This window comes from Microbispora sp. H10836, from assembly GCF_012999525.1.
In the GTDB taxonomy this organism is placed as follows: Bacteria; Actinomycetota; Actinomycetes; order Streptosporangiales; family Streptosporangiaceae; genus Microbispora.
This window is the reverse complement of sequence record NZ_JABBWU010000016.1, coordinates 171,271-225,140: the sequence shown is the minus strand read 5'-3', so window position 1 is coordinate 225,140 and position 53,870 is coordinate 171,271. Positions and strand designations below refer to the sequence as shown.

The window sequence follows — 53,870 nt, the reverse complement described above, 5'->3', positions numbered from 1 at the left end:
GCCCGGCTTCACCATGGGCAACGCCTGGCAGTTCTTCATGGGCTACCGATTCGCCGTCTTCAACTACGCCACCCAGTCCCTGGGCGGCGCGGTCACCGTCAACCGATTCGACCTGACCACCCCCTGAGACCGCTCCCGCCGCCCCTCGGGGATGCACATCCCACCCCGAGGGGCGGTGGCCACCCGGCCGCGCGGCACGACGGGTGCGTACGAGGCGGTTCTGAGACCGTTCCATGCGCCAGGAAGAGCCATGTAGAGGTTCGATGTCCTGGCATACCAAAATGCAGGTATGTCGTTGACGGAGCAGGCGATCGAACGCATCAGGCAGCTCATCAAGGATGGGACGCTGCCCCCGGGCGCCCGGCTGCCTCCCGAGCAGGAGCTCGCCGCCGAGCTGGGCCTGTCCCGCAACCTGCTCAGAGAGGCGGTCCGATCCCTCGTCACCACCCGTGTGCTGGAGGTACGCAGAGGCGACGGCACCTACGTCACGAGCCTTTCGCCGGAGCTGCTGCTCGAAGGCGTCGGTCTGGCCGTGGAGATGATGCGGGGCGACGGCCTGCTCGAGATCACCGAGGTGCGACGGCTGTTCGAGCCGGTGGCCACCGCACTTGCCGCCGCCCGGATCACCGCCGGCCAGCTCGCGGAGGTCGAACGGCATCTCAACGCGATGATCGGGGCGCAGGACGACATCGAAGCGCTCAACCACCACGACGACGCCTTCCACCGCGCTGTGTTCGAGGCGACGGGCAACAAGTCGCTGTCGGCGTTGCTCGGCGGCATCGCCAGCCAGACGCTGCGGGCGCGTGTGTGGCGCGGCCTCGTGGAGGAGAACGCGGCGGGCCGCACGATCGCCGAGCACGCCGCCATCTACCGCGCGCTCGCGGCCGGCGACGCCCCCCTCGCCCAGGCCGCGGCGCTCATGCACGTCAGCACCACGGAGACCTGGCTGCGGGACAACCTCGGCCGGTCACGGTCCGGTGCCGACCCGCAACCGACGCCGTGACCGGGGCGCGGATCGCGCCCGACCTGCTCCCACCATGTCACCCCACCTCGCCCCCGTACGGGCTCGAGGTCAGCCGGCCATGAGCGCGGACGGCGCGTCGCCGTCGTCGGGCAGGCGGTTCAGGGACTCCTCGACTCCGATGAGATGGTTGGCCATCCGGATGCGCGCCCGTTCGGGATCGCGTGCCACCAGCGCCGTCCAGATGGCCACGTGCTCGTCGTGGGTGCGCCGGTCGGCGTCCTTCTCGTGCAGGCTGCGCCACAGCCGGCCGTGGACGGTGCGCCTGGCGAACGCCTCGATCAGGCCGACCATGACCGGCCGAGACCCCTTCGCGCAACGCACCGCGCGAGACGCCCAGCGACTCGGCGAGGTCCTTCTCGACGGGCAGGCGGTCATCGGGCCGCAGGACCCCGTCGAGGATCATCCGCTTGATGCTGTCCACTACATCGTCTGTGCGTGACATGGCAGGCAGGTTCCTTGAGTCCGGCCGGAGTGGAGGATCCACCCGTCACCACGGGCAGCCACGGAGCCGATGGGTCCTCCCCGTGCGCCGCCGCCCGTGGGCATAGGGGAAACAGGAAAAGCCGATCCGCCGTCAGGCGGATCGGCGTCCAGGTGGGTTCAGACGGGGCGGTTTTGCTGCTCGATGTACTGGTGCAGGGGGAACGCTTGCCGCATCCGGCGGGAGGATACGCCCTTGAGGCTGCCCGTGAGTCTGGAGCGGGCGACCTTGGGCGGGAAGGTCACCAGCAGGTGCACGTGGGTGGCCTCGCCGTTGAACTCGGCCAGTTCGCACTCGAAGCCGGCGCAGACCTTCCGCATGGTCTGCTCCATGCGCTCCAGGTGGGCGCCGGTGAACACCCGGTGCCGGACGTGGTCACGAAAGCCATGTGGGCGTGCAGGACGAAAACGCACTGCCTGTTCGATATAACGTTCCGTGCTCACCGTTCAACTGATGGTAAAACCCATGGTGTGCAGCTTAGGTACAACTTCCGCCTCTATCCGACGCCGGGTCAGCGTGTCGCGCTGGCAAGTGCGTTCGGGTGTGCGCGGGTGGTGTTCAACGACGCGCTGCGCGCACGACAGGACGCTCGGGAACAGGGCTTGCCGTACATCTCGGATGGGGAGCTGTCCAAGCGGGTCATCACCGAGGCGAAGAAGACCCCGGAACGCTCCTGGCTGGGGGAGGTGTCGGCCGTGGTGTTACATACAGCAGGCGCTCGCCGACCTGAACACCGCCTACCGGAACTTCTTCGCCTCCATCACGGGTAAGCGGAAGGGGCCGAAGGTGGCCCCGCCTCGCTTCCGGTCCAGCGAAGACAACCGGCAGGCGATCCGCTTCACGAAGAACGCCCGGTTCTCCATCACCGCGCGAACCAGGCCAAGGCCAGGGCCGCCACGGCGCACGCCCGAGTGGCCGACGCCCGCCGTGACTGGGCACACAAGCTCTCCACTCGCATCATTCGCGAGAACCAAGCGGTGTATGCGGAGAACCTTGCCGTGTCCGGCCTCGGCCGCACCCGGCTGGCCAAGAGCGTCCATGACGCGGGCTGGTCTCAGTTCGTTGGAATGCTGGAGTACAAAGCGGCCCGGTACGGCCGCGCCTTCGCCAAGATCGACCGGTGGTTCCCCTCCTCGAAGCTGTGCTGTGCGTGCGGGACCGTCGCCGACACGAGGCCGTTGCACGTCCGGGAGTGGACCTGCCCGTGTGGGGCGGTCCACGACCGGGACGTCAACGCGGCCAAGAACATCCTGGCCGCCGGACGGGCGGACAGGATGAACGCCTGTGGAGGGCCGGTAAGACCACCGCTCGCGGTGGCACAGCCCAGTGAAGCAGGAAGCCACAGAGGCGCCGCGTGAACGCGCGGCACGGGCTGAATCCCCGGCCTTCACTTCAGGCCGGGGAGCGCGTCAAGGGCTCGTGCAGGTGACGCCGGTGGGGGCGGTCGAGCCGTTGCCGTTGGCGGTGAAGCCGAAGGTCGTCGAGCCGTTGCCGGTGAGGGTGCCGTTGTAGGGGGCGTTCTTGACGGTGATGGCGCCGCTGGTGCCGGTGTTGGCGCCGTTCCACAGGCTCGTGATGCTCTGGCCGCCGGCCAGGGTCATTTTGACGGTCCAGCCGTTGAGCGGGGTCGGCCCGTTGTTGCTGACGGTGACCTCGCCCTGGAAGCCGCTGCCCCAGTCGTTGATCCGCTTGTAGGTCGCCGTGCAGGTGCCCGGCTGCCCGCCCGGCGTCGGCGACGGGCTGGGGGAGACCGGCGGGCTGGGGGACGGTGTGGGGGACTGCGGCGGTGTGGGGCTGGGGGAGGGGGTCGTGTCGCCGCTGACCCGGTAGACGACGGTGCCGTGTGCGGGCACGCTGGCCGATATGGTGCCGTTGGTGCCGCTGAGGGTGTTGGTCCATGCGTCACGCAGGATGAACGAGCCGCCGGACATCCCGATCGCGGACGCGGTGGTGCTGATCGTGGTGGTGCTGCCGCTCTGGTTGAACAGGGCGACCGCGACGTCGCCGTTGCCGAGCCGCTTGGCCAGCACGCGGCGGGTGCCGTCGTTGCTGATCTGGCGTGCCTGCAGTCCGAGCGAGTCCTGGTTGATGGCGATCAGGTTCGCGTTCTTCAGGATGGTCTGGGTGGGCGCGTCCATGGCGCGGATGTCGTTGCCGAGGATCAGGGGGGAGGCCATCATCGCCCACAGAGCGAAGTGGCTGCGCATCTCGGTGTCGGTCATGCCGCCCCGGCCGACCTCCATCATGTCGGGGTCGTTGAAGGCTCCGGGCCTGGCGTAGGAGGCGAGCGGGACGGTGACGTTGACGATGTTCTGGATGCCCATCGGGTAGCCGTTGGTCTGACCGGTGTCCCACTTGTTGGTGATGTCCTCGGTCGTGCGCCACATGTTGGCGACGTCGCCCCAGTCGCGTTGCGGGCCGGTTTTGGCGTGGATGCTGTTGGAGTTGATGCTGTAGACGATCGGGCGTCCGGTAGCCGCCAGCGCGTCACGCATCTTGGCGAATGTGCGGACCTGGTCGTCGATGGTGCCGCTGGGGGAGCACCAGTCGTATTTGAGGTAGTCCACGCCCCAGGCGGCGAACTGCCGGGCGTCTTGGGCTTCGTGCCCCTGGGCGCCGGTCGCGCCGGGGTAGCTGGAGAAGTACTGCGCGCAGGTCTTGTCCAGCGGCGCCTGGTAGATGCCGAACTTCAGGCCTTTGGCGTGGAGGTAGTCGCCGAGGGCCTTCATGCCGCTGGGGAAGCGTGAGGCGTTGGCCTGCAGGTTGCCCGCGGAGTCGCGGGTGGAGTTCATCCAGCAGTCGTCGACCACGACGTACTGGTAGCCCAGGTCGCGCAGGCCGGAGTTGACGATCGCGTCGGCCATCTGCTTGATGAGCGTCTCGGATATGTTGCAGCCGAAGGTGTTCCAGCTGTTCCAGCCCATGGGGGGTGTGCGGGCCACCCCGTTGTCCAGGGCGGTGGCCTGGCCCTGCAGGGCGATCGGGACAGCGATGAGAACGCCGGCGGCGAGTAGAGCTCCCACCTTGCGCACGGACCCTCCTTCAGGTGAGTCGGATGGGGAGGTATGAAGATCAGGGGCTACTGCAAACAACGGACGGGGTCACCGCGCTGCCGTTGGCGGTGAGACCCGGAGGCGGTGGACGAGCCGGTGATGGGGCTCACCGGTAGGTGATGCCGGAGGTGGAGTAGAGGCAGTTGACGCCGTCGGCGCCGGTGCCGGTCTTGGTGGGTTCGCCGCTGGTCACGCCCTTGTACTTCTCGCAGATGACGACCTTCTTGGTGGGGTCGTTGACGATGGTGATCTGGGAGAAGCGGGCTGTGTCGCCGTAGTTGGTGTTGATGCCGGCCAGGGCTTTGCCGGGTGTGGTGGCGGTGACGTTCTGGATGACGACGTTGCGTTTGTACTGGGTGGAGCAGTTGCCGCAGGAGCGGTAGAGCTTGCCGAAGTTCTGCACCTGGAAGTTCTTGATGGTCATGGTGCCGGGGCCGTTGTGCTGGAAGACCTTGTCGCTGGCGGATCGGGCGCCGCCGCCGTCGATGGTCATCGTCTGGGAGGAGGAGGTGCCTTTGAAGGTGGCGGCGTCTTCGCCGACGTCTTCCCACCAGACGTTCTGCAGGGTGCAGGTGCCGGTGCAGTGGACGCCGTCGGCGGCGGGCGCGCCGATGATCACGTTTTTGAGTACCGCGCCGTTGGCGAGTTTGAAGACGGGGGGCTGGCTTTCGCTTTGGCTGCCGCTGCCCAGGGCGCCGGTGCCGTAGTAGCGCTTCATGCCGCCGTCGAGTGTGCCCGAGACGTTGATCGTGGCGCCGACGGCCTGCTGGCCGCTCGGGGAGGGCCAGGCGGCCAGGCGCGCGAGCGCCGCGACCGTGTGCGGGGCGGTGTCCGGGGCCGTGTGCGGGACGGTGTGCGGGAGGGGGGCCGCGGACGCGCCGCCGGCCGGACCGGCCGCGAGCATCGTCCCGGCCGCCGAGGCGGCCACGAACCCAACGCGAAATCGTGCGAATGTGCTCATACACACTCCAGGGGGAGACACGGCGATGACTTGTCGCGGGGAGTGCCGACTGCGGAGGACACAGGCCGGCTGACGATTCCATCCGTCTTCAGTGAGCAGGAGCCGGGGCCGGTGACGTCGCGGCCCGACGCGTCACCGGCCGCGGCGGCCCCTCCCTCGTCGGAGGGGCCGTCACCTGTCCCATCGCCGGTCGGGCTCCGGGGGTGGGGTCGTGCCGGTCAGACCACGGTGCAAGGGACGCCGTTGAGGGTGAAGGCGGTCGGTTTGGCGGTGTTGCCGGTGTGGGTGGCCTGGAAGCCGATGTCGACGGTGGCCCCGGGGGCGAGCGTGCCGTTGTAGTCGACGTTGCGCGCGCTCACCTGGCCGCTGGAGGGCGAGTAGGTGGCGTTCCAGCCGGAGGTGATGGCCTGGCCGGAAGGCAGGGTGAAAGCCAGCGTCCAGCCGTTGATCGTCGAGTTGCCCGTGTTGGTGATGCTGATGGCGGCGGTGAAGCCGTTACCCCAGGTGTTCATCGTGTAGCTGACCCGGGGTCCGGTCCCGGTGCCGCCACTGGGCGAGGCGCTGGGCGACTGGGTGGGCGATACGACAGGCGAAACGATGGGCGATGGACTGGGCGACTGGCCGCCGCTCAGGCTGGTCACGAAGGTCGTCATGCTGCGAGCGGGAAGCGTGACGGTGAGGGAGCCGTTCGACATGGTGGTCGCCGCCTGGGGTGCGACGTTCCTGCTCCCGTCGGTGACCCAGGACGAGACGCCGGCCGAGGCGGCGTTCGCCACGGTGAACTGCTGGCTCACCGCGGAGGTGTTCTTGTTGATGGCGACGATGACGACGGTGTCGCCGTTCCGGTACGCCGAGACGTAGACGTTCGTCGCCGGGTTCGCCGTCGCGTCGATCCGCACATATCCGGGGCGGACGAACCTGGCGAACTGCGCCATGATGGCGCCGCGCTTGCTGAGCTGGCCGTCCTCCCGCATGGGGCCGTAGCTGCGCCGGATGTACCACCAGACGTACGCCTGGAACTCGGCCTCCACCATGGCGCGGTGCATGTGCTCGCCCACGTCGAGCGCCTGGGGCCAGGTGTCCGCCGAGTCGGTGCTGTTGGGGTAGTACACCTCCGTCATCCAGAGTTCCTTGCCCGCGCCCTTCTGCTTGAAGAGGGGGTAGGGGAAGTTGGAGTACGACGTGCCGTAGAGATGCGCCCCGATGATGTCGGTGTTGGCGAGTGCCGTGGAGTCGTTGAGGATCGGGTCCGACATGTTCTTGAGGTACTGGAAGGACTCGGGCGCCATGACCCTGGTGTTGATCGAGCCGGCGTTCTCCCGCAGGAACTTGACCATCTCGGTGGGGGTCCACCACGTCCAGTCGTGCGCGTAGTCGGGCTCGTTCTGCACGGATATGGCGTACAGGTTCACCCCGTTGTTCTTCATGTACGTGCTGAAGGAGTTCAGATGCTGGGCGTACGCGGCGTACTGGTCGTACCTGAGCCGTTTCGCGTTGGTCTGGCTGCCGCGGGTGAACGTCTCGATCATGCTGGCGGGGGGGTTCCACGGCGACGCGAAAACGGTCACCCCGAGCTCGGCCGCCCGCTTCGCCGTCGCCAGGTCACGGCCGAAGTCCGCCTGGCTCTCGCCGACGGGGATCCGCAGAATGGAGAACCCCAGCCTGCCCTCGCCGGTGCCGAACGCCGTCTCCCGCTGGGCGGCTGTCAGGTCGCCGGCCCAGGCCGCGTGAGTCATGCCGCCGAAGCCCTTGATCGTCTGCCGCTGCGCCGACGGATTGATGGTCGCGGTGGCCGCCGCGGCCTCCGTGGCCCCCAGGACCGACGTCGCGGCCGTGAGAACCGGCAGGGCACCCATCGTCGCCAGGACGGATCTCCGGCTCAGCATCCTTCGCTCGCCGCTGACGGGCTCATTCCGACCCTGCGTCATGACTCCTCCTGTTTAGCTGTTGGTGCCGATCGTGGTGGTGCCGCCGCCCTGATCGAAGAGGACGGCCGCGACATCGCCGTCGCCGAGCCTCCCGGCGGCCGCCGGGGTTCCGTCGTTGCTCGCCGACCCCGTGCGGGAGGAGTACGCGCGAACCGACGCCGGGAGTCCGGCGACGCCAGGCCGGTCACATCGGGCACGGGTCTCGACGTCACTTGCGCGAACGCTATTAGGAAAATTTCGTGAGTCAACCTCCTCAAATTTCGTCGGCAGCCGCTCGGATACCAGGTCCGACGTCGCCGTTCAACCGCTCCCGCGGCTGACGGGGTGGTGACGGAAAGCGCATCCGACCAGCTGAGGAGGGAGAGGCTGCACCCGTCCCGCACCGGTGACAGGGGTGCGAAAGGATAAGAAATCCCGTCAGTGACGAAGTCACAAGCATGGGGTACTAGTGAAATTTTCAGGCGGCGTGCGGCCCGGCCGGGCCGCTGTCCGAGTATGCGAACGGTGTGCCACTGCCTGATAGATATCCCGAAAGTGCCGTCTATCCTTTTTGGCTACTACTTTCTGTGGCGTCGCGCGGCCGGCCACTGTTCGCCGGCGCTGCGGCCGGGGTTGACGTTCGCGGTCGATCGCGCCCGAGTCACGTAGACTCCCCGCATGTTGGGGGGAGGCCGGTTGCAGGGGCGCCGAGGACTGCGGCGCGGTGACCTCACCGTCGCCGCGATCGCCCAGCTCGCCGGGGTCTCACCGCCGACGGTGTCGAAGGTGCTCCACGGCCGGGCAGGGGTGGGGGAGAGCACCCGTAAGCGGGTGGAGGCGCTCCTGCGTGAGCACGGGTACCGCAGGCCGGTCCTTGCCGGGTCGGCACGCGGCCTCGAAGTGGTGTTCAGCAACATGCTGGGCTCCATCGCGATCGAGATCATGCGGGGCGTCGAGCAGGTCGCGGCCACCCGTCAGCTGGGCGTCGGCTTCACCGACGTGCGCTCGCTCGTGACGGCGGGCCTGCCCTGGGTGGAGCCGCTGTTGCTGCGGCAGCCGGTGGGAGTGATCGCCGTCGTCTCCGAAGTCACCACCGAGCACCGCGAGCTGTTCGAGGCGAGCGGTGTGCCTCTCGTGGCGCTGGACCCGACGGGGGACGTGCACCCCACGCCGTCGGTGGGGTCGACCAGCTGGAGTGGTGCTCTCGCGGCCACGCGGCACCTGCTTGAGCTGGGGCACCGGCGCATCGGCCTGATCACGGGGCCGGCCGGATTCCTGGCCACGCGGGCGCGGCTGGACGGGTTCCGGGCCGCTCTGGACACCGCCGGCGTCCCGTTCGACGAACGTCTCATGCGCAGCGGGCCCTTCCTGTTCGAGCACGGCCGGGATCTCGGATCGCAGCTGCTGACCCTGCCCGACCCGCCGACGGCCGTCGTGTGCGGTAACGACCTGCAGGCGTTCGGCGTCTACGAGGCCGCTCGGCTCCTCGGCCTGCGCATTCCCGACGACCTCAGCGTGGTCGGGTTCGACGACATCGAGCACTGCGAGTGGGTCGCACCGGCGTTGACCACCGTACGGCAGCCGTTCCTCGAGATAGGCGCCACCGCCGCGCGCATCGCGCTGGCGCTCGCCGACGGGGACAGGCCGTCCCGGCCACCTGTCGAGCTCGGCGCCGCCCTCGTGGTCCGCGACAGCACGGCCCCGCCGAGATCGGCCTGAGCGCGGTCGTCGCGGGCTCATCCTTGTTCTCCGGGTGGCCGCCCGGAGCGGCGGGGATGAGGGGACGGCGCCTCTCCGCCACCGAGGGCCGGTCGCGGAGAGGCATGGAGAGGCATGGAGAGGCATGGAGAGGCGCGGAGAGGCGCGGTGATGAGCCGGCCTTCTACGGGCTGCCTGCCGTCAGACGTTCGTGATGGTCCACTGGTTGTTGGTGTTGTTGTTCGGCGCCCACATGCCCACGGTGGAGCCGGCGGAGCTGTTGCCCATGCCGTCGAGGGCCGTACCGGTGCCGCGGTTGATGATCTGGTAGCGGCCGTTGCCTACGTTGTTGAGGCGCCACTGCTGATTGTTGCCGCCGTTCCAGGCCGATTGCCTGGCGTTGGCGCCGTTGGCGGTGTTGCCCCAGCTGTCGGCGACCATGCCGTTGGTGCGGTTGACGATGCGGTACCACCCACCGCCCAGGTCGACGAGCTGCCACTGCAGGTTGGTGCTGCCGTCCCAGTTCCACTGCTTGAGGTTCGACCCCGACGCCACGTTGCCGCCGCTGTCCAGCACCAGGCCGGTGGTGACGTTGGTGATCCGCACGTAGGTCGACGGTGTGGAGCCGCCGCCGGACCCGGTCAGGCGGTAGGTGCGCCCTGCCTGGCCGGGCAGCGCGATGACGTCGGCCTCGGGTTTGGTGACGGTGACGGCGCCGCCGGTCTCGGCGTCGACCACCTGGTAGGTGCCGGTGAAGATCCGGCTGCGCACGTTGACCGTGCCGGTGCGGTCGAACTTGACGAGGATCTCCGTGTTCCCGCCGGAGTTCCACGTCGCGTCCACGGTGTAGCCACCACGCCCCCGCAGGCCCTGCACCTTCCCGCTCGGCCAGGCCGACGGCACCGCGGGCAGCACGTGCAGTTCACCGTTGTGGCTCTGCAGCAGCATCTCGGCGATGCCGGACGTCGCGCCGAAGTTGCCGTCGATCTGGAACGGCGGGTGCAGGTCGAACATGTTCGGCGCGAGCCGGTCCGTCCTCACCAGCAGGCCGATGAGGCTACGCGCCTTGTCGCCTTCCTCCATCCGCGCCCAGTAGTTGATCTTCCAGGCAAGGGACCAGCCGGTCCCGTCGTCGCCGCGCAGTTCGAGGGTGCGCCGCGCGGCGTTGTAGAGGGTGGGGGTGCCCCGCTTGGTGATCTGGTTGCTGGGGTGCAGGCCGTACAGGTGTGAGACGTGCCGGTGGTTCGGCTCGGTCTCGACCCAGTCGTACAGCCACTCCTGGATGTTGCCGCGCGAACCGACCTTCATCGGCGGGAGCCGGTCCCGGGCGGCCAGGACCTGCGTCCGGAAGCTCGCGTCGGTGCCGAGGACCTCGCTGGCCTTGGCACAGCCGTTGAACAGGTCACGCAGGATCTGGTTGTCCATCGTCGGGCCGGCGCACACGCTGACACCGGAGTGATGGGTGAGCTCCGGGGAGTTCGACGGGTTCGTGACCAGATAGCCCAGGCTCGGCTCCTGCACGAGGGTCTCCAGGAAGAACTGCGCCGCGCCCTTCATCGCGGGGTAGTACTGCCGGAGGAACTCGACGTCGCCGGTGAACAGGTAGTGTTCCCAGATCATGGTGGCCAGCCACGCGCCGCCGGTCTGCCACATGCCCCAGGTCGCGCCGTCGACGACCGAGCTGCCCCGCCACCCGTCGGTGTTGTGGTGGGTCACCCAGCCGCCGGCGTTGTACTGCACCCGGGCGGTGCGGGCGCCGGTGACCGTGAGGTCGTTGATCATCCGGAACACCGGCTCGTAGCACTCCGACAGGTTCGTGGTGTCGGCCGGCCAGTAGTTCATCGGCAGGTTCGCGTTGAGGGTGTACTTGGAATCCCACGACGGGGACAGGGAGTCGTTCCAGATGCCCTGTAGGTTGGCCGGCTGGGTGCCCGGACGCGAGGACGAGATCAGCAGGTAGCGGCCGAACTGGAACAGCAGCACGGACAACTGCGGGTCGTTGGTGTTGGCGTGCTGCGCGATCCGGACGTCGGTCGGCTGGTCGGCCGCCGCCGTGCGCCCGAGGTCGAGCGTCGTGCGCCCGAACAGCCGCTGGTAGTCGGCGACGTGCCTGGAGCGCAGGTCGTCGTAGGTCCTGTCGTCGGCGGCGTCGAGGTACCGCCGCGCGATGCCCTGGTAGTCGCCGCTGACGTCCTTGTAGTTCACGTAGCTGGAGCCGATGGAGATCAGCACCGTCACGCTGTTGGCGCCCCTCACCTGCAGGGTGCCGCCGGAGCTGCTGACGCTGCCGCCGTCGGCGACGGCCCGGGCCAGCGCGAGGAACCTCACCTTGCCGGACAGGCCCCGCTGGTCCCCGGAGACGCCGTCGAGCGCCACCGTCGTGCCGTCCGGGCTGGAGCGCGTGGTCCGCTGAGGGCTGTCGAACGTCGCGGAGAACGTGATCGAGCCGGCCTTGTCCGCGGTCAGGCGAATGGCGATGACCTGGTCGGGCGCGCTCGCGAGCACCTCGCGCTTGTACCGCACGCCGTTCTGCAGGTACGACACCGTCGTGGTGGCCGTGGTCAGGTCCAGGAACCGGGTGTACTCGGAAACCCCGCTGTTGCTGCCGAAGGCGAGCCGCAGATTGCCGACGGTCTGGTACGCCAGCTGGGCCGAGGGGTTGCCCAGCATGTTCTGGTCGATCAGGGTCTGGGCCTGGCTCCACTGGTTCTGGAAGACCAGCTGCCGGATCTGCCCCAGGGCACCCGCGCCCCTCGTGTTGCTCTGGTCGTACGGCCCGCCGGCCCAGATGGTGTCCTCGTTGAGCTGCAGCCGCTCGGTGTCGACGTTGCCGAACACCATGGCGCCGAGGCGCCCGTTGCCGATGGGAAGCGCACGCAGCCATTCCGTGCCGGCGCTCCCGTCATACCACAGCGCCAGATCGTTCGCGGCGCGTACTTCCGGGGGCGGCGCCGCCGCGGCCCGCGCGGCCGCCGTCCATTGCAGCGGCAGGAGCGCGGCTCCGGTTCCCACCGCGCCGAGCTTGAGCATTTGCCTTCGCGATAACTCAGACAATTCGGTCCTCCAAGTCCGAGGAAGGCGCGGACGTTTCGAATCGTTTCGACCGCAACCTCGGGTGTCGACGAGACACGGCGGGTGTTCGGTGCGGCTGGATCAAGAGGCTCCGCGCAAGGCTACGAACATGTGATCAATCCAGTCAATGGGTGCGCCGGACTTGCCGAAATCCGCGCATACCGGTGCCGAGGCCGGATGAGAGATGGGATCTCTGTAAGCCTGCTCATCCCGTCGTCATCGTCGAATGCTGGCTGGTCCGAGCCTCGGGAAGCGGTGCCGGCCGCGTTCTCGATCAGCCGTCGTGCGACGTGGGCGTCGCCGTGAGCCGCGGGGCCGTCATGAATCTTTCACGGCGACCGCGAGCCGCGCCGCACGAGCGCCGCGGCGGCCCGCCGGGAGACCTGACCGCCGTGCCCGCGCGGGCCCCGTCCGCCCTCGTCCGGTCCGGGTGAGGTGCGGGGTCGGTCATCGGGGTTCTCGTATGTGTGTGGGCTGGTGAGGCTCTCCTCGACGCCGAGGACGTGCAGGGCGGCGTGGAGCCGGGCGCGGTCGGGATCGCGTGCCAGCAGGGCGCGGTAGACGGCGCGGTGTTCGGGGAGGGTCCGGTGGATGGCCTGGGGGTCGCTCATGCCGCGCCAGACGCGGGCGCGTACGGCCTCACGCAGGGTGTTGCGGGCGACGCCGAGCTGTTCGGCGAGGTCCTTTTCCACGGGCAGTTTCTGCCCGGGTCGCAAGCGGCCATCGATGATCATCTGTTTGATCGTGTCGATCGCGGTCTCGATGACGCCCACGTCAGCCTCCCCAATGGTGGCCATCAGGGTAGCGGTGGGTCTGGATCGTGCCAGGGTGCGTCCGGGCGCTGTAGCCGGGCTGGCGGGGCGGCGAGTAGCGGCCGCGGTGGATTGGAGCAGCGGATCCCGGGGGAAACGGCGACGCGGGTCTGCCACCTGGGGTGACAGACCCGCGCCGGTCCCTGCCCCGAGGACGCCCCTGACAGAAGAAGGGCGTGGCCCCGGTGCTTGTGGTCGATGCGTCTCAGACGCGGGTCCACTTCTGGTTGTTGCCGCCGGTGCAGGACCAGATCTGGACCCTGGTGCCGTTGGCGGTGCCGTTCCCGGACACGTCCAGGCACTTGTTCGCCCCGACCGCGGTGATGCTGCCGTCGGAGTTGAAGCGCCACTTCTGGTTGTTCTGGCCGTTGCAGTCCCAGATGATCACCGCGCTGCCGTCGGCGGTGCCGCCGCCGTTCACGTCCAGGCACTTGTTGCCGTACACCCGCAACTCGCCCGCGCTGGTGGAGGTCCACTTCTGGTTGTTCTGGCCGTTGCAGTCCCAGATCAGCACCGTCGCGCCGTTGCTCTGCGACGCGCCGTTGACGTCCAGGCACCGGCCCGACGCCACGCCCCTGAGCGCGCTCGTGCTCCCCGGGGACGACGGAGAGGACGACGGAGAGGCCGAGGGTGACGGGGACGGCGACGGGGTGCCGCCGCTGCCGAACTGCGTGAAGAAGCTCCACACCACGGGCCTGGTCCAGGAGTTCTCGCCGGGTTCGAAGTCGCCGGACTTCCCGTCCACGGGACCGGGGGTGTGGCCCGCGTCGAACGCCGCCCACGCGACCGGATACCCGGCCCTGCAGCCCGAGTAGTAGGTGACGATGTGCGTCAGGCTGCCCTGCGCCGGCTCCGGCGGGTTCTGCGCCGTGCAGCCGTTGTTCCTGACGAACCTGTCACGCAGCGAGCGGCCCGCGGAGATGTTGAGGACCGGGTCCCTGAGGCCGTGCAACCCGATGTAGGCGACGGGCTCGGTGCCGCCGCTGCACCCGCTGAGCTGCCCGCCGGAGTAGACCGCCACCGCGCGGAAGACCGACGCCCGGGCACACGCGAGCGCGTAGCTCATGCCACCGCCGTAGCTGAAGCCCATGGCGAAGCGCTGGGAGGTGTCGACGCAGAGGTCCCCCTCGATCCGCCGGATCATGTCGTCGACGAAGGTGATGTCCTCGCCGCCGGAATTGGCCCAGCCGTTGTTGAAGCCCTGGGGTGCGACGAAGATGGTGCTGTTGTTCGACAATGCCCTGAGCCCGTAGTAGGACCAGGGGTATCCACTGGTTCCGCCCGAGTCGACGTCATTGGCGGTGCCGCCGTTCCAGTGGAATCCGAAGATCAAGCGATAAGGGGTGTTGTTGTTGTAGTTGTCAGGAATTCTCAGGATGTAGCTGCGATTCTTCCCGCTGGTCGTGATCGACTGCGTACCGCTTCTCAGCGTCGGAGTCTTGCCGCATCCCGCGGTGGCCGCGAGGGCGCTCTTCGCGGTGGCGGATTTGACGGCACTGTCGCCCAGCGCGGCCTGCGCCGTGGACAGGAGGAGCAGTGCCGTGGTCGCGATGACGGTGAAGAGGGATCTGTGCCCCGGCATCACGCAAGCTCCTTTCTCGTGGAGACATACGTAAATGAGGTAGCCGTTCGTTCCGGCGTTTTCCTGAGGTGAGAGGGCCCGGCCGGACCGGCGTGTCCGGTCTCTGGCCCGGCGAATTCCGGTCCGCCGTCGCCGGCGTCCCGCGCGCGATCGGATCGCCGGTCCACGCGTGTGCCGGCCGGTCGACGTATCCGGTGTTAGCGCTCACCCAACGCCCCGATCGGATTTCCTTTCTTCCGGATGGCGGGGACGGAGGCGATGGTGCAGCGGAGCAAATATGACCGTGACCGGACCTGTCAAGGCTCGGACTGCCCGGCGTCACGGGATTCCCGCCTCGGACGACCGGCCGCTCCCGCGTCTGGCCAGGGGAAGCGGCCGTGGTCGCCGCCGACGGGCCGCGCTGAAACTTTCACTCCCCCCGGGATCGAATCGTTTGCGAGGACGTGAACTCCGGCGTCAGCGCCGCAGCCGTACGGGATCGGCGGGTCCGCTGCGGCGGACGACCCAGGCCTCGGTGATGTGGTTGAACATCGCCTCGGCGGCGCCGTCGGGATCGTGGGCGGCGATGCGTTCGTAGATGCGGCGGTGACCGAGGTTCGACGCCACGCACAGGGCCCGCTCGGTCCGGCCCGTGTACCGGGCGGTGTGGATGACCTGCTTCTCCAGCGCCCGTACGACGCCGCGGGCGATGCGGTTCCCGGACGCCTGCATGATCGTGTCGTGGAAGGCGCGGTCGCTGTCCGCGTAGGTGACGTGGTCGTCCACGAGCTCGTCCATCCGGTCCACCAGCGCGCGCAACCGCTCGATCGTGTCCGGCCCGGCCAGGCGGGCGGCGACGTTCGCCATGTCGGACTCCAGCACGCGCCGTGTGACGACGACGTCGTCGAGTATCGCCAGGGTCTCGTCCTCGGCGATGGTCGCGGCGAGGACGAGCTCGTCGAGCATGTCCCACATCGCCGGGGGCGTCACCATGGTGCCGGCGCCCTGGCGGACCTGCACGAGCCCCTTCTCCTGCAGGACTTTCACGGCCTCGCGGACGACCGTGCGGCTCACGGAGAACGCCTCGCACAGCGCGGGCTCGGGAGGCAGCGGCGTTCCCGGCGGGTGCACGCCGCGGACGATGCGTTCCACCAGCTCGGCCGTCACCGCCCGGGCGAGGCTGGCCGGGCGCCGTACCCACGCGGGGGATGCCGGGACGCCCCCGGCGGTGTCCTGCGATGCCGTCATATCCCCCTCCGTGTGGCCCAACGAACAGCGCCACCGCGCCAGTATAGGTGACCGCTATTGACGTAATACGTCATACGAGTTACGTTTCGCCAGATCGGCCGGGCAGGTCGGCCGCTCCTGAAAGCGAGCAGCGATGAGACAGCAGCGGTGGTGGGCGGTCCTGATGGTCGCGGGACTGGCCGTGACCGGCTGTGGGAGCGCGGCGAGAACGGAGTCTCCGTCCGGAGAGTCGCCGCAGAAGCAGCAGCAGAAGCTCGTGGTCTGGGACTGGAAGTCCAGTGAACCGGCGGCCGCGACCTATATCGAGAAGGCGAAGGCCGACTTCGCCGCGCGGCATCCCGGCGTCACGGTGGAGTTCGTGGCCCAGCCGTTCGACCAGTACTACACCCTGCTCGGCACGGCGATCCAGTCCGGCAAGGGGCCCGACGTCATGCTCTTCAACGGCGGCGGGCAGATCCGCGACCGGACCGACGCGCTCCTGCCGCTGGACCAGTACGTGGCCGAGGACAAGAGCCGGCTGGCGGGCTGGGAGGCGTTCGGCAAGGACGGCAAGATCTACGCCGCGCCGGTGACCCTGCAGGGACACCCCATCTACTACAACAAGGCGCTCTACGAGAAGGCCGGACTCGACCCGGCGAAACCGCCCGCGACCTGGGACGAGCTCCTCGACTCCTGCGCGGCCATCAAGAAGGCGACCGGGGCCACGTGCTTCGCGCTGGGCAACAAGGAAGGCGCCGGAATCCAGTTCTGGATGTCGGGCCTCGGATCCGGCATCCTGACGCCTCAGGAGTACGACGACTGGATCGCCGGGAAGCGCGACTGGTCCTCTCCGCACGTACGGCGGATCTTCGAGCTGTGGAAGGAGGCCCAGGACAAGGGACTCAACAACGAGGGCGCCAACTCCACGGCGATGTTCACCGACATCTTCACGGTCTTCGAGACCGGCAAGGCCGCGCACATCATCGGGCTGATGTCGGACATCGGACACTGGAAGGACTTCTCCGAGTTCCTGCCGCCCGACAAGCTCGGCGTCATGCAGGCCCCGGTCGCCTCGGAAGGGGCCACCCCGAGCCTGCCGTACGACGGCGGCATCGGCTACGCGGTCGCCAAGTGGACGAAGGACCCGCAACTGGCCGCCGACCTGGTGCGATCCCTGACCTCGACCGAGGCCCTGACCGCGTTCTACGCCAAGGCCGGCGCGATCGCGTCCGACACGACCATCGACGTCTCCCAGGCCGGCCCGGCCGTCGGCGGGATCGTGCAGGAGATCAAGACCGGCAAGCCCGCCCTGCACGTCGCGCTGTCCTCCAAGACCCTGGACCTGATGGGAAGACTGTCCCAGCAGCTCCTGAGCGGGTCGGCCACGGTGGACGAGGTCGTGGAGCAGCTGGCCGCCTCCGACCGGGCGGGCTGATCGCGTGCCGGTCAAAGGTTCGCCGCCGTCGGTGCGCCCGGCCGGCTCCGGGCGCACCGACGCGGCGACGACGGAGCGGCGGGGGCGCCGCGGGAACGCCCGCACGCCCACCCGCGGGGCGCTCGCCGAGCGCCTCGCGCCCTACGTCCTGGTGGCCCCGGCCGTACTGATCATCGTGGTGCTGCGGCTGTGGCCGCTCGTCCTTGGCGTCAACTTCTCCTTCACCGGTGACGGCGAGCTCAACGGGACCCCCGTCGGCCTGGGCAACTACCTGGAGCTGGCCGACGACCCGTTGTTCCGCACCGCGCTGGGCAACGTCGGGCTGCTGGTGCTGCTGCTTCCCGTGGCGGTGGCGATCCCGGGCCTGCTCGCGACCTTCATTTATCTGCGCGTGCCGGGCAACCGGGTCTACCGCAGCGTGTACTTCTTCCCTGCCGTGCTCTCGCCGGTGATCGTCGGGGCGATCTTCAACCTCATGCTGGGGTACGACGGCCCGGTGAACGCCGCTCTCGGGGCGATCGGCCTGGGACCGGTCGATTGGCTCGGCGATCCGGACATCGCCATGTTCACGGTGGTCGGCGTGCACATATGGGCGACCTTCGGGATGTCGCTGGTCGTGTTCCTCGCCGGATTCAGCACTCTTGACGCCTCGCTGCTGGACGCCGCCCGGGTGGACGGCGCGTCGCTCGGCCGCGTCATCTGGCACGTGATCATCCCGAGCCTGACGCGCACCATCCAGTTCGTCTTCGTGACCACGATGATCGGGATGCTGACGTCCATGTTCGGCCTGCTCTTCGTCATGACCAGCGGGGGCCCGGAAGGGTCGACCTACCTGCCGGAGTACTACATCTGGCACGAGCAGGGGCAAATGAACCGGCCGGCGCTCGCCTCGGCCGCGTCGACGGTTCTCTTCGTCGTCATGCTCGTGGTGGGGCTCCTGCAGATCAGCCTGCTCCGCCGCGCGGGGAGGCAGGACTGATGCGCGGCATGCGCCTGGCCAGGTGGGCGGCCGCCGTCCCGATGGCCGCCCTCGCGCTGGCGACGATCTATCCTCTCGTGTTCACCGCCAACGTCGCGATGAAGACCCGCCGCGACTACGTCCTCGACCGGTTCTCCCCGGCGGGCTCTCCGCGCTGGGACAACATCGCCGAGGCGTGGGCCGGCGCCGGGATGGCGCGATACTTCGCCAACTCGTTCGTCGTGGTGACCTTGTCGGTGCTCCTTCTGCTGCTGCTGGGGTCGATGGCGGGCTTCGCGCTGAGCCGGCTGCGGTTCCGCGGCTCGACCGTCATCTTCCTGGGGTGTCTCGCGGGGCTGTTCGTCCCCTTCCAGGTGATCATGGTGCCGCTCACCAGGGTCATGGCGGACAGCGGGCTCGTCGACACCTATCCGGGACTGATCCTGGCCTACGTCGCGCAGTTCCTCCCGTTCACCGTCTTCCTGATGACGAGTCACTACAGGACCGTTCCGGCGGAGATCGTCGACGCGGCCAGGATCGACGGGAACACGGTGTACGGGGTGTACCGGCGGATCATGCTCCCGCTGGGCGTTCCGGCGCTGCTGTCCGTCGGCATCCTCGACACCCTGTTCTGCTGGAACGACGTGCTCATCTCCCTGCTGATGATGCCGTCGCCGGAGCATCGCACCCTCATGATCGGGGTCAACTCGCTGCGTGGACAGTACTCGGACGACATCCCCACCTTCGCCTCGGGAGTCCTGATCGCCGCGGTACCCGTACTGATGATCTATCTGTTTCTGCAGCGGCGGATCGCCGACGGCGTCACCGCAGGTTCCACGAAGGGCTGACATGAGGATCACGGGGTATCGGACCACGACGACGGTCCAGGAATGGGGCCGTCCCGTCGGCGACGCCAACGGCGTCTTCGCCGACGGGGTCGTCTCGGTGCCGATCGTCATGGTGGACACCGACGAGGGGATCACCGGCGTCGGCCTAGGGCCGCACGTGAACATCGACGCCGTGTTCGCCGCGATCGAGGGCGAGGATCCGCGCGGCGTCACGGCGCTCTACGACCGCATGCTGCGGCAGACCTTCAAGGCGGGGCACGCGGGCGCCGTGTTCGGCACGATCGGCGCGCTCGACACCGCCCTGTGGGACATCAAGGCGCAGGCGGCCGGCGAACCGCTCTGGCGTCTGCTGGGCGGACTCGACAGGCGGGTTCCCGCCTACGCCTCCGGCCTGGACATCGGCCTGACCGATGACGAGCTCGTCTCGGCCTACCAGGTCTACGCCCAGCACGGCCTGCGCGCCGCCAAGATCAAGGGCGGCCTCGACATCGAACGCGACCGGCACCGCCTGACCCTGGTACGGGACGTCCTGACCGAGGCCGGGCACGGATCGCGGCCGGGCCTGATGCTCGACGTGAACGAGGCCTGGACGCGCAAGCAGGCGGTCCGGCACGTCTGCGAGCTCGAGCGCACGCTGGATCTCACCTGGATCGAAGAACCGGTCCGGCGGTGGGACGCCGAAGGGCTTTCCGTCGTCGGCCGTGGCGTCCGCGCCTCCGTCGCCACGGGGGAGAACCTCACCGGGCTCGAGCAGTTCCGTCCGCTGCTGGCCGCGGGGGCGGTCGACATCGTCCAGGCGGCCGCCGTCTGGGGGGTGTCCCACTTCCTCCGGGTGGCCGCCCTGGCGCACGCCCACGACCTGCCGGTCAGCCCGATCGGCAACACGCCGGTCGGGCTGCTGCACGCCGCGACGTCGGTGCCCAACCACATGGCCAGCGAGTTGCAGGACCTGCACCCGCCGCTCGGCGTGTCGCTCGACCTGTACGTCGAGGACGGCGCCTTCGTCCTCGGAGACGCGCCGGGTCTCGGTATCACGATCGACGAGCGGGCGATCAGCGCGTTCACCCGCCGGCCGGACGCCAGGGCCGCCGACGGCCCCCACATCCGGCCGGAGCACGCCGGTCGGCGGCTGCTTTCCGTGGCCGACCACGGTCACCCCGCACAGCCACACCAGCTCACCCCTAGCACGCGGCCGGCCGACGAGGTGTCTCACACCGTCCGGCGCTGACCGTCCCTGCGCACGCAGTGCCGGAAGAAAGGAAGAAACATGCGTCCGTCACCTGTGCCGCGAAGACGACCACAAGGAAGAACAACGGCCGCGGCGTCCGCCGCCGTACTCATCACCGCCGGAATGTTCGCCGGGCCGGGCGCCGCCCGGGCGGAAGCGGCCGGGGCCGCCGACAGGATCGTGGTGGCGCCCGCCGGAGCCAAGAACGCCGACGACAACGGCCCGGGCAACAGGGGCCGGCCGCTGGCCACCCTCGGGGAGGCACAACGGCGGGCCCGTGTCGCGGCGGCCGAGGGGAAGCGCGACGTCACGGTCGAACTCCTGGACGGGACCTACCGGCTGACCTCGCCGCTGCGTTTCGACGCCGCCGACTCCGGCCGGAACGGGCACACCGTCACCTGGACGGCCGCGCGCGGGGCCACGCCCGTGCTGAGCGGTGCCACGCCCGTCACCGGTTGGGAGGTCGACGACGCCGCCACCGGTGTCTACAAGGCCCACGTCGGCACCGGGTTCGACACCCGCCAGCTCTACGTGGACGGGAAACCCGCGCAGCGCGCACGGATCAGCGTGGCACGGTCCGACATCACCCTGACTCCCATCGGCTTCACCATCAGGAACCCGGATCTCGCCTATCTCGCCACGCTTCCCGACCAGAAGCGCATCGACTTCCAGGCGATGCTCTCGTTCACCAACCGGTTCGCGCCGGTGGAGAGCATCTCCGGTTCCACCGTCGTCATGCAGCAGCCGGCCTGGGACAACAACACCTACGGGTACGACGCCATCCAGGCTCCGTTCCGGACGCCGAAGTTCTTCCTGCTCAATTCCAGGAAATTCCTGGATGAGCCCGGCGAGTGGTATCTGGATACCACCGCTGGAACGCTGTACTACAAACCGCTCCCCGGGCAGGACATCTCGCAGGTGCGGGCCGAGCTGCCCCGGCTGGAGTCGCTGGTCCAGGTCGGCGGCACCTACGACGAACCGGCCCGCAACCTCCGGTTCGAGGGCCTGACCTTCACCGGCACCACCTGGCTGCACCCCGGCACCTCCGACGGCTACGCGAACCAGCAGACCGGCGCCTTCATAAGCGGCGTCCAGCCCCATCGGCCGCCGGACGCGTTCACCTCGTGCTCCTCCGGCTGCAAGGGATTCGAGGCGGCCCGTAACAACTGGGCGCAGGCGGCCGCGGCGGTGCAGGTGTCGGCCGCGGAGGACATCGCCTTCGTGGACAGCACCTTCGTGAACCTCGGTTCCGTCGGGCTCGGCATCGGCAACGACGCCAACGCCCACGCCACCGGCGTGGGACTCGGCGCGCACAAGGTGTCGGTCGTGGGGAGCACGTTCACCGCGAGCGCCGGAGGCGGCATCGTGGTCGGCGGCATACGCCCGGACGCGCACCACCCGTCCGATCCCCGCATGGTCAACAGCGACATCCTCCTGCGTGACAACCGCGTCTACGCGACCGCCCTCGAATACCTGGACCAGGACGGGATCTTCGCCAGCTACGTCACCCGGCTGGCCATCGAGCACAACTACGTCTCCGACATGCCGTACACCGGCATCGGCATCGGCTACGGCTGGGGTGCCAACGACCCGGGCGGCAGCCCGGAGTACATCAACCGCGGGCTGTACGACTTCCAGCCGCTCTACGACACGCCGACGACTCTTAGCGACGTCCGCGTGGTGGGCAACCACGTGCGCAAGGTCGTGCAGACCATGTTCGACGCCGGCTGCATCTACACGCTCTCGGCAATACCCCGCAGCACGATCGACGAGAACTACTGCGAGAGCAGCGGACAGCTCGGTCTGTACTTCGACGAGGGTTCCCGGTATCTGAGCGCGAGCCACAACGTGTTCGTCGGCACCGCCGCGCAGTGGGCGCACGCCAACAACCAGAACGGCAACCACACCGGTGACCTCACGCTGATCGGCAACTTCTCCACCAACCCCGCGATCACCGGCCTGGTGAACGGCCAGCGCGGGAACGTCGTCAGGGACAACGTGACCATCAGCGCCGGCAACATTCCCGCCGAGGCCGCCCGGATCGTCTACGAGGCTGGTCCCACCGGGAAGTACCGCGGCGAACCCGACCCGCAGCGCCCCCCGCTCGGCGTCTCTCTGACGGCCGACCCGGCCGGTGTGAGCACCGGTGGTTCGGCCACCGTCACCGCCACGATCGCGAACGTGAGTGACGGCCGGGCCGCCGACCTGGCCGTCTCGATCACCGTTCCCGAGGGCTGGCAGGCCGAACGCATCGGCAAGCCGGTGAAGCGCGGGCTCGCCGCCGGCGCCTCGGCCACCGAGACGTGGAAGATCACCGCACCCGGCTCGTTCACGACACCGGTCAGCCGCGCGGCGGTCAAGGCGTCGGTGAGCTTCAGCGCCGGCAAGACCGGCTACACGGTGGACAGGTCGCTGACCCTGACCGCGATCAACCCGCTGACCTCCCTGAAGGCCCACGGCTCCGTGCCGAGCCGGTTCGCGGAGGCCGGATCCGAGTACGCCATCCTCACCGAGGGAACCGACATCTGGCAGGACGCCGCCGGGTCCTTCGACGAGTACGGCGTCGTCTACCGGGACGACGCGGCCGGGAGCACGTCGACCGTGACCGCGCGGGTCACCCAGATGGACAACACCAACGCCTGGGCCAAGGCGGGGGTCGTGCTCCGCAACGACGTCACCGGCACGGGCTCGTCGCCCGGGTACGCCGTCATGGTGGTCACGCCGGGCAACGGGGTCGCCTTCCAGTGGGACTCCGACGGCAACGGCTACCTCGACTCGTTCAGCGGGGTCTCGGGAATCAGGGCGCCCGCCTGGGTCCGCCTCGTCCGCTCCGGCGACCAGGTGAGCGGCTACTACTCCACCAACGGCACCGCCTGGACCAAGGTCGGCCCGACCGCGACCCTGCCCGGCATCGCCGACAGGCAGGACGCGGGACTGATCGCCACGTCCCACGCCGCGGGCGTGACGGGTCAGTTCGGCTTCGCCGACTTCGGCGTGAGCTGATCCGGGCACATCCGAGCCCGGACCATGACCGGGGGCCGGCCGCGGTGGCGGCCGGCCCCTTGGTCATCGGCCGTGCTCCGGGACTGTCCTGCTTCCACCGAGTGGCCGGCGTCCGGGTTCGGTGAGGCTCCTGTCCCGGGAGCGGGTCAGCGGTAGCCGGCGGCCACGATCTCGGCCTGGACGGCGTTCTCGGTGGCGTCGGAGGGATAGCCGGCGACCATGGCGCCTTCGTAGAAGGTGCCGGCGCTGAGGTTGGCGCCGCCGTCGGGCTTGCAGCAGTCGCCGCCGCTGCCGAGGATGATCGCGCCCTGCTTCTTCATCGGGCTGTAGCCGCCGGGCAGCGCGCCGTCGTAGAGGGTGTAGAGGGTGCCGGACTGGGCGTTGCTGCCCTTCATGGCGAAGCGGGAGGTGCCGTTGTTCTTCAGCGTGGCGGTGACGAACTTGCTGGTGAAGGCGCGCTGGTTGGGGTTCCAGGATTGGCTGCCGCCGGGATACAGGCCCCATTCGAGGTCGGCCTGGACCCAGGGGCCGCTTCCGGAGCAGCCGCCGAACCAGCACTGCTTGCTGAAGTTGATGGCGTCCATGGCTCCGGCGGCGTCGGCCTTGCGGGTGGTCTCGCTGTTGCCGTAGTCGAAGCAGCAGCCGCTGTTGACGTGGGTGCCGCTGGTCACCATGTACATGCCCTCGGGCGCGCTGCCCGTGGGCACGCCGGTCAGGTGACCGTCCCGCCAGTAGCTGTTGCCGGGGTTGATGTAGAGGGAGTAGGCCTTGTTGCCGCCGACGGTGAGGGACTCGGTGGTCGCGACCGCGGGTTTGCTCTGGGGGGATCCGGGAACCACGCTGGAGCCCTGGTACCACAGGTCGTTGCCCCGCCCCGACTGGTCGTACACGACCGTGATGACACAGGTGGTGCCGGCACAGAACGAGTCCTGAGCAGCGGCGTCGGCGACACCGCCCGCGGTCAGGACGGCGATGTTGCGGGTCGTGTTGTCGGAGGAGCGCCTGACCTGGTACAGGTTGCCCGTGTAGGAGCCGTAGAGCGCCCGCGTCGTGCTGTGCGCGGCCACGCACGCTGTGCCGCCCGAGGCGTAGATGTCGCACGGGCGCGCGCCGGGCGGCGGCGGGGTCGGTGACGAGGTCGGCGACGTGGTCGGCGTCTGGCTGGGCTGGGCTCCGGTGGTCCACTGCTGGTTGGTGCCGCCGTGGCAGGTCCAGATGTGCACCTTGCTGCCGTTGGCCGTGCCGTAGTTCGACACGTCCAGGCACTTGTTCGCGCCGACGGCCGTGATGGTGCCGTCGGAGTTCAGGCGCCACTTCTGGTTGTTCTGGCCGTTGCAGTCCCAGATGATGACCGCGGTGCCGTCGGCCGTGCCGCCTCCGTAGACGTCCAGGCACTTGTTGCCGTAGACGCGCAGCTCACCGGCGCTGGTCGTGGTCCACTGCTGGTTGGCCTGCCCGTTGCAGTCCCAGATGTTCACCTGCGCGCCGTTGGCCTGGGACGCGCCGCTGACGTCCAGGCACCGCCCCGACCCCACGCCGACCAGCGGCGTGGTGGCCGCGGAGGCAGGCGCCGCCCATGTCAGGGCGGTGGCCACGAGGGTCGCCGGCACCGCGAGGACGGACACGACGACGGCCGCCCGTGAGCGCCGCCCACGCGTCGCGCGGCCCGGTGGGGGAACGGATGGAGGTCGCATTGTCGTACTCCTTGGGGTAGGGCGTCGCGGGGACAGGCTCGCTCGGAAAGGGGCGCGCTGGGGAAGGCGCGCGGCCCGGCGACTGCCTAGGACCGGCGTGAACGGCGGAAAAGCCGATCGAAGCCGGTCGCCGCTGGAGAGGCGAATCGATTCGATACCAAGCGAGCGAGCTGGAGACGGGGAAGACGGCGGTGCACCGTGTAGCACATACGACGGGCGGACTCCCTGTCAAGGCTCTGTGTCACCGGCTGCCTGCCGAAAGCCCTCTCCGATCCGGATGCCCTGCGTTTTCGGTCGGCGCAGTCGATGAAACGTTCATCCGCCGGGCGTGCGGTTCACGTCCCCGGTCGTGCCGCTGACGTCGAACCGGTTCTGGTGCTTCGCGGCCCGGCCGTCACCGGTCGGAGGAGAAGAGGCGCTGCTGGATCTCCCTGCGATAGTCGTCGAGAGTGTTGTCGATGTGCGTGGCGGCGGCCTGGGCGGCCGCTTCCGGGTCGCCAGCGCGGATGGCCTGGGAGATGGCGTCGTGCTCCTCGACGGCCTTGGCGGCGTGCCCGCCCACCGAGCCCCGCAGCCCGATGAGGCTCGACTGGGCCTGCAGGCGCCGGGCCTCCCGCACCGCGATCTGAAGGAACATGTTGTGGGAGGCGGTGGCGATGGCGGTGTGGAAGGTGTCGTCGCCCTCGTTGAACAGGTCCTCGCGTCCGGTCTCGAAGCCGTGCCGGCACATGCCGGCCGCCTCCTCGATGGCCCGCAGCTCGGCAGGGGTGGCGCGCCGGGCGGCCAGCCGGCTGGTCTCCATCTCCTGCGTCCGGCGGAACTCGAACAGCATGTAGACGTGGTCCAGGTCGGTCGGGAGGAAGAAGGCCGCCCGGCGCCCGGTGCCGAGCATCCCCTCGTCGTCGGCCACGTAGAGGCCGCGCCCCTTCTGGGCGCGCACCCGTCCGAGCGCGGAGAGTATCTTCACCGCCTCGCGGACGACGGTGCGGCTGGTGCCCAGCTCCCGGGCCAGGTCGTTCTCGGTCGGCATGCGGTCCCCCGGACGCAGGCCCAGCCGGACGATCAACTCGAGCACCTGCTCCGCGGCCACCTCGTAGCCCGGCCGGTATCCGCTCTCACGGGGGGTGTCGGTCACCGTGCTCCCTCCTCGCCGTTCCCTGCAGAGTATGACTGATCGGAGTTGTCTTTCCGTGGGGCACGTACGTCCGATCAGTACGACACATCTGAACGATTCATTCGGGATGGTCGGCACCGGCGAATACGCCGGCGGACGTAACCACAGGTGAACGAGGAGAAAAGGATAACTGTGGCTCGGGCGCCGATGTGCGCACGATGAAATAAGTGGGCTTAAGGTCTTGACGGGCATCAGCGCTCCGATCGTAATTGGTAGCGAGATCCCGGTGGGAGAGCTCGTTCCGGAATCTCCGCGGCTGGATCACATGGGCGGGGTGTGGGAGGCGCTGCGCGGCCCTCCGCACCCCGGCCGGCCACGTCGACGTCCACAGCCCCGCTTCGCCAGGCGTCCCCTCGTGGTGCCGCCGGTGAGGCAGCCGGCCGCCGTCGTACCCCTCACCGTTCGGCGACGGCCTCCACCTCGGGAGGGAGTGACCTGCCTGAGGAGGGCGTGACCTGACCACCCCCCTACCCCCCAAAGGAACCACCGTGCAGTCACCTTCACCCGTCACGGCGCCGAGACCGGTCCTCACCGGCATCGTCGCCGCGGCGCTGGCCGCGGCGTTCGCCCTCGTCGCCCCGGCCACCCCGGCCCTCGCGGCCACCACGACCCTGTACGCGTCCCCCTCCGGAACCGGCACCGCCTGCACCTCCGCCCAGCCCTGCTCGCTGCCGGCGGCGCAGACGGCGGTGCGGTCGCAGAACAGCGCCATGTCCGGTGACATCGTCGTCGAGCTCGCCGACGGCGTGTACCGGCAGACCTCGCCGTTGAGATTCACCGCCGCGGACTCCGGCACCAACGGCTACAGCGTCAAGTGGCAGGCCGCGCAGGGCGCCCGCCCGGTGATCAGCGGAGCCCGGGCGGTCACCGGGTGGTCGCTGGCCGACTCCGGGAAGAACATCTGGCGCGCCAACGTCGGCACGGGGATCGACACCCGGCAGCTGTACGTCAACGGCGCCCTCGCCACGCGCGCCCGCACCCAGGTGAACCGGAACGACTTCACCGCGACCACCACCGGGATGAGGTTCAGCAGCAGCGCGCTGAGCTACCTGAACAATCTCGCCAACCAGAACCGGGTCGAGATGGAGAGCGTGGGCTCGTTCACCGACCGGTACGTGACGGTGCAGAGCATCAGCGGCAACTTCATCACGATGCAGCAGCCCGGCTGGAACAACAACACTTTCGGGTACGACACCTTCAGTCAGCCGCACCGGGCGGGCGCGCTGTACCTGGAGAACGCGTACGAGTTCCTGGACTCCCCGGGTGAGTGGTACATCAACCCCGGGACCGGCGTCCTGTACTACATCCCGGCGTCGGGGCAGAACATCAACAACGTCGCCGTCGAGCTGCCGGTGCTGCAGTCGCTGGTCGACGTCGGGGGCACCTACGACTCGCCCGCGCACCACATCACCTTCAGCGGCATCACGTTCACCGGCACGACGTGGCTCGGCCCCAGCAGCAACCAGGGCTTCGTGGACCAGCAGACCGGCGCCTACATCGCGGGCAACTACAACTGGCCCGGCGACCGGCTGACCTCCTGCCAGGAGGGCTGCCAGGCGTTCGAGTCCACGCGGCCGAACTGGTACCAGATGCCCGCCGCGGTCCAGGTGTCCGCCGCGAACAACATCACCTTCACCGACTCGCAGTTCGTCAACCTGGGCCAGACGGCCATCGGCATCGGCAACGACGCGAACGCGCACGCCAGCGGCGTGGGCCTGGGCGCGAGCGACATCACGGTCACCCGGTCCGAGATCGCCCGCAACTCGGCCGGCGGGGTCGTGGCCGGCGGGGTGCGCGCCGACGCGCACCACCCGAGCGACCAGCGGATGGTCAACCGGAACATCACGGTCAGCAACAACCGGATCCACGACCTCGGCCTGGACTACCGGGGCATCGTCTCGGTCCTGACCACCTACGTCACCACCTCGAACGTCTCGCACAACGAGGTCTACAACCTGCCGTACACCGGCATGTCGATCGGCTACGGGTGGGGCGCCAACGAGCCCGGCGGCAGCACCAACTACGCCAACCGCGGGCTGTACAACTACCAGCCGCGGTACACCACCGCCACCACCGCGTCCGGCAACAAGCTCGTCGGCAACTACGTGCACGACGTCATGCAGCAGATGACGGACGGCGGGTGCATCTACACGCTGTCCTGGAACCCCGGCGCCGTGATCAGCGACAACTACTGCCTGCGGACCAACGGCTGGTTCGGCGTCTACTTCGACGAGGGCTCGAAGTACTACACCGTCAGGAACAACGTCCTGTCGAACACCGGCACCTGGGCCACGGCCAACTACTGGGGCGGTGAGAACATGGGCAACTTCACCGTCACCGGCAACTGGTCGACCAACAGCAGCACCAACATCACGAACGGCGACCGCGGCAACGTCGTCAACAACAACGTCGTCGTCTCCAACAACAACTGGCCGTCCGGCGCGCAGGCCGTGATGGCGGCCGCCGGGCCCCAGAGCGGCGGCACGTCGTCGCCCTCGGCCTCGCCGTCCGCGTCGCCCACTCCGCCCGCCGGGAGCACGAGCGCGCTCCGGGGTGTGGCGTCGAACCGCTGCCTGGACGTGAACGGCGCCTCGCAGTCGAACGGCGCGACGGTGCTGATCTGGGACTGCAACGGCCAGAACAACCAGCAGTGGACCTCCACCAGCGCGGGCGAGTTGCGGGTGTACGGCAACAAGTGCCTGGACGTCAACGGCGGCGGCACCGCCGACGGCAGCGCGGTGATCATCTGGGACTGCAACGGCCAGAACAACCAGAAGTGGCGCTTCAACTCCGACGGCAGCATCACCGCGGTCGGGGCGAACAAGTGCCTGGACGTCAGCGGCGCCGGCACCGCCAACGGCACCAGGGTCCAGATCTGGTCCTGCACCGGCGGCGCCAACCAGAAGTGGACCCGCATCTGACACAAGGCTCCGCCGGGGCGACCCCTCGCCCCGGCGGAGCACGGTGCGGCGGCCGCCGCCGGATCGGCGGATCCGGCGGCACGCCGCGCCCTTCCGGTTCCGGGCACCTGTAGAGCCGCTCTCGTCCGCGCCGGCCGCCTCGGCCGCACCCCTCGAACGCGAGTCCCCCATCCCGCAGGAGCAGTAGTGTCCTCACCGCAAGTCCCGGAGCCGGCCTCCCGCAGGGCGCTCCCCGAGTACGACATCGGACCGCGGCGCTTCGCAGCCGCCGTCCTCGCCGGGATCGTGACCGTTCTCCTGGCGATGGCCGGCGCGGCGGGATGGCCGTCCGCCGCGTCCGCCGCCGACAACCCCTACCAGCGCGGGCCCGCGCCCACCGCGGCGAGCATCGCCGCGGACCGCGGTCCCTTCGCCACCGCCCAGGTGACCGTTCCCAGGGGCAACGGATTCGGCGGCGGGGTCATCTACTACCCGACCGACACCAGCCAGGGCACCTTCGGCGCGATCGCGATCGCCCCCGGCTTCAACACCGCCTGGAGCTACTACGCCTGGCAGGGCCCGAGGCTCGCCTCGTTCGGGTTCGTCGTGATCGGGATCGAGACCAACACCCTCAACGACTACGCCGACGCCCGGGCCGCGCAGTTGCTCGCCGCGCTGGACTACCTGGTCAACAGCAGTTCCGTACGGGACCGGGTCGACCGCAACCGGCTGGCGGTGGGCGGCCACTCGATGGGCGGCGGCGGGGCCATCCTCGCGGCCGACCAGCGGCCCTCGCTGCTGACCGCGGTCGGGCAGGCGCCGTACGTGCCCGACGGCAGCCTCTCGGGCATCAAGAGCCCCACGATCACCTTCGCCGGCCAGACCGACGGAACGGTGACCCCGCAGTACGCCCAGAACGCGTACAACACGATCCCCGCCGGCGTCGAGCGCGCGTACGTCGAGATCGCGAACGAGGGGCACGGCTTCCCGGCCGGTGGGGGCGGCGGCAACTCGGGCGCCTTCGCGCGCACCATGATGGTCTGGCTGAAGCTGTTCGTCGACAGGGACACGCGTTACGCGCCGTTCCTGTGCCCGGCGCTGACCAACGCGAACGGCATCTCCAAGTACATGGCCAGCTGCCCGCTCGACCCGCCCGGCGGCGGTCCGACGGCCAGTCCGACCTCGACCCCGACCTCCACACCCACCTCGACGCCCACCTCGACTCCGACGGGCACTCCGCCCGCAGGGGGCACGAGCGCGCTCAGGGGCGTGGCGTCGGGCCGGTGCCTGGACGTCAACGGCGCGTCGCAGAGCAACGGCGCGACGGTGCTGATCTGGGACTGCAACGGCCAGAACAACCAGAAGTGGACCTCCACCAGCGCGGGCGAGTTGCGGGTGTACGGCAACAAGTGCCTGGACGTCAACGGCGGCGGCACCGCCGACGGCAGCGCGGTGATCATCTGGGACTGCAACGGCCAGAACAACCAGAAGTGGCGCTTCAACTCCGACGGCAGCATCACCGCGGTCGGGGCGAACAAGTGCCTGGACGTGTCCGGGAACGGCACCGCCAACGGCACCAGGGTCCAGATCTGGTCCTGCACCGGCGGCGCCAACCAGAAGTGGACCCGCGTCTGACCACGAACCGAACCGGAGGCGGCACCCCTCCCGGAACCTCGTCCACCGGCAACAGCGCGGCGGCGCGCGCCTTTGCCCGACTGCATCTCATGTCAGGAAGGAATCTCTCTTATGTCCCGACGTCCGTGGCCGGTGATGCTGGCCACGCTGGCGCTGCTGGCTCCTGTGCCGATGGCGCTGAATGTGCCGGCGGCGAATGCGTTGACGATCCCGGCCTCCGACTACCAGCAGATCGCGCTGGCGACCGGTGGCGGGGAACTGGGTGAGGCGATGTCGCTGGCGGTGTTGCCGAACCGATCGGTGTTGCACACCGCTCGTGACGGCACGGTGCGGATCACCGATGTCAACGGCACCACGAAGGTCGCCGCCAAGCTGAACGTCTACACCCATGACGAGGAGGGGTTGCAGGGGGTCGCGGTCGACCCGAACTTCGCGACCAACCGCTACGTCTGGCTGTACTACTCGCCGCGGCTGAGCACCCCGACTGGGGACGCCCCCTCCAACGGCACACAGTCGCAGTTCGACCAGTGGAAGGGGCACCTGAACCTCTCCCGCTTCACGCTCAAGTCCGACGACACGCTGGACCTGAGCAGTGAGAAGGTCGTGCTGGAGGTGCCGAACGACCGGGGCATGTGCTGCCACGTGGGCGGTGACATCGACTTCGACGCGGCCGGGAACCTCTACCTGACCACGGGCGACGACAGCAACCCGTTCGAGTCGGCGGGGTATTCGCCGCTGGACGAGCGCACGGACCGCAACCCGCAGTACGACGTGCAGCGCACCGCGGCCAACACCAACGACCTGCGGGGCAAGCTGCTGCGGATCAAGCCGCAGCCGGACGGGTCGTACACGATCCCGAGCGGGAACCTGTTCGCGCCGGGGACGGCCAAGACGCGGCCGGAGATCTACGCGATGGGGTTGCGCAACCCGTTCCGGATGAGCGTGGACAAGGCCACCGGGGTGGTCTACCTGGGCGACTACGGACCGGACGCGGGGTCGACCAACTCCAACCGCGGGCCGCAAGGGCAGGTGGAGTTCAACCGCATCACCAGCGCGGGGAACTTCGGGTGGCCGTACTGCACCGGGTCCAACAGCACGAACGAGACCTACAACGAGTGGAACTTCGCCACCAACAGCACCGGCCCCAAGTACAACTGCGCGGGCGGTCCGACCAACAACTCCTTCCGCAACACCGGGCTCACCACGCTCCCGGCGGCCAAGCCGGCCTGGATCCGGTACGGAGGGGACGCCGGTTCGCCGCCGGAGTTCGGCGGCGGGTCCGAGTCGCCGATGGGCGGACCGGTCTACCGGTACGACCCGAACCTGAACTCGTCGGTGAAGTTCCCCCAGGCGCTGGACGGGCGTTTCTTCGCCGGTGAGTACGGCCGCAAGTGGATCAAGGCCATCGAGGTCCGCTCCGACGGCGGGTACGGCGAGATCAGCGCGTTCCCCTGGTCGGGGACGCAGGTGATGGACATGGCCTTCGGCCCGGACGGCGCGCTGTACGTCCTGGACTACGGCACCGGGTCCAACAACCAGGCGCTGTACCGGATCGAGTACATCGGCAAGGCCAACCGCAACCCGATCGCCAAAGCCAGCGCGGACAAGACCTCCGGCGCGGCGCCGCTGACGGTGAACTTCTCCTCCGCGGGCAGCTCCGACCCCGAGGGCGGCACACTGTCGTACTCGTGGAACTTCGGCGACGGGACCACCTCCACGTCGGCCAACCCGGCCAAGACCTACACCACCAACGGCACCTACACCGCGACGCTCACCGTCCGTGACCCGCAGGGGCTGACCGGCACGGCGAGTGTGACCGTGAACGTGGGCAACACCGCGCCGTCGGTGGCGCTCACCTCGCCGGTGGAGGGGCAGTTGTTCTCCTTCGGCGACACGGTGCCCTTCCAGGTCAGCGTGTCCGATCCGGAGGACGGGACGATCGACTGCTCGGCGGTGTCGGTCACCTACTCCCTGGGGCACGACAGCCACGCCCACCAGATCACCTCCAAGTCGGGGTGTTCGGGGTCGATCGCGGTGCCGGTCGACGGTGAGCACGACTCGGCGGCCAACATCTACGGGGTGCTGCAGGCGTCCTACACCGACAAGGGCGGCCTGACCACCACCGTCGTCCGGACGCTGCAGCCGCGGCACCGCCAGGCCGAGCACTTCGGCGCGCAGCAGGGCCTGCAGACGGCCGACCACACCACCGCCGAGGGCGGCAAGACCGTCGGCTACACCGACGACGGCGACTGGATCTCCTTCACCCCCTACAACCTCGCCAACGCCACGCGCATCACCGCGCGGGTGTCGTCCGGCGGCGCGGGCGGCCGGCTGGAGGTGCGGGCGGGCTCGGCGACCGGCACGCTGCTGGGCACGGTGACCGTTGCGGCCACCGGCGGATGGGAGACCTTCGCCGACGTCTCGGCGAACCTCAGCGGAGCGCCGGCGGGGACGGCCACGCTGTATCTGGTGTTCCGCGGGGCGACCGGGCAGGGATACCTGTTCGACCTGGACGCCTTCACCCTCGACACCGGCACCTCCAGCTCTCCGTCTCCGTCTCCGTCTCCGTCGGTGTCGCCGTCGGCCTCGCCCACTCCTCCCGCGGGGAGCACGACCTCGATCAAGGGCGTGGCGTCGGGCCGGTGCCTGGACGTCAACGGCGCGTCGCAGAGCAACGGCGCGACGGTGCTGATCTGGGACTGCAACGGCCAGAACAACCAGAAGTGGACCTCCACCAGCGCCAGTGAGCTGCGGGTCTACGGCAACAAGTGCCTCGACGTGAACGGCGGCGGCACCGCCGACGGCACCGCGGTGATCATCTGGGACTGCAACGGCCAGAACAACCAGAAGTGGCGCTTCAACTCCGACGGCACGATCACCGCGGTCGGGGCCAACAAGTGCCTGGACGTGGCGAGCAGCGGCACGGCCAACGGCACCAAGGTGCAGATCTGGTCGTGCACCGGCGGCAACAACCAGAAGTGGACACGCGTCTGACGCCGTCCCGCAGACCACTCCCCACCATCCGACCGACCACCTGATGCGGCGCCCGGCACGGCCCCGCCCTCGACGACGAGACGGGGACCGCGCCGGGCGCCGCGACGAAAGGAAATCCATGCTGCGACATCTGACCCCCGCAGCCTCCGGGCGCGGCGCGGGGAGCGACCGGAAGACATCGGTGCTGCGACGCCTGTCGGCGACCGCGGTGGCGTTCACCACCGCCGCCGCCGCGATGGTGGTCCCCGCCACGCACGCCCAGGCCGCCGCCTTCAAGGTGCTGGTGTTCTCCAAGACGGCCGCGTTCCGGCACGACTCCATCCCCGCCGGCATCCAGGCCATCCGCGAACTCGGCGCCGCCAACGACTTCGCCGTGGACGCCACGGAGGACGCGAACGCGTTCACGTCGGGCAACCTCGCGCAGTACAAGGCCGTGGTGTTCCTCAGCACCACCGGCGACGTGCTGAACGCCACCCAGCAGACCGCCTTCCAGTCGTACGTGGACGGCGGAGGCGGTTACGTGGGCGTGCACTCGGCGTCCGACACCGAGTACGACTGGCCCTACTACGGTCAGCTGATGGGCGCCTGGTTCAACAACCACCCGGCGATCCAGCAGGCCACCCTCAAGCAGGAGGACCGCGCGCACGGCGCCACCGCCCACCTCGGGCAGACCTGGACGCGCACCGACGAGTGGTACAACTACCGCACCAACCCGCGCGCCAACGTGCACGTGCTGCAGAGCCTGAACGAGAGCAGCTACAGCGGCGGGAACATGGGCGACCACCCGATCACCTGGTGCCACCCGCAGGCGTCCGGCCGGTCGTTCTACACCGGTCTCGGACACACCCAGGAGTCGTACTCCGATTCCAACTTCCGCACCCTGCTGCTCGGCGGCATCCGTTACGCGGCCAAGGCCACGAACGCCGACTGCCGTCCCGAGACCGGCTACACGACTCTCTACAACGGGTCGACCTCCGGCTGGACGCAGGCCGGGCCCGGCTCGTTCACCAACAGCGACGCCACGCTGACCTCCCAGGGCGGCATGGGCATGCTGTGGTACAACGCCAAGGAGTTCGGCTCCTACTCCCTCAAGCTCGACTGGAGGATGACCGGCGACTCCAACTCCGGCGTGATCGTCGGGTTCCCGGCCACCAGCGACCCCCAGACGGCCCTCGACACGGGGTACGAGGTCCAGATCGACGCCACCGACACCGCGGACAAGACGACCGGGGCGATCTACGGCGTCAAGTCGGCCGACCTCGCCGCACGTGACGCGGCGCTGAACCCGCCGGGTCAGTGGAACACCTACGAACTGCTCGTCGAGGGCGAGCGGCTGCAGGTCTTCCTGAACGGCAGCAAGATCAACGACTTCACCAACACGAACCCGGCGCGATCCCTGCAGCAGGGGTACATCGGCATCCAGAACCACGGGTCCGGCAACGTGGTGTCCTACCGGAACATCCGCGTCAAGGAACTGAGCGGCCCGTCGCAGTCCCCTTCGCCCTCCCCGTCCCCCTCGCCGTCCGCTTCTCCGTCCGCGTCGCCGACCCCGCCCACGACGAGCACGACCGCGCTGCGGGGCGTGGCGTCGAACCGCTGCCTGGACGTCAACGGCGCCTCGCAGAGCAATGGCGCGACGGTGCTGATCTGGGACTGCAACGGCCAGAACAACCAGAAGTGGACCTCCACCAGCGCCAGTGAGCTGCGCGTCTACGGCAACAAGTGCCTCGACGTCAACGGCGGCGGCACCGCCAACGGCACGGCGGTCATCATCTGGGACTGCAACGGGCAGAACAATCAGAAGTGGCGCTTCAACTCCGACGGCAGCATCACCGCGGTCGGCGCCAACAAGTGCCTGGACGTCAGCGGCACCGCCAATGGCACAAAGGCGCAGATCTATACATGTAACGGCCAGAACAACCAGAAGTGGACCCGGGTATGAGATCACCCGCTCATCCCGAGAGAGCTCACGAGGCTCCGTCAGGCACCTATGTGGCATGACAGGTGTGACATGACGGTGTGACAACACGGTGCGACATGACGCCCGGCACCGCCCCGATCGGCGCGGCGCCGGGCGTCACCTCGTCGATCCCCGGTCAGCGCGGGCGTGCGGGCCCGGTCGTCCCGCGCAGGGAGATGGGCGGGGCGACGAGGGCGCCGCGATGCGGCGCGGCGGGGTCGGAGATCTGCCGGATGAGCAGGTCGACGGCCTGGGCGCCGAGCTCGTCGGCGGGCACGTCGGCGGCGGTGAGCGGCGGATGCAGGTTCTCGGCCCAGTGCCGGCCCGCGACGCCGGCGATGGAGAAGTCGCGCGGCACGGTCAGGCCCGCGCGCTCGATCGCGCGGTACATGCCGGGCATGGCGGTCTCGTTGATGGTCGCGATGGCCGTGAGATCGGGGTGGTCGGCGAGAAGCCGCCCCACGCAGGACACGCCGGCGCGGGCGTCGTCGGCGCAGCACGTCTGCACGCCCTCCAGGCCGCGTTCCGCCACAGCCTGGCTGAAACCGGCCTGAGCCCGATGGGCCGGGCCGTATCCGGCGGCCATCAGCTCGGTGGAGCGGTTGACCAGGGCGATGCGACGATGGCCCAGGTCGGCCAGATGGTGCACACATTGGGAGATCAGCGTCTCGTAGTCGATGTCCACCCAGGACATCTCGTCGGGACGGCTGGTGCGGCCGATGCCGACGAACGGCAGGCCGGTCTGCCGCAGGCGGGTGACCCGGTCGTCCTCCATCCGGATCTCCATGAGGATCACGCCGTCGACGCGCCTGCCGCCGACCACCCGCTCGAATGAGCGATCGTGCTCGCCCCCCGAGGGCGACAGCAGGACGTCGAGGTCGGCGCGCGCGGCGGCGTCCACGACGCTGGCGACGAAGCCGAGCTGCATCTCGGTGAGGCGCTGGCTGGCCGGGGGGATGACCAGGCCGATCGTGCGGGTCCTGCCCTCCTTGAGCGCCCTCGCGGTGGCGTTGGGACGGTAGCCCAGCTCGTCGATGACCGCCTGGATGCGCCGCCGGGTGGTCTCCGACACCGGGCGCTTGCCGCTCAGAGCGTAGGAGACGGTGCTGCGCGACACGCCCGATCGCCTGGCGATCTCCCCGATGTTCATCCCGCTCCTCAACCGCTCGTCCCCGGCCCCACCATCGTAGGTCGAATCGATAGAGCCGACGAACCCGGCTGTATCCGCAGGACCCCATTGACGTACGCGATGAGCGGGCCTATCTTCATGCGAACCGATTCGATAGTACTACCAGCCGCGGAACGCAGCGGAGGTCAGATCATGGGATCAGCGGCAACGGGCCGGCGGGCGGCCGGTCTGGGTCTGGTGGCGCTGGCGGCCGCGGGCGGTCTCGTCGCGTGCTCCTCGTCGTCCGGCGGGTCGTCCGGCGGTGAGGCCACGACGGGGGCGGGCCGGGCGGCCAGCGGCGGGACCTACACGATTTGGGACCCGTACCCGCAGCACGACAAGGGCTCCGAGTGGGTGAAACTGCTGGAGACGTGCGGCGCCCAGGCGGGGGTCACGGTCGAGCGCACCGCCTACGACACCACCGACCTGACGAACAAGACGCTGCTGGCCGCGCAGCAGGGCAACGCGCCGGACGTGCTCGTCGTCGACAATCCCGTGGTCTCCACGCTGGCCGAGGCGGGGGTGCTGACGACGACGGAGGAGAACAGGCTCGACACCTCGGCCGTCGCGCCGAATCTGCTCGCGGCGGGGCAGATCGGCGGCAAGACGTACGGCGTGCCGATCGGGGCCAACACGCTGGCCCTCTACTACAACGAGGACGTGCTCAAGAAGGCCGGGGTGGACATCGCCTCGGTGCGGGACTGGGCCTCGCTCACCGCCGCGCTGGAGAAGGTCAAGGCGGCCGGCAAGAAGGGCATCACGTTCTCGGCGATCGGCACCGAGGAGGGCAGCTTCCAGTTCCTGCCCTGGTTCTGGGGGTCCGGCGCGCGGCTCACCACGCTCGACTCGCCCGAGGGCGTCTCGGCGGTCGCGTTGTGGACCGACTGGCTGAAGAAGGGGTACGCCCCCAACTCGGTCATCAACAACACGCAGACCACGAGCTGGCAGGAGTTCGCCTCCGGGGACTTCGCCTTCGCGGAGAACGGGACCTGGCAGCTGGCCGCCGCCGAGAAGGCCGGCTTCGCCTACGGCATCATCCCGATCCCCGCCAAGGACGGCGGGACGGCTCCCGCGCCGACCGGCGGCGAGTTCGTCGGCATCCCCGTGCAGCAGGACACCGGGCGCTACGCCACCTCACGGAAGCTGGTGACCTGCCTGACCGGCACGGACAACTCCCTGACCACGACCACCGCCCTGTCGTACGTCGCGCCGACGGAGCAGGTGCAGGCCAAGCAGGTGGCCGAGAACCCCGACCTGGCGGTCTGGGTGGAGGCGGTAAAGGCCGCCAAGGGGCGCACCAGCGACGATCTCGGCACCAAGTATCCGAAGATCTCCGAGCCGATGTGGGGCGGGGTGCAGGCGGCGCTGAGCGGGTCGAAGAGCCCGCAGCAGGCGATGGCCGACGCGCAGGCCGCGGCCGCGAGCGCCACACAGTAGCAGCGGCGCGTGCGGCGGGGGAGGGGTCCGGGGGCGACGGCGTCCCGGATGCCGGATCCGGCGCCGGACGTCCGCCGGACGAGGGGACAGCATGGACCACGCGACACACGCATCGGTCGCGCCGCCGCCGGCAGAGGGGCGGAGACCGGCTCCGGCCCGGCCGCGCCCCGGCGACCGGCGGGCGTCGCTCCGCCGTACCGCGGCCGGTCAGTGGGCGGCCTGGGCCTTCCTGGCCCCCGTCGTCGTCTACCTGCTGGTGTTCTACGCCTATCCGCTGTACCGCAACGTCGAGCTGAGCCTGCGCGACTACACCGTGCGCTCGTTCGTCCGGGGCAACGCGCCCTTCACCGGAGTGGCCAACTACGCCGAGGTCCTCGGCGACCCGACGTTCGGTCCCGCGTTGTGGCACACGGTGGTGTTCACGCTGGCGTCGCTGGTCCTCCAGTTCGCCATCGGGCTCGCCCTGGCCGTGTTCTTCGCCAAGAACTTCCCGCTGTCGGCCACGTTGCGGGCCCTGTTCCTGGTGCCGTGGCTGCTGCCGCTCATCGTGTCGTCCTCGACGTGGTCGTGGATGCTCGACAGCGAGTCCGGCGTCGTCAACGCGGCGCTGGCCGTCTTCGGTGTCGAGCCCGTCCACTGGCTGACCTCGCCGGACTGGTCGCTGTGGTCGGTGATCATCGCCAACGTCTGGATCGGCATCCCCTTCAACCTGGTCGTTCTCTACTCGGGCCTCCAGGCGATCGATCCCGCCGTCTACGAGGCGGCCGAGCTGGACGGCGCGACCGGCTGGCGGCGGTTCCGGTACGTGACGTTCCCGCTGCTGCGGCCGGTCTCGGCGATCACGCTGCTGCTCGGGCTGGTCTACACGCTGAAGGTGTTCGACATCATCTGGATCATGACCAGGGGCGGGCCGAGCGAGTCCTCCACGACGTTCGCCACCTGGTCGTACCGGCTGGGGTTCGGCAACCTGCTGCCGGAGTTCGGCCGCGGGGCGGCGGTCGGCAACCTGCTGATCGTGGCGGCCCTGGTCTTCGGGCTGATCTACATCCGCGTACAGCGACGGCAGGCCCTCGCGTGAACGGGCGGACGGGCGGGCACGGCGCGCGCCCCGCACACGAGCGGCCGGGCGGGAGGGCGTCATGAGGGTCACGCGCAGCCGGTGGAGGACCGCGGCCGGGCTGGTGCTGACCGGCGTGATGCTCTTCCCGGTCTACTGGATGGTCAACGTGTCCTTCACCCGCGAACAGGACATGCGCAGGAGCCCGCCCTCCCTGCTCCCCCTGGACGGCACGCTGGACGGCTACCGGTCGGTGCTCGACCAGCAGCTGCCCTACCTGGGGGTCAGCGTGATCGTGGGGCTGGGCACGGTCGCCCTCACCCTGCTGGTCGCGACGCCGGCCGGCTACGCGCTGGGGAAGCTGCACCCGAGAGGCGGCGGGCTGCTGAGCTTCCTGCTGCTGATCGCGCAGATGATCCCGGGGATCATCATGGCGATGGGGTTCTACGCCGTCTTCCTCAACGTGGGCGTGCTCAACACGATCCCCGGGCTGATCGTGGCGGACTCGACACTGGCGGTGCCGTTCGCGGTGCTGATCTTCACGGCGTTCATGTCCGGCATCCCCGAGGAGTTGCTGCAGGCGGCCCGGGTCGACGGAGCCGGTGCCCTGCGCACCTTCTGGTCGGTGGTCCTGCCGGTCAGCCGCAACTCGGTCATCACGGTGTCGCTGTTCGCGTTCCTGTGGGCGTGGTCGGACTTCGTCTTCGCCTCCACCCTCGACCAGGGCGGCGCCCACCAGCCGATCACGCTCGGCATCTACCACTACATCGGCAACAACAACCAGCAGTGGAACGCCATCATGGCCACCGCCGTGATCGCCTCCATCCCCGCCGCCGTGCTGCTCGTCATCGCCCAGCGTTACGTCGCCGCGGGCGTCACCTCGGGCGCGGTTAAGCACTAGCCAGAAGGGACTCTTCTTTCATGACCGTCGCCGCAGGCCCGGTTTTCTCCCCCCGGGAGATCCCGTTCAGCTTCCGCGGATCGTGGTTCGGCTTCTCCCCGGTGATCGCGGAGAACACCTATGCCCCCGACGTCCATCTGGTGTCGCACCAGACCGGCATGCATCCGATCCTGCGGTTGATCCCCACCGCCGCCGGAGCCCGCGCCGAGACGATCCTGTCCGCGACCCCGCACGAGCTCACCTGGACCTGCGACGACCGGCGGATCGACCTCGCCTACGAGACCCCCGACACCGTACGGATGCGGGGTGAGGGCCTGGGGCTGCGGCTGGTGGCGGCCGATTCGGTCCTGACACCGTTCAGCGGTCCGTACTTCTACGCCGATCCCGGCGACGGCTCGTGGGTCTTCACCGTGTACCAGACCGGCCGCCGTTACCGCGTCACCCTTCTCGCCGGGCATGCCGAGTCCTGGGGCGAGCAGGCGCTCGGCGCCGCCGTGCGCGGCATCGCACTCCCCGGCGACGAGCCGTGGGAGATCGCCGTCGAAGAGTACGAGACCGCCCGGGCCCCCTACCGGAGCGAGAGCGGCTTCGAGCAGGTGCTCACGGCCGCGCGGGCCGGCTTCGAATCGTTCCGGGACGCGGTGACGCCCTGGCGCAGCGACCGGACGCCTGGCGCGGAGCTGGCCGCCTACGTCCTGTGGTCGGCCACGGTCCGTCCGGCCGGGTTCGTCACCCGCCCCGCGGTGCTGATGTCCAAGCACTGGATGGACAAGGTCTGGAGCTGGGACCACTGCTTCAACGCCATCGCCCTCGCCGATGGGCTGCCGGAGCTCGCCCGGGACCAGTTCCGGCTGGTGTTCGACCACCAGGACGCCGCCGGCGCGCTGCCCGACTCGGTCACGCACTCGGAGGTCCTGTACAACTTCGTCAAGCCGCCCATCCACGGCTGGGCCCTGGCGCGGCTGCGCCCGCTGCAGGACGGCGAGGCCGCCGAGGTGTACCGGCTGCTGGAGCGGTGGACCTCCTTCTGGCTGACCCGGCGGCGCGTTCCCGGTCACGAGTTCGCCCACTACCAGCACGGCAACGACAGCGGCTGGGACAACGCCACCACCTTCGACCCGGAGCGCGTCGTCGAGACCGCGGACCTGGCGGCCTTCCTCGTGCTGCAGATGCGGGAGCTCGCCCGCCTGGCCGCCGAGCTCGGACTCATGGACGCGGCCGCCGCCTGGAGCCGCGAAGCCGGTCGCATGCGCGAGGCGCTGCTGGCCGAGCTGTGGGACGGCGACCGGTTCGTGGCGCGCAGCGCCCACACCGGGTGCACGTGGTCCAGTTCGAGCCTGCTCGACCTGATGCCGATCGTCTTGGGGGAGGAGCTGCCAGAGCCCGTCCGGGCGTCGCTGGCGGCCCGCATCGAGACCCACCTGACCGAGTTCGGGCTGGCCACCGAGCTGCCCGGCTCACCCGACTACCGGGACGACGGCTACTGGCGCGGCCCGATCTGGGCGCCCTCAACGGTCCTCATCGAGGACGGCCTGCGCCGCGCCGGCTACCCGGACCTGGCCGACGAGATCAGCGCTCGCTTCCGTGCCCTGTGCGAGAAGTCCGGGTTCGCGGAGAACTTCGACGCCCGCAGCGGTGCGGGCCTGCGCGACCGCGCCTACACCTGGACCGCCAGCGCCTACCTCATCCTCGCCGCCGCCCACGAACACCGGCTCACGCTCGCCGGTCCGCGGGGACTGATGGCGTGACGGAGGGCTGGGCGCTGACACGCGGGAGGTGACCGGCTGTCGAGGGCCCTCGCCGGGCGCGGGGCCGGCCGCCCGGCGAGGGGGGTTCATCGGGTCAGACGCGGGTCCACTGCTGGTTGGTGCCGCCGTGGCAGGTCCAGATGTGGACCTTGCTGCCGTTGGCCGTGCCGTAGTTCGACACGTCCAGGCACTTGTTGGCGCCGACCGCGGTGATGGTGCCGTCGGAGTTGAGCCGCCACTTCTGGTTGTTCTGGCCGTTGCAGTCCCAGATGATGACCGCGGTGCCGTCGGCCGTGCCGCCGCCGTTCACGTCCAGGCACTTGTTGCCGTAGACGCGCAGCTCACCGGCACTGGTCGTGGTCCACTGCTGGTTGGCCTGCCCGTTGCAGTCCCAGATCTGCGCCGTCGCGCCGTTGGCCTGCGACGCGCCGTTCACGTCCAGGCACCTGCCCGACCCCACGCCCTTCAGCGCGCTCGTGCCGCCCGTGCCGCCCGTGGGACTCGCGGACGGTGACGGCCCCGGAGTGCCGGGGGGCAGCAGCGTGATCGTGAAGGTCTCGTCGGCGTTGGTATGCGGCAGATGCACCGTCGTGCCGTTGCCCGACAACGTCACCACCGTGTTCTGCACGGTCACCGGACCGGAGACGGCGCCCCCGCCGTTGTACGGGATGCGCTCGGCCACCACCCGGACCTGATTGTTCTGCACGATGCCGCTGGTGGCGTCCAGCCGCTGCAGGCCGACCGCGATGTCGCCCGTCGTGCGGCCCCCGCCGACCAGGACCTTCGCCTCCCCGCTCACCTTCGTCGCGAACGCGTCGTAGGAGGTGCTGGGCGTGACAGAGACGATCTGGCCGGTCTGCGAGCCGTAGAAGCGGTAGACCCACCACTCGCCCTTGGGCTGGTACTGCCCGGAGGAGTTGCGGACGAGCAGGTTGCCCAGGTCGTTGTGCAGGTTGCCGCCGCCGGCCCAGTTGGCCCGCAGGCCGTCCGCGCCGGCCCGCTCCAGCCGGGCGATGTACCAGGACCCGTCCCCGGGGTTCTGCTCGTTCGACGCCCCGTACTCGTTGATCTGGTACGGGCGGGGGTGGGGGATGCCCCGGGAGCCGAGGGTGGTGTCGGCGGTCGCGACGTTGGCCACCGGGTCGCCGGGCAGGGAGTGCCAGCTGACGATGTCGGGGACGACGTTGTTGGCCTTCACGTAGTCGAGGTACTGGGTCCAGAAGCCGCCGGAGGACGGCACGCAGGCGCAGCTGGGGCCGACGATCAGGTGGGACGGGAACGCGGCGCGGATGCGCTGGTAGGCGCGCTTCCACATCTCGAAGTACTGCGAGATGGGACGGTTCCAGAACAGGGTGATGTTGGGCTCGTTCCACAGGTCCCACTGGACCGGGACGCCGGTGGCCCGTACGTCGGCGATCAGGCGGGTGAGGAAGGCGTCGTAGTCGGTCCAGTTGCCGTTGTCGCCGGGGAAGCGGGAGATCGGGTAACCGTCGGCGCCCCACAGGTCGTGCACCAGCAGGACGAACTCACCGCCCAGCGACCGGGTGCGCAGCAGCTGCGCGCGGGTGGCGTTCCACCTGCGGTCGTACTTGCCCGACACCCAGCCGCCCGGGCTGTCGAGCTGGGCGCCGCCGGCCCGCATGTACCGGAACCTGACATCGGTGAAGAAGTGGTCCGGGGGATTGGCGCCGTCCTCCGTCATGCCGTAGATCCATCCGGAGGCCCGGTACGTCGGAGAGCCGCCGGCGACGGAGAAGTCGACCGTGATCGACTCGTCCGCGGCCTGGGCCGGCGCCGCCGTCGTGAAGAGGGATCCGGCGACGAGCGCGCCGACGGCGAACAGGGCCGCGATCCCGCGGCGGCCTGTTCGCCGCTTTCTGCCTTTCGCGTCCACTCATGACTCCTTGGACAGAGGGGGGTGGGGAGTGACGCCGTCCACCGGCGGCCGTCTCCCGGGAGGGTGCCCGACTGCCGCCGCGGGCGTGCGAGACGCTGCCGCACGGCACACCCCGGCACGGCGGTGATCCCACCGAACGGTGATCCCAGCACGGTGATCGCTCACTCCGCCCGCCTGGTTCAGGTGCCGTACGCGTCGAGGGGATCGAGTCGGCGGGGCGGCCGGCCCGCGATCCCGGTTATGGGACTATCGAATCGATTCGCTGGCAGCCTAGGTCTCGTCGGCGAGGGATGTCAACGGCATGTGTCAAGCATCGGCGGACAAGCTCAGGGTGCCCGGGTTGGTCCACTCACCGCCCGAAGCGGGCCACGGTGAGCGCGGAACGTGAAAGTTTCAGACCTATCTCCGGCTGAGCAGTCGAAAGGTACTACTGATTCTCGCTCGGCTGGCATCGAGTGAGGAGGGCACTGCATCATCGATGTCGCGCTGAAATGGTAATTCTCGATATAGGCGGCGACGCCATACCCATTGTGTGTGAACAGACATCCAATGGATCGCTGATAAGCATGCTTGACAGGCATGAGGCGCAGACCTATCGTCGTTCCGAATCGATTCGACAGATTGTCGCAGGTCAGGCCTGGTGTCCGTCGCTCCGGCACAGTCGAGACCGTTCCGGCTGCGTCGGCCCGGCGGCCGTGGCGTCCTCGCCGGCGACCGGTTCGGTGAACGAGACATCGGGCGCAGCACGACTCCCACCCCCCCGCAAGGAGATCCCGTGCATGACTGGTCATCCCGGACGGCGCGCAGACGTGTCCCGGCCGGTCCCCCGGCTGCGATGCCGCCTGCCGCTCCCGGCATGGCCGGCGCGGCCGTACGCCCCGACAGGTGGGCCGCGTGCTGAGGATGACCGGTATCGGCAAGAGCTTCCTGGGCGTGCGGGTCCTCGGCGGAGTCGATCTGGAGGCGGCCGCCGGTGAGGTCCACGCGGTGGTGGGGGAGAACGGCGCGGGCAAGTCGACGCTGATGAAGATCCTGGCCGGCGTGCACACCCCGGACGAGGGGACCATCGAGATCGACGGCCGGAGCGTGGCGTTCGGGCACCCGATCGAGGCGCAGCGGGCCGGGGTGGCGATCATCCATCAGGAGCTCACCCTGCTGCCGGAGCGGACGGTGGCCGAGAACGTCTTCCTCGGCCGGGAACCCGTCCGGCGGGGGCTGGTCGACCGGGCCGCGATGGAGTCCGCGACCGGCGAGCTGCTGGAGTCACTCGGCGAGGAGGTGTTCGGGCCGCGCGATCTCGTCCGGCGGCTCTCGGTGGCGCAGCAACAGGTCGTCGAGATCGCCAAGGCGTTGTCGCTGAACGCCCGGATCGTGGTGATGGACGAGCCGACCGCCGCTCTGGCCGACCACGAGGTCGAGCTGCTCTACGCGCTGGTGCGGCGGCTCACCGGGCGTGGCATCGCGGTCCTGTACATCTCGCACCGGCTCCGCGAGATCTTCGATCTCGCCGACCGGATCACCGTGCTCAAGGACGGCGCCCGGGTCGCCACCGCGGAGGCGTCGAGCCTGGACACGGCGGCCCTGGTCCGCCTGATGGTCGGCCGGGATCTCGACTTCTACTACCCGCCCCGGGCGGCGGCACCGCCCGGGGAGGTGATGCTGAGCGTGCGCGGCGGCGGCAACGCCCGGCTGCACGGCATCGACCTCGACCTGCGCGCGGGGGAGATCGTCGGGGTGGCCGGGCTGCAGGGCTCGGGCCGCACCGAGCTGGCCAAGGCGCTGTTCGGCGCCGAGCCGTTCACCGGAGGCGAGATGACGCCCTGCCGTCCCCGCTCGGTCCGCGAGGGCATCGCCGCAGGGATCGGCCTGGTCACCGAGGACCGCAAGGCCGAAGGACTCCTGCTGAACCAGCGGGTGCGCGACAACGCCCTGCTCGTCGCCCGGGCCGCCGGAATGCGCCGGCCCGGGATCGAGCGGCTGCTCGAGCGGGTGCGGCTCAACCCGCCCAGGCCCACCCAGGAGGTCCGGCTGCTGTCCGGCGGCAACCAGCAGAAGGTCGTGCTGGCCAAGTGGATGACGGTCGCGCCGCGCGTCCTGCTGTTCGACGAGCCCACCCGCGGTGTCGACGTCGGCGCCAAGGCCGCCATCCACGAGCTGATGCGCGAACTCGCAGGCGACGGCGTGGCCGTCTTGATGATCTCCTCCGAGCTCCCCGAGCTCATCGGCATGAGCGATCGCATCGTGGTGCTGCGGGACGGCCGCATCGCGGGGGAACTGCCCGCCGGCTCCACCGAGGAGGCCGTGATGCACCTGGCGGCCGCGTCATGACCCAGCAGCTGAAGCTCCGGCGCGTCGCGGTCGGGGGCTCGTTCCTCCGCCGGCTGTCGGCCGACCGGCCCGCGCGTGCCGTCTACGTGGCGCTCGCCCTGCTCGTCGTGGTGGGCTGGCTGCTGTTCGCCCTGGACGGCGGGCAGTTCCTCAGCCAGGAGAACATCGTCGGCATCCAGCAGCGTTCGGCGGCCCTCGGCATCGTCGCGGTCGGTCAGACCCTGGTGATCCTGGCCGGGAGCCTGGATCTCTCGGTGGCCTATCTGATCAGCCTGACCTCGCTGGTCGCGGCCGAGATCATGGCGGGCGCCGACGGCGGCGTGCCGGCCGCGGTCGCCGCGGTGCTGGCGGTCAGCGCGACGGCCGGGCTGGTGAACGGCCTGATCGTCACCAGGCTCCGGGTGCACGCCTTCATCGCCACGCTCGGGGTCGCGCTGATCCTGAGAGGGTTGCTCGACGAGCGGTACGACGGGCCCGCGGGCAGCGTGCCCGAGTCCTTCCAGCATCTCGGGTACGACCGCATCGGGCCGCTGCCGGTGTCGGCGCTGCTGTGGGCCGCGGTGGCGGCGTCCGCGTGGCTCATGCTCAGCCGGACGCGGCTGGGATACCGGATCTACGCCGTGGGCGGGGACGCCGAGGTCGCACGCCTGTCGGGTATCCGCACCGGTCGGGTCGTGGTCGCCGCCCACGTGCTCTGCTCGGTCTGCGCCGGGATCGCCGGGCTGCTGCTCGCCTCCCGCCTCGGGGCCGGCGCGCCGACGGTGGGAACCGACGGCGGGTACGACCTGGAGTCGATCGCCGCGGTCGTGCTCGGCGGGACGGCTCTGGCCGGCGGCCGCGGCGGGGTCGCCGGGACCGTCGGCGGAGTCCTGCTCCTGGCCGTCCTCGACAGCATCTTCAACCAGCTGGAGGTCGACTCCTTCGCCAAGGACGTCGTACGGGGTGTGGTCCTGGTGGCCGCCCTGGCGATCTACGCCCGCAGGAGGCGGACCGCATGAGACGCGCGCTGCCGATCTTCGTGGTGCTGGCCGGGCTGCTGGTCGCCATCGCGGTCGTCAACCCGTACTTCCTGGAGCCGCCCGCCTTCCTCGCCTTCGTCAAACGGGCCGCGCCGCTGGTGATCCTCGCGGCGGGGCAGTATTTCGTCATCGTGTCCGGCGAGTTCGACCTGTCGGTCGGCTCGCTCGTCACCGCCGAGGTGGTGATCGCCGCCCGGCTCATCGACGGCTCGGCGGAGGCGACCTGGCCCGTGCTGGCCCTGCTGATCGTCATCGGGCCGCTCACCGGGCTGGTCAACGGGATCGTCACCACCCTGCTCCGGGTCCCTTCGTTCATCACGACACTCGGCATGCTGCTGATCCTGTCCGGGGCGGTCTTCCTCTGGACGGGCGGCGCGCCCCGGGGCGCCCTGTCCCCGGAGTTCCGCGAGCTGGGGCGGGGGAGCCTGGGCCCGGTGCCCTGGTCGGTCCTCATCCTCGTCGCGGTGGCGGCGGCCGCGATCTGGGCGATGCGCGCGGGTTTCGGCCACACGCTGATCGCGGCCGGCGACAACGACCGGGCCGCGGCTCTGTCCGGCGTCCGCGTCGCCCGCGTGCGGACGGTGGCGTTCATGATCTCCGGGCTGTCCGCGGCGGTCGCCGCGATCCTGCTCGGCGGCTTCGCCGGGGTGTCCGCGCAGGTCGGCCAGGGCCTGGAGTTCCAGGCCATCACCGCTGTCGTGCTCGGTGGCGTGGCCCTCGGGGGCGGCCGCGGCTCCGTGGTCGCCGCCATGGCGGGCGCCTTCACCCTGGAGGCGCTGTTCACCCTGCTCAACCTGTACGGCATCTCGGGGGCGCTGGAGCCGGCCGTACAGGGTGTGATCATCATCGCCGCGGTGGCGCTGGGGGCCGTGAACCTCCCGCGCAGAAGAGCCGCGGCGGTCTCGTGACGGAAGGAAGACGATGCGTTCATATTCGCGGCGGCTCCTCGCCTCCGCCGCGCTGGCCGCGCTGACGCTGCCGGCGGCCGCGTGCACCAGCGACAAACCCGTGTCCTCCGCGTCCGCCGCGCCGGCCGGGTCCGCCGCTCAGGAGGACAAGGGCACCGGCGCGCAGTCGAAGTTCTTCGTGCAGGCCGACTACGACGCCCAGATGGCGATGCGCCAGGCGCAGCCGACCGGCTCGCCGGACAAGCCGTGGGAGCAGAGCATCGACCCGCGGCTCGTCGACACCGCCGAGTACAAGAAGGCGGGGCCGTACCACCTGTGCTTCTCCAACGCCGCGGTCAACAACCCCTGGCGCCAGGTCGGCTGGAAGACCATGCAGGCGGAGGTCGCCCTGCACAAGGAGATCACGCGCTTCACCGCCCTGGACGCCGAGGGCAAGGACGACAAGCAGATCTCCGACATCGCGGAACTGCAGGGCAAGGGCTGCGACGCGCTGATCGTCTCGCCCAACACCACGGCCACGCTGACTCCCGCGGTGGCCGGGGCGTGCCCGAAGGTGCCGGTCATCGTGTTCGACCGGGGGGTCCAGACCGACTGCCCGGTCACCTTCATCAAGCCGATCGGCGGCTACGCCTTCGGCGCCGAGGCGGCCGAGTTCCTCGTCGAAAAGGTGCAGCCCGGCGGGAAGATCCTGGCGCTGCGCATCCTGCCCGGTGTGGACGTGCTGGAGACCCGGTGGTCGGCGGCGAAGGTCGCGTTCGACAAGAGCGACCTCGATGTCGTCGGCGTGGAGTTCACCGACGGCGACGCCGCGAAGACCAAGAGCATCGTCAGTGACTACATCCAGCGCTACGGCAAGATCGACGGAGTCTGGATGGACGCGGGCGCCACCGCCGTCGCGGCCGTCGAGGCGTTCGAGGACGCGGGCCAGCCCGTGCCGCCGATCAACGGCGAGGATCAGCAGGACTTCCTGAGGAAGTGGAGCGACGCGAAGCTGACCGCGATCGCCCCGACCTATCCGACCTACCAGTGGCGCACCCCGATCATCGCGGCGCTCAAGATCCTGAAGGGCGAGCAGGTGCCGAAGGTCTGGAACCTCCCGCAACCGGCGATCACGCAGGAGAACCTCGCCACCTACCTCAAGCCCGGCATGCCGCCGCTGCACTACGCCCTGTGCGGGTGCGAGGACCTGCCCGGCTACCCCGGGAAGTGGGGAGGCGCGTCGTGATCGGCGTCAACACGTGGGTCTGGGTCTCGCCGCTCACCGACGAGTCCCTGGCCGCCCTCGCGCCGCGGATCGCGGAATGGGGCTTCGACGTCGTCGAACTGCCGGTCGAGCACCCCGGCGACTGGGACCCGGGGAAGGCGGCGGCCCTCCTGGACGGGCTCGGGCTCGGCGCGTCGGTCGTGCTCACGATGCCACCGGGACGCGAGCTCGTCGGCGCCTCGCCCCACTGTGTGCAGGAGACCCAGGACTACCTGCGGCACTGCGTGGACGTGGCGGTGACCGTCGGCGCGCCGGCGGTCAGCGGCCCGGCGTACGCCTCTGTCGGGCGGGCCTGGCGGATGAGCCCGGACGAGCGGCGCGAGGTCTACACCGAGCTGGGGGAGAACCTGAAACCGGTCGTCGCCTACGCGGCCGAACGCGGGATCAGGATCGGCGTCGAACCGCTCAACCGGTACGAGACCAGCGTCGTCAACACCGTCGAGCAGGCGCTCGACGCCCTCCCTGAGGAGTGCGGGCTCGCACTCGACACCTACCACATGAACATCGAGGAGAAGGATCCCCTCCGGGCCGTCCGCCTGGCGGGCGACAGGATCGCGCACATCCAGGTGTGCGGGACCGACCGCGGCGCCCCGGGCGCCGACCACTTCGACTGGCCGGGCTTCGCCGCGGCCGTACGCGACGTGGGCTACCGCGGCCCGCTCGTGATCGAGTCCTTCACCGCCGACAACATGACCATCGCCACCGCGGCGTCCGTCTGGCGTCCCCTCGCTTCGAGCCAGGACGCCCTCGCCACCGAAGGACTCGCCTTCCTTCGCACCCTCATGGCCTGACCAGGCCGATCAACGTCCCTTCGCACCCCGTAACTCCGGCCGTCACCGGTAACCCCCCCAGGAGATCCCTCATGCGAAGATCACGATTGCTCCCCGCCCTGGCCGCAGCCCTGTTAGGGCTGTTGCTGTCCGCGGTGCCGTTGGTGGCGCACGCGGCCGCTCCGCAGTTCAAGGTGCTGCTGTTCAGCAAGACAGCGAGCGGCGCCTACCGGCACGACTCCATCTCCGCCGGCATCGCGATGTTCCAGCAGCTGGCGACGGACAACAACTTCCAGCTCGACGCGAGCGAGAACTCCTCCGTCTTCACCACGTCGAACCTCAACAACTACGACGCGGTGATCATGCTCCAGACGTCGGGCATGGTGTGGGACAACGACGCGCAGCGCCAGGCCATGCAGGCATACGTGCGCAGCGGCCGCGGCGTGGTGGCGATCCACAACGCCGTCGACATGAACATCGAGTCGCAGTTCCCCTGGTGGGATCAGACCGTGCTGGCCGGCGCGCACATGACGCAGCACTCGTCGATCGTGCAGGGCACCGCCAAGGTCGCCGACAAGGTCCACCCCTCGACGAAGGGCCTGCCGGACCGGTGGACCCGTACGGAGGAGTGGTACAACTTCGACAAGAACATGCGCGGCTCGGTGCACGTGCTGGTGACCGCGGACGAGACCACCTACGACGCGGGCGCGAACAAGATGGGCGCCGACCACCCGATCTCCTGGTGCCACAACCCGGAGGGCGGCCGGGTGTGGGCCACCGCCATGGGCCACAACGCGTCCTCCTACTCGGAGCCGCTGTTCAAGCAGCACCTGCTGGGCGCGGTGAAGTGGGCCGCGGGCGCGGAGCCCGGCGACTGCGGCGGCACGATCTCTGCCCGCTTCCAGAAGGTGACCCTCGACGGCGCGCCGGACCAGCCGATGGAGCTGGACGTGGCGGCCGACGGCCGGGTCTTCTACATCTCGCGCTCGGGCAAGGTCAACCTGATCCCCGCGGGCGGCGGCAGCACGCGCGTCATCGGCACCCTGTCGGTGTACGACGGCGGTGAGGACGGCGGTATCGGGATCGCGCTCGACCCGAACTTCGCCACCAACGGCTGGATCTATCTCAACTACTCGCCCCTCAACGGCGGCGAGGTGAACCGGGTGTCCCGGTTCACCTTCAACGGCACCAGCCTCGACCTGAGCAGCGAGAAGAAGCTCATCGAGGTTCCGGCGTTCCGCAACGTCGACGAGCCGGGCCACACCGGCGGCTACATCACGTTCGGCCCGGGCGGCAACCTCTACATCGCCCCCGGTGACGACACCAACCCCAACGCCTCCAGCGGCTACGCCCCGATCGACGAGCGGCCGGGCCGGGAGCACTACGACGCCCAGCGGTCCGCGGCCAACACCAACGACCTGCGCGGCAAGATCCTGCGCATCCACCCCGAGCCCGACGGCACCTACACGATCCCGTCCGGCAACATGTTCGCTCCGGGCACGGCCAAGACGCGGCCGGAGATCTACGCGATGGGCTTCCGCAACGCGTTCCGCTTCTCGGTCGACAAGGTCACCGGCTGGATCTCCGTGGGCGACTACGGGCCGGACGCGGGCAGCGCCAACGCCAACCGCGGCCCCGAGGGCACGGTCGAGTGGAACCTGATCAAGCAGCCCGGGTTCTACGGCTGGCCGTACTGCACCGGCAACAACACGCCGTTCAACGACTTCAACTTCTCCACCAACACCTCGGGGGCGAAGTTCAACTGCTCGGCGCCGGTCAACGACTCGCCCAACAACACCGGCCTGACCAACCTCCCGGCCGCCAAGCCCGCGACCGTCTGGTACAACTACCACGCCTCGGCCGAGTTCCCCGAGATCAACTGCTGCGGCGGCGCGGCCCCCATGGGCGGCCCGTTCTACCGCTACGACGCGGCCAGCGCCTCCGACCGGAAGTTCCCCGAGTACTTCGACGGCGCGACCTTCCTGTACGAATGGAGCCGCAACTTCGTCAAGGAGATGCGCCTCGACTCCTCCGGCAACCTCCTGAAGATCAGCCCGTTCGTGGCGAACATCGCCCCGCACGCGCCGATCGACATGAAGTTCGGCCCCGACGGCGCGCTCTACATGGCCGACTGGGGCAACGGCTTCGGCCACGCGAACACCGATGACAGCATCTACCGGATCGACTACGTGGTCGGGAACCGCGCCCCCGTCGCCAAGGCGAGCGCCAGCCCCGACTCGGGCGCCGCGCCGCTGACCGTGGCGTTCTCCTCGGCCGGCTCGTCCGACCCCGACGGCGACCCGATCACCTACAGCTGGGACTTCGGCGACGGCACCACCTCCACCGCGGCCAACCCGACGAAGACCTACAACGCCAACGGCACCTACACCGCCAAGCTGACCGTACGGGACTCGGGCGGGAAGACGGGCAGCATCACGCTGACCATCGCCGTCGGCAACACCCGTCCCACGGTCGTCTTCTCGGCTCCGCCCGACGGCGGGTTCATCGACTTCGGCGACCGGGTGACCTACACGCTGAACGTCACCGACCCCGAGGACGGCACCGTCGACTGCACCAAGGTCAACGTGTTCACCGCGCTCGGCCACGACCAGCACGCCCACGACACCGGTCAGTACACCGGCTGCTCGGGGACGGTCACGACCACGGCCTCCGGCCATGACGAGGCCTCCAACGTCTACTACGTCCTGGGTGCGGACTACACCGACAAGGGCGGCCTGAAGGGCAGCGCCGGCATCACGCTGCAGCCCAAGCACAAGCAGGCCGAGCACGCCACCGGCTCGTCCGGCATCAGGATCGTCGACGAGGCCGGGGCCGAGGGCGGCAGGCGGATCGGCGACATCTCCAACAACGACTGGCTCTCCTTCACCCCGTTCAACCTCTCCGGAATCGACACGGTGTCCTTCCGCGTCTCGGCGCCGTCCGCCACCGGAGCGTCCATCGAGCTGCACGCCGACTCGCCGACCGGGGCGCTCATCGCCTCCGCCTCGGTGCCGTCGACCGGTGGCTGGAACAACTACGTGTCCCTGCCCGCGGTGCGGGTCACCGATCCCGGTGGCACGCACAACGTGTACGTCGTGTTCAAGGCGCCGTCGGCGAACGCGTTCGACGTCGACTCGTTCACCTTCGGCGGCAGGGGCGTCGGGCAGGGCGGCGGCTCCTCCTCGCCGTCCCCCTCGCCGTCCCCCTCCGCGCCGGCCTCTCCCTCTCCCTCGCCCTCTGCGTCGCCCTCGGGCGGCACGGGGAGCACGAGTGCGCTGCGGGGTGTGGGGTCGGGCCGGTGCCTGGACGTCAACGGCGCGTCGCAGTCGAACGGCGCGACGGTGCTGATCTGGGACTGCAACGGCGGGAACAACCAGAAGTGGACCTCCACCAGCGCGGGCGAGCTGCGCGTCTACGGCAACAAGTGCCTGGACGTGAACGGAGCGGGCACGGCGGACGGCACCGCGGTCATCATCTGGGACTGCAACGGCCAGAACAACCAGAAGTGGCGCCTGAACTCCGACGGCACGATCACCGCGGTCGGGGCGAACAAGTGCCTGGACGTCGCGAGCAGCGGCACCGCCAACGGCACCAAGGTCCAGATCTGGTCCTGCACCGGCGGCAACAACCAGAAGTGGACCCGGGTGTGACCTCGATGTGACGCCCGGCCCCGGAGCCGGTCCGCCCCCGCGGACCGGCTCCGGACGCACGACTTGGGAATGCGGCGCCGACCTTCCGGCTGTCAGGC

General features: G+C 69.6%; 35 protein-coding genes and 2 pseudogenes (1 of these 37 running past the window's edge). 22 read left to right on the top strand and 15 right to left on the bottom strand.

Annotated elements, in window-relative coordinates; translation table 11 throughout:
* The first annotated feature begins 289 nt into the window (after positions 1 to 289).
* Positions 290 to 1,003 (top strand): FadR/GntR family transcriptional regulator, encoded by a 714-nt coding sequence (locus HHX30_RS27700; RefSeq protein WP_169985096.1) that lies wholly within the window; start codon positions 290 to 292, stop codon positions 1,001 to 1,003.
* Between the two features lie 69 nt (positions 1,004 to 1,072).
* Here the strand turns inward: HHX30_RS27700 and HHX30_RS40895 are convergent, their stop codons facing one another.
* The 3 genes and pseudogenes from HHX30_RS40895 to tnpA all read right to left on the bottom strand — a co-directional run bounded on the left by HHX30_RS40895 (position 1,073) and on the right by tnpA (position 1,948).
* Positions 1,073 to 1,315 (bottom strand): FCD domain-containing protein, encoded by a 243-nt coding sequence (locus HHX30_RS40895; protein WP_211592598.1) that lies wholly within the window; start codon positions 1,313 to 1,315, stop codon positions 1,073 to 1,075.
* A 28-nt stretch (positions 1,316 to 1,343) separates the two neighbouring features.
* A pseudogene (locus tag HHX30_RS43830) lies at positions 1,344 to 1,466 on the bottom strand (GntR family transcriptional regulator); the annotation flags it as partial.
* Between the two features lie 158 nt (positions 1,467 to 1,624).
* The gene (tnpA, locus tag HHX30_RS43440; RefSeq protein WP_311922892.1) at positions 1,625 to 1,948 is read right to left on the bottom strand and encodes an IS200/IS605 family transposase; all 324 of its coding nucleotides are present in this window, start codon (positions 1,946 to 1,948) and stop codon (positions 1,625 to 1,627) included.
* 27 nt (positions 1,949 to 1,975) lie between these two features.
* On the opposite strand from tnpA, the pseudogene HHX30_RS27685 reads away from it, so the two are divergent.
* Positions 1,976 to 2,863 (top strand): annotated as a pseudogene (locus HHX30_RS27685) (RNA-guided endonuclease InsQ/TnpB family protein).
* A 51-nt stretch (positions 2,864 to 2,914) separates the two neighbouring features.
* Here HHX30_RS27685 and HHX30_RS27680 read toward each other — a convergent pair.
* The 3 genes from HHX30_RS27680 to HHX30_RS27670 all read right to left on the bottom strand — a co-directional run bounded on the left by HHX30_RS27680 (position 2,915) and on the right by HHX30_RS27670 (position 7,447).
* Positions 2,915 to 4,537, bottom strand: a complete 1,623-nt coding sequence (locus HHX30_RS27680; protein ID WP_169985095.1) for a cellulose binding domain-containing protein — start codon at positions 4,535 to 4,537, stop codon at positions 2,915 to 2,917.
* Between the two features lie 127 nt (positions 4,538 to 4,664).
* Entirely contained in the window at positions 4,665 to 5,519 is an 855-nt protein-coding gene (locus HHX30_RS27675) for a pectate lyase (RefSeq protein WP_211592596.1), read from the bottom strand.
* Between the two features lie 218 nt (positions 5,520 to 5,737).
* A complete protein-coding gene (locus HHX30_RS27670) occupies positions 5,738 to 7,447 on the bottom strand; it encodes a cellulose binding domain-containing protein (RefSeq protein WP_169985093.1) in 1,710 nt (569 codons plus the stop codon).
* Positions 7,448 to 8,104: 657 nt separating this feature from the next.
* Between HHX30_RS27670 and HHX30_RS27665 the strand changes: the two genes are divergently transcribed.
* Complete coding sequence (locus tag HHX30_RS27665; protein WP_169985091.1) at positions 8,105 to 9,145, top strand: LacI family DNA-binding transcriptional regulator; 1,041 nt, start codon at positions 8,105 to 8,107, stop codon at positions 9,143 to 9,145.
* Between the two features lie 180 nt (positions 9,146 to 9,325).
* On the opposite strand, the gene HHX30_RS27660 is transcribed toward HHX30_RS27665, so the two are convergent.
* From HHX30_RS27660 to HHX30_RS27645, 4 genes are all read right to left on the bottom strand, one after another.
* Positions 9,326 to 12,154, bottom strand: coding sequence for a glycosyl hydrolase family 95 catalytic domain-containing protein (locus HHX30_RS27660; RefSeq protein WP_211592595.1), 2,829 nt, complete (start codon positions 12,152 to 12,154; stop codon positions 9,326 to 9,328).
* A gap of 371 nt (positions 12,155 to 12,525) precedes the next feature.
* Positions 12,526 to 12,969, bottom strand: a complete 444-nt coding sequence (locus HHX30_RS27655; protein ID WP_311922891.1) for a GntR family transcriptional regulator — start codon at positions 12,967 to 12,969, stop codon at positions 12,526 to 12,528.
* A 244-nt stretch (positions 12,970 to 13,213) separates the two neighbouring features.
* Complete coding sequence (locus tag HHX30_RS27650) at positions 13,214 to 14,590, bottom strand: lectin (RefSeq protein ID WP_169985085.1); 1,377 nt, start codon at positions 14,588 to 14,590, stop codon at positions 13,214 to 13,216.
* Positions 14,591 to 15,046: 456 nt separating this feature from the next.
* Entirely contained in the window at positions 15,047 to 15,817 is a 771-nt protein-coding gene (locus HHX30_RS27645; protein ID WP_169985083.1) for a FadR/GntR family transcriptional regulator, read from the bottom strand.
* Positions 15,818 to 15,950: 133 nt separating this feature from the next.
* On the opposite strand from HHX30_RS27645, the gene HHX30_RS27640 reads away from it, so the two are divergent.
* The 5 genes from HHX30_RS27640 to HHX30_RS27620 all read left to right on the top strand — a co-directional run bounded on the left by HHX30_RS27640 (position 15,951) and on the right by HHX30_RS27620 (position 23,268).
* The gene (locus HHX30_RS27640) at positions 15,951 to 17,231 is read left to right on the top strand and encodes an ABC transporter substrate-binding protein (protein WP_169985081.1); all 1,281 of its coding nucleotides are present in this window, start codon (positions 15,951 to 15,953) and stop codon (positions 17,229 to 17,231) included.
* Positions 17,232 to 17,235: 4 nt separating this feature from the next.
* Complete coding sequence (locus tag HHX30_RS27635; RefSeq protein ID WP_169985079.1) at positions 17,236 to 18,210, top strand: carbohydrate ABC transporter permease; 975 nt, start codon at positions 17,236 to 17,238, stop codon at positions 18,208 to 18,210.
* The gene (locus tag HHX30_RS27630; RefSeq protein ID WP_169985077.1) at positions 18,210 to 19,037 is read left to right on the top strand and encodes a carbohydrate ABC transporter permease; all 828 of its coding nucleotides are present in this window, start codon (positions 18,210 to 18,212) and stop codon (positions 19,035 to 19,037) included. The genes HHX30_RS27635 and HHX30_RS27630 overlap by 1 nt, the downstream gene beginning before the upstream one ends.
* Position 19,038: 1 nt before the next feature.
* Complete coding sequence (locus tag HHX30_RS27625; protein WP_169985074.1) at positions 19,039 to 20,265, top strand: mandelate racemase/muconate lactonizing enzyme family protein; 1,227 nt, start codon at positions 19,039 to 19,041, stop codon at positions 20,263 to 20,265.
* Positions 20,266 to 20,388: 123 nt separating this feature from the next.
* Positions 20,389 to 23,268 carry an NEW3 domain-containing protein gene (locus HHX30_RS27620; RefSeq protein WP_211592594.1) on the top strand — a complete coding sequence of 960 codons (2,880 nt, stop codon included), beginning with the start codon at positions 20,389 to 20,391 and terminating at the stop codon, positions 23,266 to 23,268.
* A gap of 146 nt (positions 23,269 to 23,414) precedes the next feature.
* On the opposite strand, the gene HHX30_RS27615 is transcribed toward HHX30_RS27620, so the two are convergent.
* Positions 23,415 to 24,962, bottom strand: a complete 1,548-nt coding sequence (locus tag HHX30_RS27615) for an arabinofuranosidase catalytic domain-containing protein (RefSeq protein WP_169985070.1) — start codon at positions 24,960 to 24,962, stop codon at positions 23,415 to 23,417.
* A 394-nt stretch (positions 24,963 to 25,356) separates the two neighbouring features.
* Positions 25,357 to 26,097 carry a FadR/GntR family transcriptional regulator gene (locus HHX30_RS27610; RefSeq protein ID WP_169985068.1) on the bottom strand — a complete coding sequence of 247 codons (741 nt, stop codon included), beginning with the start codon at positions 26,095 to 26,097 and terminating at the stop codon, positions 25,357 to 25,359.
* A gap of 527 nt (positions 26,098 to 26,624) precedes the next feature.
* Between HHX30_RS27610 and HHX30_RS43435 the strand changes: the two genes are divergently transcribed.
* From HHX30_RS43435 to HHX30_RS27590, 4 genes are all read left to right on the top strand, one after another.
* A complete protein-coding gene (locus tag HHX30_RS43435) occupies positions 26,625 to 29,057 on the top strand; it encodes an RICIN domain-containing protein (RefSeq protein WP_169985066.1) in 2,433 nt (810 codons plus the stop codon).
* Between the two features lie 186 nt (positions 29,058 to 29,243).
* Positions 29,244 to 30,671 (top strand): RICIN domain-containing protein, encoded by a 1,428-nt coding sequence (locus HHX30_RS41985; RefSeq protein ID WP_311922890.1) that lies wholly within the window; start codon positions 29,244 to 29,246, stop codon positions 30,669 to 30,671.
* 111 nt (positions 30,672 to 30,782) lie between these two features.
* A complete protein-coding gene (locus tag HHX30_RS27595; RefSeq protein ID WP_169985064.1) occupies positions 30,783 to 33,665 on the top strand; it encodes a lectin in 2,883 nt (960 codons plus the stop codon).
* Between the two features lie 118 nt (positions 33,666 to 33,783).
* Complete coding sequence (locus HHX30_RS27590) at positions 33,784 to 35,607, top strand: ThuA domain-containing protein (RefSeq protein ID WP_211592593.1); 1,824 nt, start codon at positions 33,784 to 33,786, stop codon at positions 35,605 to 35,607.
* Between the two features lie 154 nt (positions 35,608 to 35,761).
* Here the strand turns inward: HHX30_RS27590 and HHX30_RS27585 are convergent, their stop codons facing one another.
* Positions 35,762 to 36,775: a LacI family DNA-binding transcriptional regulator gene (locus tag HHX30_RS27585; RefSeq protein ID WP_169985062.1), complete on the bottom strand. Its 1,014-nt coding sequence runs from the start codon at positions 36,773 to 36,775 to the stop codon at positions 35,762 to 35,764.
* 171 nt (positions 36,776 to 36,946) lie between these two features.
* On the opposite strand from HHX30_RS27585, the gene HHX30_RS27580 reads away from it, so the two are divergent.
* From HHX30_RS27580 to HHX30_RS27565, 4 genes are all read left to right on the top strand, one after another.
* The gene (locus HHX30_RS27580; RefSeq protein ID WP_169985060.1) at positions 36,947 to 38,230 is read left to right on the top strand and encodes an extracellular solute-binding protein; all 1,284 of its coding nucleotides are present in this window, start codon (positions 36,947 to 36,949) and stop codon (positions 38,228 to 38,230) included.
* 91 nt (positions 38,231 to 38,321) lie between these two features.
* A complete protein-coding gene (locus HHX30_RS27575; RefSeq protein ID WP_169985058.1) occupies positions 38,322 to 39,308 on the top strand; it encodes a carbohydrate ABC transporter permease in 987 nt (328 codons plus the stop codon).
* Between the two features lie 61 nt (positions 39,309 to 39,369).
* Entirely contained in the window at positions 39,370 to 40,188 is an 819-nt protein-coding gene (locus HHX30_RS27570; RefSeq protein ID WP_169985056.1) for a carbohydrate ABC transporter permease, read from the top strand.
* A 20-nt stretch (positions 40,189 to 40,208) separates the two neighbouring features.
* Positions 40,209 to 41,936 (top strand): amylo-alpha-1,6-glucosidase, encoded by a 1,728-nt coding sequence (locus HHX30_RS27565; RefSeq protein WP_169985054.1) that lies wholly within the window; start codon positions 40,209 to 40,211, stop codon positions 41,934 to 41,936.
* A 94-nt stretch (positions 41,937 to 42,030) separates the two neighbouring features.
* On the opposite strand, the gene HHX30_RS27560 is transcribed toward HHX30_RS27565, so the two are convergent.
* Entirely contained in the window at positions 42,031 to 43,830 is a 1,800-nt protein-coding gene (locus HHX30_RS27560; RefSeq protein ID WP_169985052.1) for an RICIN domain-containing protein, read from the bottom strand.
* A gap of 906 nt (positions 43,831 to 44,736) precedes the next feature.
* On the opposite strand from HHX30_RS27560, the gene HHX30_RS27555 reads away from it, so the two are divergent.
* The 6 genes from HHX30_RS27555 to HHX30_RS27530 all read left to right on the top strand — a co-directional run bounded on the left by HHX30_RS27555 (position 44,737) and on the right by HHX30_RS27530 (position 53,772).
* Positions 44,737 to 46,161: a sugar ABC transporter ATP-binding protein gene (locus tag HHX30_RS27555; RefSeq protein ID WP_211592627.1), complete on the top strand. Its 1,425-nt coding sequence runs from the start codon at positions 44,737 to 44,739 to the stop codon at positions 46,159 to 46,161.
* The gene (locus tag HHX30_RS27550) at positions 46,158 to 47,159 is read left to right on the top strand and encodes an ABC transporter permease (RefSeq protein WP_169985049.1); all 1,002 of its coding nucleotides are present in this window, start codon (positions 46,158 to 46,160) and stop codon (positions 47,157 to 47,159) included. Before HHX30_RS27555 ends, HHX30_RS27550 begins: the two co-directional genes overlap by 4 nt.
* Positions 47,156 to 48,088: an ABC transporter permease gene (locus HHX30_RS27545; RefSeq protein WP_169985047.1), complete on the top strand. Its 933-nt coding sequence runs from the start codon at positions 47,156 to 47,158 to the stop codon at positions 48,086 to 48,088. The genes HHX30_RS27550 and HHX30_RS27545 overlap by 4 nt, the downstream gene beginning before the upstream one ends.
* Before the next feature lie 13 nt (positions 48,089 to 48,101).
* Positions 48,102 to 49,313 (top strand): substrate-binding domain-containing protein, encoded by a 1,212-nt coding sequence (locus tag HHX30_RS27540; protein WP_169985045.1) that lies wholly within the window; start codon positions 48,102 to 48,104, stop codon positions 49,311 to 49,313.
* Complete coding sequence (locus HHX30_RS27535; RefSeq protein ID WP_169985043.1) at positions 49,310 to 50,143, top strand: sugar phosphate isomerase/epimerase; 834 nt, start codon at positions 49,310 to 49,312, stop codon at positions 50,141 to 50,143. The genes HHX30_RS27540 and HHX30_RS27535 overlap by 4 nt, the downstream gene beginning before the upstream one ends.
* 71 nt (positions 50,144 to 50,214) lie before the next feature.
* Positions 50,215 to 53,772: a lectin gene (locus tag HHX30_RS27530; RefSeq protein WP_169985041.1), complete on the top strand. Its 3,558-nt coding sequence runs from the start codon at positions 50,215 to 50,217 to the stop codon at positions 53,770 to 53,772.
* 92 nt (positions 53,773 to 53,864) lie between these two features.
* Here the strand turns inward: HHX30_RS27530 and HHX30_RS27525 are convergent, their stop codons facing one another.
* On the bottom strand, positions 53,865 to 53,870 hold the final stretch of the coding sequence (locus HHX30_RS27525) for a beta-glucosidase (RefSeq protein ID WP_169985039.1). 2,202 nt of this gene lie beyond the right edge of the window; the window shows 6 of its 2,208 coding nt (coding positions 2,203–2,208); its start codon lies off the right edge, out of view — the gene reads right to left on this strand; its stop codon occupies positions 53,865 to 53,867.

What these genes read in the sequence shown, in the direction of transcription:
- HHX30_RS27670 (WP_169985093.1), bottom strand. Translation starts at nt 7,447, where the DNA reads ATGACGCAGGGTCGGAATGAGCCCGTCAGCGGCGAGCGAAGGATGCTG.
- HHX30_RS27590 (WP_211592593.1), top strand. Translation starts at nt 33,784, where the DNA reads ATGCTGCGACATCTGACCCCCGCAGCCTCCGGGCGCGGCGCGGGGAGC.
- HHX30_RS27650 (WP_169985085.1), bottom strand. Translation starts at nt 14,590, where the DNA reads ATGCCGGGGCACAGATCCCTCTTCACCGTCATCGCGACCACGGCACTG.
- HHX30_RS27595 (WP_169985064.1), top strand. Translation starts at nt 30,783, where the DNA reads ATGTCCCGACGTCCGTGGCCGGTGATGCTGGCCACGCTGGCGCTGCTG.
- HHX30_RS27660 (WP_211592595.1), bottom strand. Translation starts at nt 12,154, where the DNA reads ATGCTCAAGCTCGGCGCGGTGGGAACCGGAGCCGCGCTCCTGCCGCTG.
- HHX30_RS27640 (WP_169985081.1), top strand. Translation starts at nt 15,951, where the DNA reads ATGAGACAGCAGCGGTGGTGGGCGGTCCTGATGGTCGCGGGACTGGCC.
- HHX30_RS27585 (WP_169985062.1), bottom strand. Translation starts at nt 36,775, where the DNA reads ATGAACATCGGGGAGATCGCCAGGCGATCGGGCGTGTCGCGCAGCACC.
- HHX30_RS27565 (WP_169985054.1), top strand. Translation starts at nt 40,209, where the DNA reads ATGACCGTCGCCGCAGGCCCGGTTTTCTCCCCCCGGGAGATCCCGTTC.
- HHX30_RS27700 (WP_169985096.1), top strand. Translation starts at nt 290, where the DNA reads ATGTCGTTGACGGAGCAGGCGATCGAACGCATCAGGCAGCTCATCAAG.
- HHX30_RS27555 (WP_211592627.1), top strand. Translation starts at nt 44,737, where the DNA reads ATGACCGGTATCGGCAAGAGCTTCCTGGGCGTGCGGGTCCTCGGCGGA.
- HHX30_RS27615 (WP_169985070.1), bottom strand. Translation starts at nt 24,962, where the DNA reads ATGCGACCTCCATCCGTTCCCCCACCGGGCCGCGCGACGCGTGGGCGG.
- HHX30_RS27545 (WP_169985047.1), top strand. Translation starts at nt 47,156, where the DNA reads ATGAGACGCGCGCTGCCGATCTTCGTGGTGCTGGCCGGGCTGCTGGTC.
- HHX30_RS27645 (WP_169985083.1), bottom strand. Translation starts at nt 15,817, where the DNA reads ATGACGGCATCGCAGGACACCGCCGGGGGCGTCCCGGCATCCCCCGCG.
- HHX30_RS27550 (WP_169985049.1), top strand. Translation starts at nt 46,158, where the DNA reads ATGACCCAGCAGCTGAAGCTCCGGCGCGTCGCGGTCGGGGGCTCGTTC.
- HHX30_RS27570 (WP_169985056.1), top strand. Translation starts at nt 39,370, where the DNA reads ATGAGGGTCACGCGCAGCCGGTGGAGGACCGCGGCCGGGCTGGTGCTG.
- HHX30_RS27675 (WP_211592596.1), bottom strand. Translation starts at nt 5,519, where the DNA reads ATGAGCACATTCGCACGATTTCGCGTTGGGTTCGTGGCCGCCTCGGCG.
- HHX30_RS27540 (WP_169985045.1), top strand. Translation starts at nt 48,102, where the DNA reads ATGCGTTCATATTCGCGGCGGCTCCTCGCCTCCGCCGCGCTGGCCGCG.
- HHX30_RS27580 (WP_169985060.1), top strand. Translation starts at nt 36,947, where the DNA reads ATGGGATCAGCGGCAACGGGCCGGCGGGCGGCCGGTCTGGGTCTGGTG.
- HHX30_RS27575 (WP_169985058.1), top strand. Translation starts at nt 38,322, where the DNA reads ATGGACCACGCGACACACGCATCGGTCGCGCCGCCGCCGGCAGAGGGG.
- HHX30_RS27630 (WP_169985077.1), top strand. Translation starts at nt 18,210, where the DNA reads ATGCGCGGCATGCGCCTGGCCAGGTGGGCGGCCGCCGTCCCGATGGCC.
- HHX30_RS27530 (WP_169985041.1), top strand. Translation starts at nt 50,215, where the DNA reads ATGCGAAGATCACGATTGCTCCCCGCCCTGGCCGCAGCCCTGTTAGGG.
- HHX30_RS27620 (WP_211592594.1), top strand. Translation starts at nt 20,389, where the DNA reads ATGTTCGCCGGGCCGGGCGCCGCCCGGGCGGAAGCGGCCGGGGCCGCC.
- HHX30_RS40895 (WP_211592598.1), bottom strand. Translation starts at nt 1,315, where the DNA reads ATGGTCGGCCTGATCGAGGCGTTCGCCAGGCGCACCGTCCACGGCCGG.
- HHX30_RS27625 (WP_169985074.1), top strand. Translation starts at nt 19,039, where the DNA reads ATGAGGATCACGGGGTATCGGACCACGACGACGGTCCAGGAATGGGGC.
- HHX30_RS27665 (WP_169985091.1), top strand. Translation starts at nt 8,105, where the DNA reads ATGTTGGGGGGAGGCCGGTTGCAGGGGCGCCGAGGACTGCGGCGCGGT.